General features: G+C 69.1%; 59 protein-coding genes (2 of these 59 only partly in view). 28 read left to right on the top strand and 31 right to left on the bottom strand.

The features are described from left to right. The 4 genes from C1737_RS05960 to C1737_RS05945 all read left to right on the top strand — a co-directional run. Positions 1–324: the final stretch of an urease subunit alpha gene (locus C1737_RS05960; protein WP_102417494.1), read on the top strand. The gene continues 1,398 nt to the left of window position 1, outside the view; 324 of the gene's 1,722 nt are visible here — the last part of the coding sequence; its start codon lies beyond the left edge, outside the window; the stop codon is at positions 322–324. Between the two features lie 6 nt (positions 325–330). Then, positions 331–966: an urease accessory protein UreF gene (locus C1737_RS05955; RefSeq protein ID WP_102417493.1), complete on the top strand. Its 636-nt coding sequence runs from the start codon at positions 331–333 to the stop codon at positions 964–966. A 106-nt stretch (positions 967–1,072) separates the two neighbouring features. Next, on the top strand, positions 1,073–1,750 hold the full coding sequence (ureG, locus tag C1737_RS05950) for an urease accessory protein UreG (protein WP_067921567.1): 678 nt from the start codon (positions 1,073–1,075) through the stop codon (positions 1,748–1,750). Next, on the top strand, positions 1,750–2,397 hold the full coding sequence (locus tag C1737_RS05945; protein ID WP_102417492.1) for an urease accessory protein UreD: 648 nt from the start codon (positions 1,750–1,752) through the stop codon (positions 2,395–2,397). Before ureG ends, C1737_RS05945 begins: the two co-directional genes overlap by 1 nt. Here C1737_RS05945 and C1737_RS05940 read toward each other — a convergent pair. The 4 genes from C1737_RS05940 to C1737_RS05925 form a co-directional block, all read right to left on the bottom strand. Continuing rightward, entirely contained in the window at positions 2,394–3,782 is a 1,389-nt protein-coding gene (locus C1737_RS05940; protein ID WP_068093916.1) for an NAD(P)/FAD-dependent oxidoreductase, read from the bottom strand. The genes C1737_RS05945 and C1737_RS05940 overlap by 4 nt on opposite strands. Positions 3,783–3,984: 202 nt before the next feature. Continuing rightward, positions 3,985–4,365, bottom strand: a complete 381-nt coding sequence (locus tag C1737_RS05935; RefSeq protein WP_067916674.1) for a DUF4189 domain-containing protein — start codon at positions 4,363–4,365, stop codon at positions 3,985–3,987. Between the two features lie 109 nt (positions 4,366–4,474). Beyond that, on the bottom strand, positions 4,475–5,392 hold the full coding sequence (locus C1737_RS05930; protein WP_102417491.1) for an LLM class F420-dependent oxidoreductase: 918 nt from the start codon (positions 5,390–5,392) through the stop codon (positions 4,475–4,477). Between the two features lie 59 nt (positions 5,393–5,451). Then, entirely contained in the window at positions 5,452–6,129 is a 678-nt protein-coding gene (locus tag C1737_RS05925; protein ID WP_102417490.1) for an SDR family oxidoreductase, read from the bottom strand. A gap of 254 nt (positions 6,130–6,383) precedes the next feature. Between C1737_RS05925 and modA the strand changes: the two genes are divergently transcribed. From modA to C1737_RS05895, 6 genes are all read left to right on the top strand, one after another. After that, positions 6,384–7,157, top strand: coding sequence for a molybdate ABC transporter substrate-binding protein (modA, locus tag C1737_RS05920; RefSeq protein ID WP_067916668.1), 774 nt, complete (start codon positions 6,384–6,386; stop codon positions 7,155–7,157). 3 nt (positions 7,158–7,160) lie between these two features. Then, positions 7,161–7,967, top strand: coding sequence for an ABC transporter permease (locus C1737_RS05915; protein ID WP_102417489.1), 807 nt, complete (start codon positions 7,161–7,163; stop codon positions 7,965–7,967). After that, entirely contained in the window at positions 7,964–9,070 is a 1,107-nt protein-coding gene (locus tag C1737_RS05910) for a sulfate/molybdate ABC transporter ATP-binding protein (RefSeq protein WP_102417488.1), read from the top strand. Before C1737_RS05915 ends, C1737_RS05910 begins: the two co-directional genes overlap by 4 nt. Before the next feature lie 120 nt (positions 9,071–9,190). Further along, complete coding sequence (locus C1737_RS05905; protein WP_102417487.1) at positions 9,191–10,144, top strand: alanine and proline-rich secreted protein Apa; 954 nt, start codon at positions 9,191–9,193, stop codon at positions 10,142–10,144. Between the two features lie 126 nt (positions 10,145–10,270). Next, positions 10,271–10,570 (top strand): GlsB/YeaQ/YmgE family stress response membrane protein, encoded by a 300-nt coding sequence (locus C1737_RS05900; RefSeq protein ID WP_067760758.1) that lies wholly within the window; start codon positions 10,271–10,273, stop codon positions 10,568–10,570. 48 nt (positions 10,571–10,618) lie between these two features. Then, complete coding sequence (locus C1737_RS05895) at positions 10,619–11,647, top strand: zinc-binding alcohol dehydrogenase family protein (RefSeq protein ID WP_102417486.1); 1,029 nt, start codon at positions 10,619–10,621, stop codon at positions 11,645–11,647. 6 nt (positions 11,648–11,653) lie between these two features. On the opposite strand, the gene C1737_RS05890 is transcribed toward C1737_RS05895, so the two are convergent. The 3 genes from C1737_RS05890 to C1737_RS05880 all read right to left on the bottom strand — a co-directional run bounded on the left by C1737_RS05890 (position 11,654) and on the right by C1737_RS05880 (position 15,901). Next, positions 11,654–12,418 carry a CPBP family intramembrane glutamic endopeptidase gene (locus C1737_RS05890; RefSeq protein ID WP_067925747.1) on the bottom strand — a complete coding sequence of 255 codons (765 nt, stop codon included), beginning with the start codon at positions 12,416–12,418 and terminating at the stop codon, positions 11,654–11,656. Positions 12,419–12,519: 101 nt separating this feature from the next. Continuing rightward, positions 12,520–14,889, bottom strand: coding sequence for a phosphoketolase (locus C1737_RS05885; protein ID WP_102417485.1), 2,370 nt, complete (start codon positions 14,887–14,889; stop codon positions 12,520–12,522). Between the two features lie 163 nt (positions 14,890–15,052). After that, positions 15,053–15,901, bottom strand: coding sequence for an SDR family oxidoreductase (locus tag C1737_RS05880; RefSeq protein WP_068093942.1), 849 nt, complete (start codon positions 15,899–15,901; stop codon positions 15,053–15,055). Positions 15,902–15,990: 89 nt separating this feature from the next. Here C1737_RS05880 and C1737_RS05875 point away from each other — a divergent pair, with 89 nt between their 5' ends. Further along, positions 15,991–16,500: a GNAT family N-acetyltransferase gene (locus tag C1737_RS05875; RefSeq protein ID WP_102417484.1), complete on the top strand. Its 510-nt coding sequence runs from the start codon at positions 15,991–15,993 to the stop codon at positions 16,498–16,500. 13 nt (positions 16,501–16,513) lie between these two features. On the opposite strand, the gene C1737_RS05870 is transcribed toward C1737_RS05875, so the two are convergent. The 3 genes from C1737_RS05870 to C1737_RS05860 form a co-directional block, all read right to left on the bottom strand. Next, positions 16,514–16,996 carry a DUF427 domain-containing protein gene (locus tag C1737_RS05870; protein WP_068093950.1) on the bottom strand — a complete coding sequence of 161 codons (483 nt, stop codon included), beginning with the start codon at positions 16,994–16,996 and terminating at the stop codon, positions 16,514–16,516. Between the two features lie 37 nt (positions 16,997–17,033). Then, positions 17,034–18,626, bottom strand: a complete 1,593-nt coding sequence (locus C1737_RS05865; RefSeq protein WP_233214669.1) for an alkaline phosphatase family protein — start codon at positions 18,624–18,626, stop codon at positions 17,034–17,036. A 186-nt stretch (positions 18,627–18,812) separates the two neighbouring features. Then, positions 18,813–19,730: an undecaprenyl-diphosphate phosphatase gene (locus C1737_RS05860; protein ID WP_102417482.1), complete on the bottom strand. Its 918-nt coding sequence runs from the start codon at positions 19,728–19,730 to the stop codon at positions 18,813–18,815. A gap of 168 nt (positions 19,731–19,898) precedes the next feature. On the opposite strand from C1737_RS05860, the gene C1737_RS05855 reads away from it, so the two are divergent. The 3 genes from C1737_RS05855 to C1737_RS05845 all read left to right on the top strand — a co-directional run bounded on the left by C1737_RS05855 (position 19,899) and on the right by C1737_RS05845 (position 26,119). Further along, on the top strand, positions 19,899–22,292 hold the full coding sequence (locus tag C1737_RS05855; protein WP_369807505.1) for a CoA transferase: 2,394 nt from the start codon (positions 19,899–19,901) through the stop codon (positions 22,290–22,292). Positions 22,293–22,412: 120 nt separating this feature from the next. Then, positions 22,413–23,897 (top strand): acetyl-CoA acetyltransferase, encoded by a 1,485-nt coding sequence (locus C1737_RS05850; RefSeq protein WP_068093964.1) that lies wholly within the window; start codon positions 22,413–22,415, stop codon positions 23,895–23,897. A 110-nt stretch (positions 23,898–24,007) separates the two neighbouring features. Beyond that, positions 24,008–26,119, top strand: coding sequence for an NAD-dependent epimerase/dehydratase family protein (locus tag C1737_RS05845; RefSeq protein WP_102417480.1), 2,112 nt, complete (start codon positions 24,008–24,010; stop codon positions 26,117–26,119). On the opposite strand, the gene C1737_RS05840 is transcribed toward C1737_RS05845, so the two are convergent. The 8 genes from C1737_RS05840 to C1737_RS05805 form a co-directional block, all read right to left on the bottom strand. After that, positions 26,108–27,349: an NAD(P)/FAD-dependent oxidoreductase gene (locus C1737_RS05840; protein WP_102417803.1), complete on the bottom strand. Its 1,242-nt coding sequence runs from the start codon at positions 27,347–27,349 to the stop codon at positions 26,108–26,110. The genes C1737_RS05845 and C1737_RS05840 overlap by 12 nt on opposite strands. 48 nt (positions 27,350–27,397) lie before the next feature. Next, positions 27,398–28,123: a DUF72 domain-containing protein gene (locus C1737_RS05835; RefSeq protein WP_102417479.1), complete on the bottom strand. Its 726-nt coding sequence runs from the start codon at positions 28,121–28,123 to the stop codon at positions 27,398–27,400. Next, positions 28,120–28,755, bottom strand: a complete 636-nt coding sequence (locus C1737_RS05830; RefSeq protein ID WP_102417478.1) for an endonuclease — start codon at positions 28,753–28,755, stop codon at positions 28,120–28,122. The genes C1737_RS05835 and C1737_RS05830 overlap by 4 nt, the downstream gene beginning before the upstream one ends. A 44-nt stretch (positions 28,756–28,799) precedes the next feature. Beyond that, positions 28,800–29,132 (bottom strand): TfoX/Sxy family protein, encoded by a 333-nt coding sequence (locus C1737_RS05825; RefSeq protein ID WP_102417477.1) that lies wholly within the window; start codon positions 29,130–29,132, stop codon positions 28,800–28,802. An 8-nt stretch (positions 29,133–29,140) separates the two neighbouring features. After that, entirely contained in the window at positions 29,141–29,518 is a 378-nt protein-coding gene (locus tag C1737_RS05820; protein ID WP_369807504.1) for a nitroreductase family deazaflavin-dependent oxidoreductase, read from the bottom strand. 90 nt (positions 29,519–29,608) lie between these two features. Then, positions 29,609–30,097: a hypothetical protein gene (locus tag C1737_RS27070; protein WP_068093982.1), complete on the bottom strand. Its 489-nt coding sequence runs from the start codon at positions 30,095–30,097 to the stop codon at positions 29,609–29,611. 316 nt (positions 30,098–30,413) lie between these two features. Beyond that, positions 30,414–32,735, bottom strand: a complete 2,322-nt coding sequence (lon, locus tag C1737_RS05810) for an endopeptidase La (protein ID WP_102417475.1) — start codon at positions 32,733–32,735, stop codon at positions 30,414–30,416. A gap of 121 nt (positions 32,736–32,856) precedes the next feature. Then, positions 32,857–34,116, bottom strand: coding sequence for an alpha-hydroxy acid oxidase (locus C1737_RS05805; protein ID WP_102417474.1), 1,260 nt, complete (start codon positions 34,114–34,116; stop codon positions 32,857–32,859). A gap of 19 nt (positions 34,117–34,135) precedes the next feature. Between C1737_RS05805 and C1737_RS05800 the strand changes: the two genes are divergently transcribed. Beyond that, entirely contained in the window at positions 34,136–34,573 is a 438-nt protein-coding gene (locus C1737_RS05800; protein WP_067925703.1) for a DUF1810 domain-containing protein, read from the top strand. Here C1737_RS05800 and C1737_RS05795 read toward each other — a convergent pair. From C1737_RS05795 to C1737_RS05785, 3 genes are read right to left on the bottom strand one after another with little or no spacing between them, the layout of a single operon-like run. Further along, on the bottom strand, positions 34,559–35,869 hold the full coding sequence (locus tag C1737_RS05795) for an alpha-amylase family protein (protein ID WP_068093990.1): 1,311 nt from the start codon (positions 35,867–35,869) through the stop codon (positions 34,559–34,561). The two genes, C1737_RS05800 and C1737_RS05795, sit on opposite strands and share 15 nt — an antisense overlap. A gap of 4 nt (positions 35,870–35,873) precedes the next feature. Further along, positions 35,874–36,410, bottom strand: a complete 537-nt coding sequence (locus tag C1737_RS05790; RefSeq protein WP_067925697.1) for an alkyl hydroperoxide reductase — start codon at positions 36,408–36,410, stop codon at positions 35,874–35,876. 27 nt (positions 36,411–36,437) lie between these two features. Next, a complete protein-coding gene (locus tag C1737_RS05785) occupies positions 36,438–37,025 on the bottom strand; it encodes a peroxiredoxin (RefSeq protein WP_067925694.1) in 588 nt (195 codons plus the stop codon). Between the two features lie 100 nt (positions 37,026–37,125). On the opposite strand from C1737_RS05785, the gene C1737_RS05780 reads away from it, so the two are divergent. From C1737_RS05780 to C1737_RS05765, 4 genes are read left to right on the top strand one after another with little or no spacing between them, the layout of a single operon-like run. After that, positions 37,126–38,061, top strand: coding sequence for a hydrogen peroxide-inducible genes activator (locus C1737_RS05780; RefSeq protein WP_102417473.1), 936 nt, complete (start codon positions 37,126–37,128; stop codon positions 38,059–38,061). A gap of 39 nt (positions 38,062–38,100) precedes the next feature. Next, on the top strand, positions 38,101–38,811 hold the full coding sequence (locus tag C1737_RS05775) for an EthD domain-containing protein (RefSeq protein WP_199182787.1): 711 nt from the start codon (positions 38,101–38,103) through the stop codon (positions 38,809–38,811). Then, positions 38,808–39,251 carry a TIGR03618 family F420-dependent PPOX class oxidoreductase gene (locus C1737_RS05770; protein ID WP_102417472.1) on the top strand — a complete coding sequence of 148 codons (444 nt, stop codon included), beginning with the start codon at positions 38,808–38,810 and terminating at the stop codon, positions 39,249–39,251. The genes C1737_RS05775 and C1737_RS05770 overlap by 4 nt, the downstream gene beginning before the upstream one ends. 18 nt (positions 39,252–39,269) lie before the next feature. Further along, positions 39,270–40,022, top strand: coding sequence for an enoyl-CoA hydratase/isomerase family protein (locus C1737_RS05765; RefSeq protein WP_067917279.1), 753 nt, complete (start codon positions 39,270–39,272; stop codon positions 40,020–40,022). A gap of 12 nt (positions 40,023–40,034) precedes the next feature. On the opposite strand, the gene C1737_RS05760 is transcribed toward C1737_RS05765, so the two are convergent. Further along, positions 40,035–40,220 carry a bacterioferritin-associated ferredoxin gene (locus C1737_RS05760; RefSeq protein ID WP_067917277.1) on the bottom strand — a complete coding sequence of 62 codons (186 nt, stop codon included), beginning with the start codon at positions 40,218–40,220 and terminating at the stop codon, positions 40,035–40,037. Between the two features lie 356 nt (positions 40,221–40,576). Between C1737_RS05760 and bfr the strand changes: the two genes are divergently transcribed. From bfr to C1737_RS05730, 6 genes are all read left to right on the top strand, one after another. Continuing rightward, positions 40,577–41,056, top strand: a complete 480-nt coding sequence (gene bfr, locus C1737_RS05755) for a bacterioferritin (protein ID WP_102417801.1) — start codon at positions 40,577–40,579, stop codon at positions 41,054–41,056. Between the two features lie 83 nt (positions 41,057–41,139). Beyond that, positions 41,140–43,212: an MDR family MFS transporter gene (locus C1737_RS05750; protein ID WP_102417471.1), complete on the top strand. Its 2,073-nt coding sequence runs from the start codon at positions 41,140–41,142 to the stop codon at positions 43,210–43,212. Positions 43,213–43,241: 29 nt separating this feature from the next. After that, positions 43,242–43,736, top strand: coding sequence for a carboxymuconolactone decarboxylase family protein (locus C1737_RS05745; protein ID WP_067924171.1), 495 nt, complete (start codon positions 43,242–43,244; stop codon positions 43,734–43,736). Positions 43,737–43,785: 49 nt separating this feature from the next. Continuing rightward, entirely contained in the window at positions 43,786–44,673 is an 888-nt protein-coding gene (locus C1737_RS05740; protein WP_102417470.1) for a TIGR03854 family LLM class F420-dependent oxidoreductase, read from the top strand. Between the two features lie 41 nt (positions 44,674–44,714). After that, positions 44,715–46,067: a glutamine synthetase family protein gene (locus tag C1737_RS05735; RefSeq protein ID WP_102417469.1), complete on the top strand. Its 1,353-nt coding sequence runs from the start codon at positions 44,715–44,717 to the stop codon at positions 46,065–46,067. 11 nt (positions 46,068–46,078) lie between these two features. Further along, positions 46,079–47,182, top strand: a complete 1,104-nt coding sequence (locus C1737_RS05730; protein ID WP_102417800.1) for an amidohydrolase family protein — start codon at positions 46,079–46,081, stop codon at positions 47,180–47,182. Between the two features lie 17 nt (positions 47,183–47,199). Here C1737_RS05730 and C1737_RS05725 read toward each other — a convergent pair whose 3' ends face one another. Next, positions 47,200–47,655: a nuclear transport factor 2 family protein gene (locus C1737_RS05725; RefSeq protein ID WP_067924154.1), complete on the bottom strand. Its 456-nt coding sequence runs from the start codon at positions 47,653–47,655 to the stop codon at positions 47,200–47,202. A 79-nt stretch (positions 47,656–47,734) separates the two neighbouring features. On the opposite strand from C1737_RS05725, the gene C1737_RS05720 reads away from it, so the two are divergent. After that, positions 47,735–48,082, top strand: coding sequence for a hypothetical protein (locus C1737_RS05720; protein ID WP_142393428.1), 348 nt, complete (start codon positions 47,735–47,737; stop codon positions 48,080–48,082). On the opposite strand, the gene C1737_RS05715 is transcribed toward C1737_RS05720, so the two are convergent. The 6 genes from C1737_RS05715 to C1737_RS05690 form a co-directional block, all read right to left on the bottom strand. Beyond that, the gene (locus C1737_RS05715) at positions 48,079–49,410 is read right to left on the bottom strand and encodes a cytochrome P450 (protein ID WP_068098191.1); all 1,332 of its coding nucleotides are present in this window, start codon (positions 49,408–49,410) and stop codon (positions 48,079–48,081) included. The genes C1737_RS05720 and C1737_RS05715 overlap by 4 nt on opposite strands. A 54-nt stretch (positions 49,411–49,464) precedes the next feature. Further along, a complete protein-coding gene (locus C1737_RS05710; protein WP_067924147.1) occupies positions 49,465–49,884 on the bottom strand; it encodes a lipoprotein LpqH in 420 nt (139 codons plus the stop codon). Between the two features lie 13 nt (positions 49,885–49,897). Then, positions 49,898–50,728, bottom strand: a complete 831-nt coding sequence (locus C1737_RS05705; RefSeq protein ID WP_102417468.1) for an SDR family oxidoreductase — start codon at positions 50,726–50,728, stop codon at positions 49,898–49,900. Between the two features lie 4 nt (positions 50,729–50,732). Further along, entirely contained in the window at positions 50,733–51,206 is a 474-nt protein-coding gene (locus C1737_RS05700; RefSeq protein WP_197516430.1) for an SRPBCC family protein, read from the bottom strand. A 38-nt stretch (positions 51,207–51,244) separates the two neighbouring features. After that, positions 51,245–51,682: a resuscitation-promoting factor RpfC gene (gene rpfC, locus C1737_RS05695; RefSeq protein ID WP_067924131.1), complete on the bottom strand. Its 438-nt coding sequence runs from the start codon at positions 51,680–51,682 to the stop codon at positions 51,245–51,247. A 105-nt stretch (positions 51,683–51,787) separates the two neighbouring features. Next, entirely contained in the window at positions 51,788–52,372 is a 585-nt protein-coding gene (locus C1737_RS05690; protein ID WP_068098194.1) for a chorismate mutase, read from the bottom strand. A 54-nt stretch (positions 52,373–52,426) separates the two neighbouring features. On the opposite strand from C1737_RS05690, the gene C1737_RS05685 reads away from it, so the two are divergent. Next, the gene (locus C1737_RS05685) at positions 52,427–53,044 is read left to right on the top strand and encodes a hypothetical protein (RefSeq protein WP_197516426.1); all 618 of its coding nucleotides are present in this window, start codon (positions 52,427–52,429) and stop codon (positions 53,042–53,044) included. Between the two features lie 89 nt (positions 53,045–53,133). Here C1737_RS05685 and ag85B read toward each other — a convergent pair whose 3' ends face one another. After that, positions 53,134–54,126: a diacylglycerol acyltransferase/mycolyltransferase Ag85B gene (gene ag85B / locus C1737_RS05680; RefSeq protein ID WP_067924124.1), complete on the bottom strand. Its 993-nt coding sequence runs from the start codon at positions 54,124–54,126 to the stop codon at positions 53,134–53,136. Positions 54,127–54,759: 633 nt separating this feature from the next. On the opposite strand from ag85B, the gene C1737_RS05675 reads away from it, so the two are divergent. After that, positions 54,760–55,866: a hypothetical protein gene (locus tag C1737_RS05675; protein ID WP_068098195.1), complete on the top strand. Its 1,107-nt coding sequence runs from the start codon at positions 54,760–54,762 to the stop codon at positions 55,864–55,866. Positions 55,867–55,884: 18 nt separating this feature from the next. On the opposite strand, the gene C1737_RS05670 is transcribed toward C1737_RS05675, so the two are convergent. Beyond that, on the bottom strand, positions 55,885–56,037 hold the 3' portion of the coding sequence (locus C1737_RS05670) for a YceI family protein (RefSeq protein WP_102417465.1). It continues 396 nt past the right edge of the window; only the last 153 of its 549 coding nucleotides appear in the window; its start codon lies off the right edge, out of view; its stop codon occupies positions 55,885–55,887.

Raw genomic sequence — 56,037 nt, 5'->3', positions numbered from 1 at the left:
GCCAACGCGTCGATCCCGACGCCCCAGCCGGTGCTTCCGCGCCCGATGTTCGGGGCCGCCCCGGCAGCCGCGGCCACGACGTCCGTGCATTTCGTTGCGCCGCAAGCGATCGAGGCCGGCCTGGCCGAGCGGCTCGCGGTCACCCGGCGGCTGTCCCCCGTTCGGAACACCACCGGGCTCGGCAAGGCGGACCTGCCGCTCAACGACGCGCTGCCCGACATCGAAGTGGACCCGGACACGTTCACCGTGCGGATCGACGGCGAGGTCTGGCAGGAGGACCCGCCGGCCGAACTGCCGATGGCGCAACGCTACTTCCTGTTCTGACGGCCCATGTCCGCACTCGCGACGCTGCTCGCCCTGGCCGATTCCCGACTGCCGGCCGGCGCCCACGTGCACTCGGGCGGCGTGGAGGAGGCGGTCACCAGCGGCCTGGTGACCAACCTGGATACGTTGGAAGCCTTCCTGCGCCGCCGGATTCGCACCTCCGGGCTGGTCTTCGCGTCGATCGCGGCGGCGGTCCACCGCGGCGAGCTGAATCCCGATGCGGCCGACCGGGAGACCGATGCCCGCACGCCGGCCCCGGCCGCCCGGGAAGCATCGCGCAGCCAGGGCCGCGGGCTGGCGCGGCTGGCGCGGCGGGTCTGGCCGGACGCCCGCTGGGACGACCTCGGCGCCCAGCCCCACCTGCCCGTCGCGGCGGGGCGGGTGGGCGCCGTGAGCGGGCTGGTCCCCGAGCAGACCGCCCTGGCGATCACCTACACCACGATGACCGGCTCGGCGACGGCCGCCCAGCGGCTGCTTGCTCTGGACCCGGCCGAGGTTGCCGCGTGCACGTTTCGGCTGGCGGACCTGTGCGAGCGCACCGCCACCGAGGCGGCCGCCGGGCTGGCCGACTTGTCCGACCCGTTGCTCGACACGCTCGCGCAACGCCACGCTGAACGGGAACGTCCGCTCTTCGTGTCCTGAAGACCGGATGACTGATCGCACGAGGTACCTTCTTGGGCAGCGACTGCAAATTCGCGCACGGCCGGCCGGCGCGTCCGGTCTTCGGTCATGTTCTGAAAGGCCCCGCATGTCAACACATCTGCACACACACAGCCATACACACGTCGAGCGGCCGCGACGGGTCCGGCAACCGGGGGAGCCGCTGCGCATCGGCGTCGGCGGCCCGGTCGGCTCGGGCAAGACGGCGCTGGTCGCCGCGCTGTGCCGGCAGCTGCGCGACGAGCTGTCGCTGGCGGTGCTGACCAACGACATCTACACCACCGAGGACGCCGACTTCCTGCGCAGGCATGCGGTGTTGCCGGACAACCGGATCGCGGCCGTGCAGACCGGTGGGTGCCCGCACACCGCGATCCGCGACGACATCACCGCCAACCTCGACGCGATCGACGATCTGATCGCCGCGCACGATCACCTGGACCTCATCCTGGTCGAGTCCGGCGGTGACAACCTGACGGCCACCTTCTCCTCCGGTTTGGTGGACGTGCAGATCTTTGTCGTCGACGTCGCCGGCGGCGACAAGGTGCCGCGCAAGGGCGGCCCCGGGGTGACCTACTCGGACCTGTTGGTAGTCAACAAGACTGACCTGGCACCGCTCGTCGGAGCCGACCTGCAGGTGATGGCCGACGACGCCAACGCGGTGCGCGGCGGTCGACCGACGGTGTTGCAGTCCCTCACCGACGACCCTGCTGCCTCGCAGGTGCTGGCCTGGGTCCGCGCGCAATTGCGCGAGGCGGCCACCGTGTGATGCGGTCGCGGGTCCTGGTGGTCGCGTATCCGAACCGGCTACCGCGCATCGAGTGCGCCGGCGCCGTGGCCGCCCGCTGCACCGCGCCCGATACCGTCCATCTCGTGTCGGCGGCCGCCACGCCATTGGGTGGCGACAGCATCGACTTCCGCGTCATCGTCGAAGGCGGTGCCCGCCTAAGACTCCGCAGCGCCGCCGCCACCGTGGCGTTGCCCGGAGCCAATGTTCCTACCTCGCATGCCCATTGGGACGTGACAGTGACTGGAAGTCTCGACATCGATTTGGAGCCGACGGTGGTCGCCGCCGACGCCCGCCACGTGTCCGGCGCCGACTTCTGCTTGCGCGACGGCGCCCAGGTGCGCTTTCGGGAGCGGGTGCAGGTCGGCAGATACGACGAGCGCCACGGCTTTTGGTCGGGATCCCTGCGCGCCGACTGTGACGGTCGGCCACTGCTGCGCCACCGCGTGGAGCTGGGTGCCGGATCGCCGGCCGATGACATCATCGCGGCGCCTCGTGCGTCGATCCACGAATTGCGCTACCCCGAAACGGCTTTCCCGGACACGCCGGTCGCCGCCGGTGCGACCGTGCTGTCGCTGGCCGGCGGCGGCCTGCTGAGTACGTGGCAGGCCGACCGGCTGGGTGGCTAGCTGGCGCGTTTGGCGGTGGCCGGCCGTTTGGCTTCCGCCGCGAGCACCGCGAGTTGCTCGAGACGGGTGCGGGCGAATGCCTGCTGTTCGGTGATGGTCAGCTGGCCGCGCCGGGTGCTCAGGAAGGTCACCGTCCACGACAGCAGCGTGCTGACCTTGGTCTTGAATCCGACCAGGTAAACCAGGTGCAGCACCAACCACATCAGCCAGGCGATGAAGCCGCTGAACTCCAGGGGACCGATCTTGGCCACCGCCGAGAACCGCGAAACGGTGGCCATGGAGCCCTTGTCGAAATACTGGAACGGCTCACGCTCGGCCGGATCGGCCCCGCCGAGTTCGGCTTTGAGCGTGTTGGCGACGTACTTGGCGCCCTGGATCGCGCCCTGGGCCACGCCCGGAACGCCCTCGACGGCCGCCATGTCGCCGACGACGAACACGTTCGGGTGCCCCGGGACGGACAGATCCGGTAGCACCTTGACCCGCCCGGCCCGGTCAAGCTCCACCGAGGACTGCTCGGCGAGGTCGCGGCCGAGCCCACTGGCCTGCACGCCGGCGGACCACACCTTGCAGGCGGACTCGATGCGCCGGACGGTCCCGTCGGCGTCCTTCACGGTGATGCCGTTGCGGTCGACGTCGGTGACCATCGCGCCGAGCTGGATCTCCACGCCCATCTTCTCCAACCGGGCGCGCGCCCGCATGCCCAGCTTGTCGCCGAACGGCGGGAGCACGGCGGGGGCGGCGTCGAGCAGGATCACTCGCGCCTTGGTGGAGTCGATGCCGCGGAACGAGCCCTTCAGCGTGTGGGCCGCCAATTCCGCGATCTGCCCGGCCATTTCGACGCCGGTGGGGCCGGCGCCGATGACGGTGAAGGTCAGCAGCTTGGCGCGTCGTTCCGGATCACGGGACCGCTCGGCCTGTTCGAACGCGCTCAGGATCCGTCCGCGCACCTCCAGCGCGTCGTCGATCGATTTCATCCCGGGCGCGAACTCGGCGAAGTGGTCGTTGCCGAAGTACGACTGTCCCGCGCCCGCGGCGATAATCAAGCTGTCGTAAGGGGTTTCGTATGTGTGGCCGAGCAAATCGGAGACGACGAACTTCCTGGCCAGATCGATGTGCGTGACGTCGCCGAGCAGCACCTGGACGTTGCGCTGCCTGCGCAGGATGACACGGGTGGGCGGGGCGATGTCGCCCTCGGACACGATGCCCGTCGCCACCTGATACAGCAACGGCTGGAACAGGTGGTGGGTGGTGCGCGCGATCAGCTTGATGTCGACGTCGGCGTGCTTGAGTTTCTTTGCCGCGTTGAGTCCACCGAATCCCGAACCGATGATGACGACCTGGTGGCGACGTTCGGTTCCAGCTGTGGTTTCTGGTGGGGGGCTCATGTTTCCGCTGCTCCTGACGGGGGCTTTTGGACACGCGACTGCAGTTAGCCACAACGCTAGTCAGGCGGGTACCCGGAAACCTAATTGATACGCATGTGTTGTTTGCAACACTAACGGTGTTCCGAGCCGAAATGCCTGGTGGGCGACCGGCACTGTGGCGTAACTATCAGGGACGTCAGTCCACCCGGCGGCGGCGCCGTCGTTATTGGCTGGAGCCTTCCCCGGCGCAGTGGTCGTGGCCCGGTTGGATCGTTCCGCCCGGCGCGCGCGCCAGCGCCGCGGCCTCCGCCTCTTCGCGGGTCGGGCCCCAGCCACCGAAGTATCGCGATTTGGCCGCGTTGACGGCGAGCGCCAGGCACCCGCCGTCGCCGCTCGCCAGCAGGCGGCAGTCGCTGATGCTCTTGCGGCACGTGTCCATGACCGCCTTCTCGGCCGCGCCCTGGTTGGCCGCTCCGTCGGCGATGTTGATGCGGCCGGTGGAGTCCGAGATCGCCATGGCGATCCAGTTGTTGTCGGCATGCGCGAGCGGGGGCGCGGCGAATGCTACGCCGGCCGCGACCGCCGCCAGGGCTCGTTTCTTCATGGCCTGCTCCCGGCCCTCTTCCGCGCTGCGCCGTTGTGGCGCAGGTAAACGCTGCTACAGGGAAGTATTACCGCCGCCCGAACAATCCGCGACCCCACGCGGGCGGGAGCTACAGGCCGACGACCGGGCGCAGCGCTTCGCCGACGGCGCTGATCACGCCGGGGGTGTAGAAGGGCAGGTTGATGATCAGGCCGTCGATGCCGGCGTCCACCACCTTGGTCTTGAGCTGGTCTGCGACCGAGTCGGGGCTGCCGACCACCATGCGCTGCGTCATCTCGGCGGGGATCTGATCGGGTCTCGTGTTCTCGTCGACGAGCACCGTGGTCAGCGTGCTGGTTTCCAGCGTCGCCGGGTCACGATCGACCTCCTCGCAGCGCCGCCGCACCACCTCCAACTTGCCTGGCAGCTCGTCGAATCCGGCGATCACGTTGAGGTGGTCGAAGTGGCGTGCCGCCAGCGGAATCGTCTTCTTCTCCCCGCTACCGCCGATCATCAGCGGAATGTGGTCGCGGAAGCGGGGATTCGCCATTGCCTCGCGCACGCGATACCACTTGCCCTCGAAGGTCGGACGCTCGCCCTTGATCATCGGCAAAATGATCTGCAGCGCCTCCTCAAGCCGGTTGAACCTGTCGGTGAAGGTGCCGAATTCGAAGCCCAGTTGGTCGTGTTCCAGTTCGAACCACCCGGCGCCGATGCCCAGGATCGCGCGACCCTGGCTCACCACATCGAGCGTGGTGATGGTCTTCGCCAGCAGCGCCGGGTTGCGGTAGGTGTTCCCGGTTACCAAGGTGCCCAACTGAACTCGTTCGGTGGCGGTGGCCAGCGCGCCCAACGCGGTGTAGGCCTCCAGCATCGGCTGGTCCGGATCTCCCAGCATGGGCAGTTGGTAGAAGTGGTCCATCACGAAGACCGAGTCGAAGCCGGCCGCTTCGGCCTCGCGGGCCTGGGCCAGAACGGTGGGGAAGAGCTCCTCCACCCCGGTGCCGTAGGAAAAGTTGGGAATCTGCAGACCGAGTCGAATAGCCACGCGGTCTACCGTAGTGCGGCTCCGCGCGGCACGATACGGCTCGCCGCCGAATTACGCCCTCAGCCGAATTGCGCGAGCGCGCCGTGGCTGACGTGCAGGGTCTGGCCGGTGATGTGGCGGGCCGCCGGGGTGGTCAGGAACAACGCCAGGCGAGCGACCTCGTCGGCGACCGACGGGGGCGTGCGGGACAGGCCGTCGTAACCCGGCTGGACGCTGCGTCCGCCGGCGACGACGTTGACGGTGATACCCCGGGTGCCGAAGACGGTCGCCTGTCCGGCGACCCAATTCGACAGCGTCGCTTTGATCGCCGCGTCGAGGCTGCCGGCCGTCGCGTTCTCGGGCACCACGCTGATGATGGAGCCGCCCGAGCGCAGGTGATCGCCCACGGTCTGCACCGTCAGCACCGCCGAGAGCACGGTCGCGTCCAAGGCATGCCGCCAGGCGTTCGCCGTGTCGGCGATGGAATAGGTGCGCGGGTCGCCGGCGTCCCGGGAGGGCGCCGGCACGTTGACGATGGTGTCGAGGTGGTGGGGGAACAAGCTGCGGGCCTCGGTCAGGCTCGCCGGGTCGGTGGTGTCGCACACGATGGCGTCCACGTCCAATTCCTTGGCGGCGATCTCCAGCTCGCTGCGCCGCGCGCCCACGAGGGTCACCTTGTGACCGTCATCGCGGAAGCGTTCGCCCACTGTGCGCCCCAGTTCGGTGTCTCCGCCGGTGACCAACACCTCCACTGCCATGACCTCCTCGTGTTCAACGTTGAACCCAGACCCTGGCGGCTCCGCGGGCCAACCACGGGGCCGCTGCGGGGGACCTGCCTGGGATCTCAGCGCGTTATGGCATCAATCTGCCTAGATGTTACTGGACAGTAGCTAGTCGGCGAAATTGTTGCCGTCGCGACGCGCGGATCATTTGGATAACTATTCGGCCGTCACTTTTTTGCGCCGATAAAGCCGGGAAGCGGGCCGCATCGTCGGCGGGTTAGGGTGCACGCATGCGGCGGATCGGGATGCTGGCCGGTGCGGTTTCGGTGGCGCTGGCCGTGGGCCTGGTCGGATGCGGTTCGAAACCCCCGTCCCAGCCCGCTGGCGGCTCGGGGAAGCTCCTGGTGTTCGCCGCGGCCTCGCTGAAGTCCGCGTTCACTCAGCTCAGCGCGCAGTTCAAAGCCCAAAATGCCGGCACCGACGTCGAATTCGAGTTCGCCGGTTCCTCGGAGCTGGCCACCCAGTTGACCCAGGGCGCGACCGCCGACGTCTTCGCATCGGCGGACACCGCGCAGATGAACACGGTCGCCAAAGCCGGCCTGCTCGCCGGCGACCCGACCAACTTCGCCTCCAACACGCTGGTGATCGTCACCGCGCCCGGCAACCCCAAAAGGGTCGGATCCTTCTCGGACCTTGCCAGGCCCGGGCTGGGCGTGGTGGTCTGCCAGCAGCCCGTGCCGTGTGGATCGGCGACCCAACGGGTCGAAGACAGCACCGGGGTGCGCCTGCACCCGGTGAGCGAGGAGCCGAGCGTGACGGACGTCCTCAACAAGGTCACCACCGGGCAGGCGGACGCCGGGCTGGTGTACGTCACCGACGCCCGCGGCGCCGGAAACAAGGTGACAACCGTGAGCTTCCCGGAGGCCGCCGGCGCGGTGAACCGCTATCCGATCGCGGTGCTGAAACACGCACCGCAACCAACGCTGGCGCAACGGTTCGTGGCCATGGTGACCGGTGCGGCCGGTCAGGACATCCTCGCCCGGTCGGGCTTCGCCAAGCCCTGAACCGTGCACCGGCCGACGGATCTGCCCCGGTGGGTCTACGTCCCCGCCGGCGTGGGGACCGTGTTCGTCGTGCTGCCGCTGCTGGCCATCGCGGTCAAGGTCGACTGGCCCAATTTCTGGTCGTTGATCACCAGTTCGTCGTCGCAGACGGCCCTGTTCCTCAGCCTCAAGACCGCGGCCGCCAGCACCGCGCTGTGCGTGCTGCTGGGGGTGCCCATGGCGCTGGTGCTGGCCCGCAGCACCGCGCGCCCGGTGCGGCTGCTGCGGCCGTTGATCCTGCTGCCGCTGGTGCTGCCGCCGGTGGTCGGCGGGATCGCACTGCTCTACGCGTTCGGCCGGTTCGGCTTGCTCGGTCGCTACCTCGAAGCGGCCGGCATCAGCATCGCGTTCAGCACCGCCGCCGTGGTGTTGGCGCAGACCTTCGTCTCGCTGCCGTTTCTGGTGATCTCCCTGGAGGGAGCCGCACGCACCGCGGGCGCCGACTTCGAGGTGGTGGCGGCGACCCTGGGGGCCCGGCCCAGCACCGTCTGGTGGCGGGTCACCCTGCCGCTGCTGCTGCCCGGCCTGATGTCGGGGACGGTACTGGCGTTCGCCCGTTCGCTGGGGGAGTTCGGTGCGACGCTGACCTTCGCCGGGTCCCGTCAGGGAGTCACCCGCACGCTGCCCCTGGAGATTTATCTGCAGCGGGTGAGCGACGCCGACGCGGCGGTGGCGTTGTCGATCCTGTTGGTGGCCGTGGCGGCGCTGGTGGTGTTGGGGATGGGCGCGCACCGCCTGGCCGGGGCCGAAGCGGGGCAGCCGCGGCCATGAGTGAAGTGCAGTTGCGCGCCGTCGTGGCCGACCGCGATTTGGACGTGGAGTTCGCCGTGTCCGCGGGCGAGGTGTTGGCGGTCCTCGGGCCCAACGGCGCGGGGAAGTCCACCGTGCTGCATGTGATCGCGGGGCTGATCCGCCCAGATCACGGGTTGGTCCGGGTAGGGGATCGGGTGCTCACCGACACCGTGGCCGGGGTCGACGTGGCCACCCACGATCGCCGTGTCGGCCTGCTGTTGCAGGAGCCGTTGTTGTTCCCACACATGAGCGTCGCCGCCAACGTGGCATTCGGGCCGCACAGTCGACGCGGGCACCTTCGCCCCACTCGGGGCGAGGCGAACGCCACCGCGCTGCGCTGGCTGCGCGAGGTGGACGCCGAGTGGCTCGCCGACCGCAAGGCGCGCCGGCTGTCCGGCGGCCAGGCCCAACGGGTGGCGATCGCGCGGGCGCTGGCCGCCGAGCCGAACGTACTGCTGCTCGACGAGCCGCTGGCGGGTCTCGACGTCGCCGCGGCCGCGGGGATCCGCGCGGTGTTGCGCCGCGTCGTCAGCCGCACCGGCTGCGCGGTCGTGCTGGTCACGCATGACCTGCTGGACGTGTTCACGCTGGCCGACCGGGTGCTGGTGCTCGAGGCGGGCGCGATCGCCGAGATCGGCCCGGTCTCCGACGTGCTCACGGCGCCGCGCAGCCACTTCGGGGCGCGCATCGCGGGCATCAACCTCGTCAGCGGGACCGTCGCCCCCGACGCGTCCCTGCACGCGCGCACCGGTGCCCGCTGGCACGCGGCCGCCGCGCACGACAGGGGTGCAGACCTCGCCCCGGGGCGCAACGCGATCGCGGTCTTCCCACCCACGGCGGTGGCGGTTTATCGGGAGCAACCGCACGGCAGCCCACGCAACACTGTCGAGGTGACGATCGCGGAGCTGGACATTCGCGGGTCGGCGGTCCTGGTGCGCGGGGAGCAGCAATCCGATGGGGCCCCCGGTCTGGCCGCGGAGATCACCGTCGACGCCGCATCCGAGCTGCGGCTGGCGCCCGGCGAAAGGGTGTGGTTCTCGGTGAAAGCCCACGAGGTGACCTTGTATCCGGCGGCGAATTGAGGGGGTGGCCGAGACCGCCCGGCCGCCGGCGGGTTGCGCGTCGGCAACATCGGCAAAACGGCGCAGCAATTGTCCGCAAGGCTCCTTGCGTCACAGCGGTAACACGGTAGGTTCGTCGCCATGGATCAGGTGGAGCCCAACTCGACACGTCGCAAAGGCCTGTGGGCGACGCTGGCGATAGCCACGGTGACCAGCGCCAGCGCCGTCACGATCGCATTGCCGGCGACGTCGTACGCCGACCCGGAGGTCCCGACCCCGGTGCCGCCGACCACGACGACCGCCCCGCCGCCGGCGGCCGGTCCCGCCGCCGGCGGCGGGGCGGCACCGCCCCCGCCGCCGGCCGATCCGAACGCACCGCCGCCGCCTCCCGTCGACCCGAACGCCGGCCGGGTGGCCAACGCCGTCGGCGGCTTCAGCTACGTCCTGCCGCCGGGCTGGGTGGAGTCGGACGCCTCCCACCTCGACTACGGCTCAGCGCTGCTGAGCAAGACGACCGGGCAGCCGCCGCTGCCAGACCAGCCGCCACCCGTCGCCAACGACACCCGCATCGTGATGGGCCGTCTGGACCAGAAGCTCTACGCCAGCGCCGAAGCCAACAACGCCAAGGCCGCGGTGCGGCTGGGCTCGGACATGGGTGAATTCTTCCTGCCGTATCCGGGCACCCGGATCAACCAGGAGGCGACCCCGCTCACCGGGGCCAATGGCATCACCGGCAGCGCGTCGTACTACGAGGTCAAGTTCAGCGACGCGTCCAAGCCCAACGGGCAGATCTGGACGGGCGTCGTCGGGTTGCCGGCGGCGAGTTCGCCCAACGCCGGACCGCCGCAGCGCTGGTTCGTGGTGTGGCTCGGGACGGCCAACGACCCGGTGGACAAGGTTGCGGCCAAGGCGCTGGCCGAGTCGATCCAGCCCTGGGCGGCGCCGGCCGCGCCGGCTGCCCCGGGCGCCCAACCGGTTCCGGGAGCCCCGGCCCCCGCAGCCCCGGCTCCCGGAGCGCCCGCTCCGGCCCCGGCGCCGGCCGGGGAGGTCAGCCCGACCGCCGCCCCGATACCCCAGCGGACGCAATCGGCCTGACGGCCCGGGCGTCAGGTTGATGGGCTAACCGTCTCCGAATCGGACCCTTTTCCGTTACGCAAAGCGGGTATACCGAAGTGACGGCCCAGCAACTAGCTGGGCTTTGCCAGCGATAAGGAGACCCGCATGGACGTCATGGCAGCTACCGAATATCTGGCACGCTCAACAACGTTCACGAGCGTCGGCATCATCGGCTACATCATCATCGGCGGTCTGGCCGGTGCGCTCGCCAGCAAGATCATCCGGGGCAGCGGCGCCGGCATCCTGATGGACATCGTGATCGGCATCATCGGCGCATTGATCGGCGGCTTCATCCTGAGCTTCTTCGTCAACACCGCCGGTGGGGGCCTGATCTTCACCTTCTTCACCGCGCTGCTGGGGTCGCTGATCCTGCTCTGGATCGTCGGCATGGTGCGCCGGACCTGATAGCGGTCACCGCGTTGCGGCCGTGGTGGTTGGCGGCATGATGGACGAATGGCTTCACCGCTGACCACCACGACCATGCGGGCGTGGCGGGTGCGCCGGCCCGGGCCGATGGACACCGACCCGCTCGAGCGAGTCACCGCCGACGTGCCGCGCCCGGGGCCGTCGGAGTTGCTGGTCGCCGTCCGCGCCTGCGGGGTGTGCCGCACCGACCTGCACGTCACCGAGGGCGACCTTCCCGTCCATCGCGACCGGGTCACGCCCGGCCACGAGGTGGTGGGCGAGGTTGTCGAGGTCGGGTCCGAGGAGGGCGACGCGTTCCGCGTGGGGGACCGCGTGGGCATCGCCTGGCTACGCCACACCTGCGGTGTGTGCAAGTATTGCCGCCGCGGCGACGAGAACCTGTGCCCGCAATCCCGCTACACCGGCTGGGACGCCGACGGCGGCTACGCCGAGTTCGCCACGGTCCCTGCCGCATTCGCGCATGCGCTGCCGGCCGGATACAGCGACGCCGAGCTGGCGCCGTTGCTGTGCGCCGGCATCATCGGCTATCGCTCCCTGCTGCGTGCGGATCTTCCACCCGGCGGACGGCTGGGACTCTACGGCTTCGGCGGCAGCGCCCACATCACCGCGCAGGTCGCGCTGGCGCAGGGCGCCGAGGTGCACGTGATGACCCGCGGAGCCCAGGCGCGTGAGCTGGCGATGCAGCTCGGCGCCGCCTCCGCGCAGGGGGCGGCCGATCCGCCGCCGGCGCCGCTGGACGCGGCGATTCTGTTCGCGCCGGTCGGCGATCTGGTGCTACCCGCCCTGGAAGGGCTGGACCGCGGCGGCACCTTGGCGATCGCCGGCATTCACCTGTCCGACATTCCGCCGCTGAACTACCAGCGTCATCTGTTCCAGGAACGCCAGGTCCGCTCGGTCACCTCCAATACCCGGGCCGACGCGCGGGCGTTCCTCGAGTTCGCGGGCGAGCACCACATCGAGGTGACCACGCCGGAATATCCGCTGGACCAAGCGGATCGCGCGCTGGCCGACCTGAGTGCGGGCCGCATCGCCGGCGCGGCGGTGCTGCTGGTGTGACGGGCGTCAGGCCGTCAGGTGCCAGACCAGCGCGGCGGCCAGCGCGCCGAGCCCGTTCAGCGACCAGTGCAGGGCGATCGGTGCGATCAGGCTGCCGCTGCGGCGGCGTAGCCAGCTGAAGACGAAGCCGGCCGCGCCCGTGGCCAGCACGGCTCCGGTCACCCCGGCCAGCATCCCGACGAAGCCGCCACCGAACAGTCGGGTGAACCCGACGTTGCTGCTGGTGAGCCCGAGCGACGTCGCGACGTGCCACAGGCCGAACAGCAAAGAACCCGCCAGGGCGACCCCGCGGAAACCCCACGCCCGATGCAGCGCGCCGTGCAGCACGCCGCGGAACGCCAGCTCCTCCGGGATCACGGTCTGCAGCGGGATGATCACCATCGAGGCGATCAAGGCGCCGGAGACCGTGGCGTAGCGGTGGTTGAGGAACATCGGCCGGGTCATGGGGAGCAGCACCCCGACGGCGATCACCGAAGCGACGACGACCACCGCGGCCAGCGCGTAGGCCAGCCCCGACTTCCAGTGTTCGCGTCCCAAACCCAGGTCGGCCCAGTCCAGACCGTTCGCACGCATCAGGAAGACCAGGCCGACGGCGGCGGCGGGGACCGTGGCCACGCTGGCCCACGGCGTGGTGAAGTGGGCGACCAGGTTGGTCAGCACCAAGACCGCGACGACGACGGCGATGTCGAGGTGGATGCGAACCCGGTGCAGCGCCGAGAGCTGCGAGATCACCGGATGGTGAATGTCGGGCGTCCCGGCGGCGTCGAGCATCCGGCCAGTCTACCGGCGGCCCCCCGCGGCGACGGTTCAACGAGATTGCCGTCACGGTCGTCGTTCGCGCCCGAAGCACAACCGTGACGGCAATCTCGGCGTCAGGACCCCCAGGTCCAGCCCGCGATCTGCGGGTCGTCCTCGCCGTGTTCGCGGGTGTAGATCCGCGCCGCGAGCCGGGCGTCGACCATGCGCTGGCGCAGCTCGGCAGCCCGGCTGGCCAGGCCGTCGACCCGGTCGATCACGTCCATGACCAGGTGGAACCGGTCGAGGTCGTTGAGCATCACCATGTCGAACGGCGTCGTCGTGGTGCCGCGCTCCTTGAACCCGCGCACGTGGATGTGCGGGTGGTTGGTGCGGCGATAGGTGAGGCGATGGATCAGCCAGGGGTAGCCGTGATAGGCGAAGATGACCGGCTTGTCGCGGGTGAACAGCGCGTCGAATTCGCGGTCGGGCAGACCGTGCGGATGCTCGGATTCCGGCTGCAGCCGCATCAAGTCGACGACGTTGACCACCCGGACTGCCAGCTCCGGCAGTTCGCGGCGCAGGATGTCGGCGGCGGCCAGAATCTCCAGCGTCGGGATGTCGCCGGCGCAGGCCAGCACCACGTCGGGTTCACCGGTGGCGGTGCTCGCCCAGGGCCAGATGCCCAGCCCGCGCGCGCAGTGCGCGATCGCGGAGTCCATGTCGAGGTAGGCCAGGGCCGGCTGCTTGCCCGCGACGATGACGTTGATGTAGTCGCGGCTGCGCAGGCAGTGGTCAGCGACCGACAACAGGGTGTTGCCGTCCGGCGGCAGGTAGACCCGGGTCAGCTCGGCCCGCTTGTTGGCCACCAGGTCGATGAAACCGGGGTCCTGGTGCGACGCGCCGTTGTGGTCCTGGCGCCACACGTGCGAGGACAGCAGGTAGTTCAGCGACGCGATCGGCCGCCGCCACGGCAGCTCGCGGCTGGTGGCCAGCCACTTGGCGTGCTGGTTGAGCATCGAGTCGACGATGTGGACGAACGCCTCGTAGCAGTTGAACAGCCCGTGCCGGCCGGTCAGCAGGTAGCCCTCCAGCCAGCCCTGGCACAGGTGCTCGGAGAGCACCTCCATCACCCGACCGTCGGCGGCGAGGTTCTCGTCGTCGGGCCCCATCTCGGACAACCACACCTTGGCCGTCGACCCGTACACGGCGTCCAGCCGGTTGGAGGCGGTTTCGTCGGGGCCCATCAGCCGGAATCGGTCGCGGTTGCGGGCGATCACGTCCCGCAGGAAGGTGCCCAGCACCCGGGTGGCCTCGTGGGTCTCCGTCCCCGGGCGCGACAATTGAACCGCGTAGTCGCGGAAATCGGGCAGGTCGAGGTCGTGCAGCAGCAGGCCGCCGTTGGCGTGCGGGTTGGCGCTCATCCGGCGATCGCCGCCGGGGGCCAGCGCCCGCAGCTCGGCGCGCAGCCTGCCGTCGGCGTCGAAGAGCTCCTCGGGACGGTAGCTGCGCAGCCACTCCTCGAGCTGCGCCCGGTGCTGGGGGTTGTCGTGGGTTTCGGCCAGCGGAACCTGATGCGCCCGCCAGGTGCCCTCGACCTTCTTGCCGTCCACCACCTTGGGACCGGTCCAGCCCTTCGGCGTGCGCAGCACGATCATCGGCCAGACGGGACGCTCGAGACTCCTGCCGCCGCGCGCGGCGCGTTGGATGTCCGCGATGTCGTCGAAGGCCTCGTCGAGCGCAGCGGCCAACTGCCGGTGCACGTCGGCCGGGTCGTCACCGGCGACCGTGATGGGCCGGTAGCCGTACCCGCGCAGCAGTGATTCCAGTTCGGGGTGGGGGATCCGGGCCAGCACGGTGGGGTTGGCGATCTTGTATCCGTTGAGCTGCAGGATGGGCAGTACCGCGCCGTCGGTCACCGGGTTGAGGAATTTGTTGGAGTGCCAGCTGGTGGCCAGCGGCCCGGTCTCGGCCTCGCCGTCGCCGATCACGCAGGCCACCACCAGCTCCGGATTGTCGAAGGCCGCGCCGTAGGCGTGCACCAGCGCGTAGCCGAGCTCACCACCCTCGTGGATGGAGCCGGGCGTCTGGGCGGCCACATGGCTGGGGATGCCACCGGGAAAAGAGAACTGGCGGAACAACTTTCGCAGCCCTTCGGCATCTTCCTCGATGCCGGTGTAAACCTCGCTGTAGGTGCCCTCCAGGTAGGCGTTGGCGACCAGCGCCGGGCCGCCGTGGCCGGGCCCGGTGACGTAGATGACGCTGGCGTCCCGGTCGCGGATGACCCGGTTCAGGTGCGCGTAGATCAGGTTCAGCGCCGGGGTGGTGCCCCAGTGTCCCAGCAGCCGCGGTTTGACGTGCTCGGGCGACAGCGGCTCGGTCAGCAGCGGATTGTCCAGCAGGTAGATCTGTCCCACCGACACGTAGTTGGCCGCGCGCCAGTAGGCGTTGATCAGGTCGAGTTGGTCGTCGGTCAGGGCAGCGGTGGTCCGGGTTTGGAGGCTCACCCCGCCGATTGTCCGCGCCCGCGGTGAACGGCGCCCGACGCGATCGCCGACTACTCCTGATGGCGGCGACCCGCTTCACCCGGCTCCGCCGCGCTCGCGATCGCCGACTACCTGATCGCGGCGACCCGGCTTCACCCGGCTCCGCCGCGCTCGCGATCGCCGACTACTCTTCGCCGCGCGCCCGCGACTCGTAGGCCCTGCGCTTCTCGGCGTCGACGTGGTCGGTGAAGACGTGCTCGCCACCGAGCGCGCGGTTCAGCCCCTCCGACAGCGCGCGCGGCATGAACTTCTGCGACGCGATGATCGCGCCGGCAGTCTTGGTGACCCGCACCCGCGGCCGGGGATGCGCGACTAGCCTGACGATGGCCTCGGCGATGTCTGACGGCTCGGCGTTCTTGACGCCCTTGGCCCCGGAGGTGCCTGCGATCAGCTCGGTGTTCACGAACGTGGGCATCACGAGCGAGAATTTCACGCCGGACGAGCGGTTTTCGATCCGGGCGGCATCGGTGAACCCGATGACCGCGTGCTTGCTGGCGCAATAGGTGGCCGCGCCCGCGATATACGTCTCGCCGGCCAGCGAGGCGACGTTGATGACGTGGCCGGAGCGGCGGGGAGCCATGCGCTGGACCGCCAGCTTGCTGCCCAGGATCACGCCGTAGACGTTGATGTCGAGGACGCGCCGGGTCACGGAGTCGGGCTCGTCGACGATCCGGCCGAGCGGCATGATGCCGGCGTTGTTGACCAGCACGTCGATCGGGCCGAGTTGGCGTTCCACCTCGTCGAGGAAGTCCGAGAACGAGTGCGGGTCGGTGACGTCGAGTTTGCCGTAGACGTCCAGGCCGAGCGCGGCGCCGGATTCCTTTACCCGCACCTCGTCGACGTCGCCGATCGCGACTTTGGCGCCGAGATTGTGCAGCGCGGTCGCGGTGGCCAGCCCGATGCCGCGGGCGCCGCCGGTGATCACGATGACCTTGCCGCGAACCTTGAGGCCAATCGATGCCGTGTCTGCCATTGCCATACCCTCCGGATTCTTGACGGGTGTCAACACGGAAATCTACGCCGCACCGCGACCTGATCCGCCGAGCCCCGGATACTGCAACGATGACCGAGGTGCGGGCGGCGGTACCGGCGGATGCCCACGCGGTGGCCGGCCTGCACGCGCGGTCGTGGCGGGTGGCCTACCGGGGCCTGATCGCCCAGGACTACCTGGACAGCCTCACCGCGGAGGCGTTGGCCAGCCGCTACACCTTCGGCCGCGTCGGGTCGCGGATGCCGTTCACCTTGGTCGCGGTCGACGGGCCGGCGATTCGCGGCTTCGCCACCACGGGCCTGTGCCGCGACAGCGACCTACCGAACTTCGGTGAGCTGATGGCGCTCTACGTCGACCCGGCCCACGTGGCGACGGGCGTCGGGCGTCTACTCATGACCGCGGCCCGCGCGCGGTTGCGGTCGGTCGGCGTGGGCGGCGCGGTGCTGTGGGCGCTCGACGCGAACACCCGCGCCCGCCGCTTCTACGAGCGCAACGGCTGGGAGACCGACGGAGCTTGCCGTCCAACGACTTTCGGCGGCCAGACGGTGCGATTGGTGCGTTATCGGCTACGGCCGGTGTAACGATCCGGCGCCGTCACCAGCCGGCCGAACCGGGACCGCCTTTGAACGGGCCGGTCACCCAGCTGGTGATCCAGCCGCCGTAGAACCCCCCGGGCTGGGGCACGACGACCTCCCCGTTGACCGTGCAGCGGTCGACGGCGCCGGCCATGACCGCGACCGCCCCGGCGATCGATTCGAACCCCGGCGCCGGGTCCGGATAGCTCCAGGCGGATTTCGGGGCGACGACACCGCCGCCGATCAGGTCGTAATACGTTGCCCGGCCTTTCCATTCGCACCAGGAGCTTCCGGACGTCTCGCGCAGCGCCCCTTCGACAAAGGCCTCGCGCGGCAGGTAATAGGTCGGCGGATGACTGGTCTCGAGGACCCGCCAGGCCCGCGGGCTGCGCGCGACGACTTCACCGCCCAACTCGACGGTGATCGCACCGGTGAACGGCTCGACGCGGGGTGGGCGCGGGTAATCCCACACCGACTCGCTCTCAGGCCCGGATCGGCTCATCTGTCGTCACCCCGGCTCATGGGTTCCCCGGTGCGGCCTACGGCCAGTACTCGTTCATCGGCTGAGCGTACTTGTCGTTGTTCGTGAGCCGGGGAAGCTGCAACGAGTCCTCGATGGTGCGCAGCAAGCCGTAGTGGTTGTTGTGGGAGGTGGACACCAGATGCCCTTGGCGCATCCCCGAATTCGGCGACGGGATGACGATCATGGGGATGTGGTTGCCCTCGTTACCGATGGTCAGTGACAGGTTGTTGAAGTCCTCGTCCCACGTGATGAAGATGGCGCTGCGTTGGGTCTGGAAAGCCGGCGAATTCACGATCGTGGGCAACACCTGCTGCAGAAACTGATCGCCGGCCTTGATGTTGTACTGATGCGAGGTCAGCTCACTGCCGACGAAGCGGAGGTTGACCGGGCCTTCCATGTTGTTGTTTTCGTCCGCCGCGAACCAGACGAAGTTCGGCGTGGTGGAGGCCGAAGCGAGATCGGTCGCCATCCGCGTCAGCGGCAGCACGTGCGCCTGGCAGCGGGCGGCGTTGGAGACGATGTCGTGGAAGGCGAGAAACGGTAGCTCACCGGGGCTATACGGACCGCTCGCCGCGGTTGCGCACGGTCCGGGCATGGATTGCTCGTAGCTGGCCCACGTCTTGCCCGCCCCCTCGATGGAGTCGGCCAGGTTCGGCGCGTCGAAGCAGTTCATTTCGCAGTTGTAGTTGGCGCCGAAGTCGGATCCGCCGAGGATCGGATAGTAATTCGGCAGGCTCGGATGGGTCAGGGCGAAGTAGTTGGACCCGTACCCGTACGAGCTGATGAGGCTGTTGATGTACGGCGCATTCGGGCTGCCCACAACGTCTTTCACGCCGTGATTCTCCAGGTAGACCAGGAACACGTGATCGAGGGGCCCGACGGTCGACGCGGGCGGGGTGGGTGGCGGCGGCGCGGCCAAGGGGGCGCCGATGGTGAACGAGAGGTTGTCGGCGTACGAGTGGTTGTAGGCGCCGCCCGCCCAGTGGGTGTCCTTGAAGGTCACGGTTACGCGCGCGCTGCGGGTGCCCGCCGGGATCGTCCCGGTGGAGTCGCGTTCGGCCAACTCGGTCTGGAACCCACGCTGCAGAATCGAGACCGGCCCGATTTTGCCTGTGCCCAAGGGTAATTGGCTGGCGGCCAGGAACTCGACGGTGGCCGACGCCTCGGACAGTTCCAGCCGGTTGCCACCGAGCCAGCCGCTCAGCGTGAACGGCACGGTGCCGGTGTCGATCGCCGCCGCCGCACCGCTGAGGTCGACGACCTGGGTGAGCGTGGACGTCGCCACGTTGCCACCGCCGAAGTACTGGGCGCCGCCGTCTGGCGGTCCGTGCTGGGCGGCCGGGAATGCCAGGAACTTCGGCATGGTCGGCCCCGGCGACCCGAGCGGCGAGGGCAGCCGGACCAGCGTGTTGTACTTGATCACGGTCGGTGTGCCGGTCGCGGTCCAGCCCGGTATCGTCACCCCGCTATAGCCGGACAACGACGGGTCGCCGAGCTCGGCACCCGGGTTGACCAACAGGTTCGGGCTCATCGTGGCGGCGGCGGCCGCCCTCGGCGCGGTGAACGTCGACAGCACCAGCATCGCGGCCCCGACGGTGGCGCCGGCCACACGACAAAGGCGACAGAACATTCAGGCATCACCTCTGTCGTTGAGACGCCGCGCATTTGCTCCGTCGATGGTGAGCTACGCCACGCTCAACTCCTACGCTGTTGAGCGAACCGATACCCAGCGGTTGCCATTCGGTGACCGAGTCGGTGAGGCGATGTCAGGAGAAGTCGTATATTGGCGCGCCCGTCAACCGACGGCAAGCCACACCAGGCTGGCGCCACCGGCCAGGGCGCAGTAGACGGCGAACGGGGTGAGGGTGCGGGTCTGGAAGTACTGCGTCAGGAACCGCACGGCGAGGTAGGCGCAGACGAAGGACGCGATGCTGCCGGCCAGCACCTGGCCGTGGATTCCGGTGGCGCGGGGCCCGAACAGTTCCGGGATCTTGTACACGCCGGCGGCCAGGATGATGGGGGTGGCCAGCAGGAAGGAGAACCGGGCGGCGTCCTCGTGGGACAGGCCGCGCCACAGCCCCGCCACCATCGTGATGCCGGAGCGGCTGATGCCGGGCAGCAGGGCCAGGATCTGCGCGGCGCCGATCAGGATGCCGCGGCGCAGCGGAAGTTGGGCAAGGCGGTGGTCGACGGCCTCGCCGGTGTGCTCGCGCTGTTCCTCCGACGGCTGTTCCCGGTCGGGCGCGGGGGCGACGCGCCGGCGCAGCACCTCTCCCGCATACAGGGCGATGCCGTTGAGCACCAAGAAGATTGCCGCGGGAATGGGCTTGCCGAGCGTGGTGCGGAAGGTCCGTTCCAGGAGCAGCCCGGCCAGCCCGACCGGGATGGTGGCCCCGACGATCAGCCAGGCCAGCCGCTCGTCGGGGGTCTGAATGCGGCGATACCGCAGCGAGGACACGAATCCGGCCACGATGCGCAGCCAGTCCCGCCAGAAGAAGACCAGCAACGCGGCGGCGGTCGCCACGTGCAGGCCCACGATGAACGCGAGGTAGGGCGACTCCGGGGCCGAGACGCTCAGGTCCTGGGCCCACCGGCCGCCGACGACCGCGGGCACCAACACGGCGTGCCCGAGGCTGGAGACGGGGAACAGCTCGGTGACGCCCTGGAAAGCGCCGACGACCACGGCCTCGATGTAGGTCAGGTGCGCGCTCATGTGGGATGCCTCCGTCGGCTCGTGGTGGCGGATACGGCCTCGCCGATCGGCCTGTGACGATAGCCGACGCCGCGTTCGCCCACTCAATCAGCTTGCCCGGTCGGCCTTTCGGCCGGTGGGGCCGCGGTCGGCCCGGTCAGACCCCGAACCTGCGGGTACGGTGTGCTGATGTCCGACGGGTTGCTCGACGCCGTGCGCGTCCTCGACTTGTCGAGCGGCAACGGCGACGAGGTGACGCGCCTGTTTGCCGACCTGGGCGCCGACGTGCTCAAGGTCGAACCCCCGAGCGGAAGCCCGGCGCGGCATGAGCCGCCGACGCTGGCCGGTGCGAGCATTCCGTTTGCCGTGCACAACGCCAACAAACGCAGCGTGGTGTTGGACCCGTACGACGAGGACGACTGCGCGGTGTTCCTCGACCTGGCCGCGCAGGCCGACATCCTCGTCGACGACGGCTTCTACGGCGAGGCACCGACGTTCGGGACATCGGTGGAGGAGCTGGCCGCCCAGCACCCGCACCTGGTGGTGTTGTCGATCACCGACTTCGGAGCGACGGGCCCGCGGTCGTTGTGGCGGGCCACCGATCCGGGGTTGTACGCGATGTGCGGCTCGCTGTCGCGATCCGGCCCCCCCACCGGCACCCCCGTATTGCCGCCGGACGGCATCGCGTCGGCCACCGCCGCCGCCCAGGCCGCCCGGGCGGCCCTCGTCGCCTACTACAACCGATTACGTTGCGGCACAGGTGAATTCATCGACTTTTCCCGGTTCGACGCGGTGGTCATGTCGCTTGACCCGGCGTTCGGGGCGCAGGGGCGGGCCGCCGCCGAACCCCGCCGCACCGGCCAGTGGCGGGGGCGCCCGCGCAACCAGGACGCCTACCCGATCTATGCGTGCCGGGACGGCTACGTCCGGCTCTGCGTGATGGCGCCGCGCCAGTGGCGGGGACTGCGGCGCTGGCTCGGCGAGCCGGACGATTTCCAGGACCCGAAATACGACGTGATCGGCGCGCGCTTCGCCGCGTGGCCGCAGATCAGCGAGCTGGTCCAGGCGCTGTTCGCCGAGCAGACCATGAAGGACCTGGTGGCCGCCGGACAGGCCCACGGCGTGCCGATCGCCGCCGTACTGACGCCGTCGTGGGCGATGGGTTCCGAGCATTTTCGGGCGGTGGGTGCGATCACCGACGCCGAGCTCGTCCCGGGCGTGCGGGCCAGCGTCCCGACCGGGTACTTCGTCGTCGACGGGCGCCACGCGGGCTTTCGCAGCCCGGCACCCGCCCTCGGGCAGGACGCGCCGGGCTGGCGCGGCAACCCCGCCGTGGTGCAGTCGCCCTCCGGCCGCGTCGGTGACTTCCCGTTTGCGGGCGTGCGCATCCTCGACCTGGGCATCATCGTCGCCGGCGGCGAGCTGAGCCGGTTGTTCGGCGATCTCGGCGCCGAGGTCATCAAAATCGAAAGCTCCGAGTACCCGGACGGGCTGCGGCAGGCCCGCGTCGGGGAGGCGATGAGCGAGTCGTTCGCCTGGACCCACCGCAACCACCTGGCGATGGGCCTGGACCTGCGCGGCCCCGCCGGCAAGGAGATCTTCACCCGGCTGGTCGCGGAGTCCGACGCCGTCTTCGCCAACTTCAAGCCGGGAACGCTTACCGCCCTGGGCTTTTCCTACGACAAGCTGCGTGCCGTCAACCCGCGGATCGTGCTGGCCGAGAGCAGCGCCTACGGTGACCAGGGCCCGTGGAGCACCCGCATGGGCTACGGGCCACTGGTGCGCGCCGCCACCGGCGTCACCCGCCTGTGGACGGCCGACGATCCGGAGAACCCCGACGGCGCTGCGCGCCATGCCTTTTACGACGCGACCACGATCTTTCCCGACCACGTGGTCGGGCGGATCACGGCCATCGCGGCGCTGGCCGCGCTCATCCACCGCCACCGGGCGGGCGCCGGGTCACACGTGCACGTCTCGCAGGCCGAGGCCGTGATCAACCAGCTCGACGCCTTGTACGTCACGCAGGCCGCGCTGGACGCGGGCGTGCCGAGAATCTCCGAAGACACCAGCCTGCACGCGGTCTACCCGTGCGCGGGCGACGACGAATGGTGCGTCATCTCGATCGGTTCCGATGAGGAATGGCGCTGCGCCGCAGGCGTTTTCCAGCATCCAGAGTGGGCCGACGACCCGCGTTTCGCCACCGCTGAGGCCAGGCTGGCGAACCGGCGCGAGCTGGTCGAATCGGTGTCGGCCTGGACCCGCAGCCGCACCCCGGCGCGGGCGGCCCAGCTGCTGCAGTCCTCCGGGGTTGCGGCCGGACCGATGAACCGGCCGCCGGACATCTTGGAGGACCCGCAGCTCGTCGGGCGCAAGTTGTATGCCGAGATGTCGCATCCGCTGATCGAACGTCCGCTGCCGGCGGAGACGGGCCCGGCGCCGTTCCAGCACATCCCGCGGGCGCCGCAGCGGCCCGCGCCGCTGCCGGGCCAGGACACCGTCGACATCTGCCGGAGACTGCTCGGCATGAGCCCCCAGGAGATCGACCGCCTCATCGGCGAGGGCGTGCTGTTCGGGCCGCCCTGACTCGGGGGTGAATCCAGCCCACGCGACCGGACGGATCGATAGCCACGCGCTGGACTCGATGGCGCGACTCCTCAGCGGGCCGTACACGGCCCGCATCGATAGCCACGCTAAATTCGCAGTATGACCGTGGACCCCAGAACACCCGTGCTGATCGGCTACGGCCAGGTCAACCACCGCGACGAGATCGATCCGGACAAGCGGTCCGTCGAACCGGTTGACCTGATGGCGGCCGCGGCCCGGCAAGCCGCCGACGCGCGGGTGATCGAGGCCGTGGATTCCATCCGCGTGGTGAACATCCTCTCGGCGCACTACCGGGATCCTGGGCTGCTGCTCGGCCAGCGGATCGGCGCCGCCGGTTTCACCACGCTGTACAGCCCCGTCGGCGGCAACGTGCCGCAGTCCCTGGTCAACCAGGCGTGCCTGGACATCCAGCGGGGCAGCGCCCAGGTGGTGCTGCTGGCCGGCGCCGAAACCTGGCGCACCCGCCGGGGCCTGCGCGCCAAAGGCGGCAGGCTCGAGTGGACCGTCCAGGACGAGTCCGTCCCGATGGCCGAGGTCAGCGGCGACGACGTCCCGATGGCGGGCGATGCCGAGATCAGGATTCGGCTGGACCGGCCGGCCTACGTCTACCCGCTGTTCGAACAGGCGCTGCGGATTGCGAACGGCGAGTCGGTCGAGCACCACCGCAAGCGCATCGGCGAACTGTGGGCCCGCTTCAACGCCGTCGCGGTCGGCAATCCGCACGCGTGGATCCGCAAACCGGTGACCGCCGAGGAGATCTGCGAGCCCGGCCCGCAGAACCGAATGATCAGCTGGCCGTACACCAAGCTGATGAACTCCAACAACATGGTCGATCAGGGCGCCGCGCTGGTGCTGACCTCGGTGGAGGAAGCCAAGCGGCTGCGGGTCCCCGCCGATCGGTGGATCTATCCGCACGCGGGCACCGACGCCCACGACACCTCGGCCATCGCCGAGCGTGACGAGTTGCACCGCTCGCCGGCGATCCGGATCGCCGGCGGTCGGGCGCTGGAGCTGGCGGGCCTGGGCGTCGACGACCTCGACTACGTCGACCTGTATTCCTGCTTCCCCTCGGCCGTTCAGGTGGCCGCGGCCGAACTGGGCCTGCCGGCCGATGATCCCGCCCGTCCGCTCACCGTCACCGGTGGATTGACGTTCGCGGGCGGCCCGTGGAGCAACTACGTGATGCACTCCATTGCCACCATGGCGGAGTTGCTGGTGGCCAATCCCGGGCGGCGCGGGCTGATCACCGCGAACGGCGGCTTCCTGACCAAGCACAGCTTCGGCGTGTACGGCACCGAACCGCCCGCCGAGTTCCGTTGGGAGGACGCGCAACCCGCCGTCGACCGGGAGCCCACCCGGGACGGTTTGGTGGAATGGGAGGGTGTCGGCACGGTGGAAGCGTGGACGACGCCGTTCGATCGCGACGGCCGGCCGGAGAAGGCCTTCCTGGCCGTGCGCACGCCCGACGGTTCACGCACCCTTGCCCTGATCACCGACAGCGCCGCGGCGGCGGCAACCGTGTGTGAGGACATCGGCGGCGCCAAGGTCGCCGTCGCCGCCGACGGCTCCGCCGCGCTGCAGTAACCCGGCGAAAGGCTTTCCGCCAGCTCAGGGTCCCGTTTGGCCGGTAACGGTCGCGTAGGCGACGCCGTCTTGCCTATTGTTGAGTTTGAGGTCGGGGGAGGTGAGCCCAGGTGCAGATCCTGGTTACCGACGCCACCGGCGCACTCGGGCGGCTGGTTGCACGGCCGTTGATTGCTGCCGGGCACACGGTCACCGGCATTGCTGAGGCCCCGCACCCCTGCCTGGACCGCAACGTCGAGTTGGTTTGCGCCCCGCTGCGCAACCCCGCCCTGCGGGAGCTCGCCGAGGAAGCCGACGTGGTGATCCACCTGGCCCCCATCGACACCACCGCGCCCGGCAGCGCCGACATCGACGGCCTCGCGCACGTGACGGATGTGGCCGCCCGCGCCGGTGCCCGGCTGCTGTTCGTCTCGCACGCCGCGGGGCGGCCCGAGCTCTACCGACCGGCCGAGGAGCTGGTCGCCACCAGCTGGGGGCCCAGCCTGGTCGTTCGCATCGCCCCGCCGGTCGGCCGGCAGCTCGACTGGATGGTCTGCCGGACCGTGGCCACGCTGCTGCGCACCAAGGTGTCGGCGCGGCCGATGCGCGTGCTGCACGTCGACGACCTGGTGCGCTTTATGGTCTCGTCGCTGAACGCCGACCGCACCGGTGTGGTGGACCTCGCCTCCCCGGACACCGTCAACGTGGTCACCGCGTGGCGGATGCTGCGCGCCGCCGACCCGCGGTCCCGGCTCAGTCGGGTCCGCAGCTGGCACCAGCTCATTCCGGACATGGATATCGCGTCGGCGCAAGAGGATTGGTCGTTCGAGTTCGGCTGGCAGGCGCTTGAAGCGGTGGCCGACACGGCCCGCGGACTCGCCGGGCGCCGGATCGCGGCGGCGGGGGCGACCGGCGATGGGCACCGACTGGCGCTCCCGGTCGAGGCCGCCCCACGCGCCCACCCTTCCGACGGGGGACACAGCGCGGCACCCGACGGCGTCGAAGGTGAATTCGACGACCGGATCGACCCCCGCTTCCCGATCTTCAGTGCGGGCAACCTCGCCCGGGCGCTGCCCGGGCCGCTCACCCCGATCACGCTGGATGTCCAGCTGAGCGGGCTGCGCACGGCGAATCGGGTGCTCGGTCACGTGTTGGCGCTCGGCGGCGTGGTGGGCGAGGAGTGGGGCAACCGGGCCATCGCCGTCTTCGGTCATCGGCCCTACGTCGGGGTGTCGGTCAACATGGTCGCCGCGGGGCAACTCCCCGGCTGGGACCAGGACGCCGTCGCTCGCAACGCCCTGGTCGGGCGGCCGCATGTCGGAGACCCGCTCCCGTTCGGTGAGCCCGCGCTGGCGGGCGGCGCCCTCGGCTCAGTCGCCAAAGCCGTCGTCGCCGGGCGATCGCTGGTCCTGTTGCGCCACCTCAAGGCCGACACCCGGGCGTACGGCGCGGCCGCCGAAACCGAACAGCTCGACGCCGCACAGCTGGCGGCGCTGCCCGGTCCCGGGCTCGAGGTTCGGGTTCCCTTGCTGCGGGACCGCATTCACCAAGGCTGGATCCTGACCGCGTTGTGGTTGATCGACACCGGCTTCACCGCGGCGGCGCTGGAGCGCAGCAAGGCGGCTCCCGGCGTGCCCGGCGTGGACATGATCATGGACAGCACCCTGGTCGAGACGGAGACCGCCCAGCTGGCAGCGGTCCTGCGGGCCGACCCGCCGTTGTGTGCGCTGGCCCGGGAAGGCAATCTCGCGAGCATCCGCGCGTTGTCGCCCACCACCGCCGCCGCCGTGGACGCCGCCGTCGCCCGCATCGGCCACCGCGGGCCGGGGGAGGCCGAATTGGCCAGTCAGACCTATGCCGACGACCCGGCGATGCTGCTCAGAGCGGCCGGGGAGGTCGCCGTGGCCGCCGCCGCGTCGACGGAGCCGCCGTCGCCGACGCTGGCCCAGCGCCTGGCCGCCAGCGCTCGCGACTCCCGCGAGCTCGCCCACGACACGACCCTGCGATTCACCCATCAACTGCGAATGACGCTGCGCGAGTTAGGCTCTCGTCGAGTCGCGGCGGACCTGATCGATGCCGTCGAGGACGTGTATTACCTGACGTGTGACGAGCTGATCACCATGCCGGGCGACGCCAGGCTGCGGATCAAACGCCGCCGCGCCGAACGGGAACGGCTGCAGGCGCAGCGCCCGCCGGAGGTCATCGACGGGGCGTGGACTCCCGTCGAAGGCTCAGCCCAATAGCTCGGCCAGCGGGCACTCGGGATCGGCCAGCTTTTCGGGGTCGACGGAGGTCCTGGATCTGATCAGCGCTTTGACGTCGTCGAGCACGTCCCAGATGTTGACGTTCATCCCGGCCGACACCCGGTCGTGGTCGTCGAGCCAGAACGCGACGAATTCACGCCCGGTCACGTCACCCCGGAAGACCACGCGTTCGACGCCGGAGGTGTGCCCGACATACTCCATCCCGAGGTCGTACTGGTCGGTGAAGAAATAGGGCAGCTCGGCGTATTCACCGGGTGCGCCCAGCATCCCGGCCACCGCCACCGCGGGCTGCTTGAGCGCATTGGCCCAGTGCTCGGTGCGGATCCGGCCGCCGAACAGGGGGTGTTCCGCGGCGGCGATGTCGCCGACCGCATAGATGTCCGGATCGCTGGTGCGCAGGGACGCGTCGACCAGCACGCCGCCCTGAGGGCCTGGGCCCATCGCCAGCCCGGCCCGTTCGGCGAGTTCGACGTTCGGTTTGGCGCCGACGGCCACCAGCACCGCATCGGCAGCCACCGTCGACCCGTCACGCATTCTCAGCCCGGTCGCCTTGCCGCCGGCCGTCGTGATCTCCTGCACCTGCGCCTCGAGCCGCAGGTCCACCCCGTGATCGCGGTGCAGTCCGGCAAACACTTCGCCCACCGTTTCGCCGACCGCGGCCGCCAGCGGCTGTTTGGCCGTCTCGACGACGGTCACGTCGACGCCCCGCTGGCGGGCGGCGGCGGCTACCTCCAGGCCAATCCACCCGGCTCCCACCACCGCTAGCGAGGACCCGTCGGTGAGAACCGAATCCAGGGCGACGGCATCGTCATAGGTGCGCAGATAGTGGACGGCGGCGGAGTCGGCCCCGGGTATCGGTGGGCGCCGGGACGCCGATCCCGTGGCCAGCAGCAGTTTGTCGTACCGCGCAGTGGTGCCGTCGGGGAGGGTGACCGCGTGGTCGGCGGGGTCCATGGCCGACACCCGCGCACCGAGTCTGAGGTCGACGTCGTGATCGCGGTACCAGTCGTCGTTCTGCACGGTGAACTCGGCCAGCGTCTTCTTTCCGGCCAGGTACTCCTTGGAAAGCGGAGGTCGCTCGTAGGGCAGATGTTCTTCTTCGGCGAACAAGGTGACCGGTCCGTCGAACCCGTTGTCGTGCAATGCTTCTGCGGCTTTCGCTCCTGCGAGCCCGCCGCCGATGATGACGATTCCGCTAGAGCCGGCCATGATCGTCACTCCGTTCCGCCGTCGACATCCCCAGCCTACTCGGGCGGCTCACCGCAAAAGTTGTTGCAACGTCAGCGCATTGCGCACCGCGTGTCCGCCCAGGTCGTTGTTGAAATACATCCACACGTCCTTGCCGGCGTCCCGCCACGCGGCGATCCGGTCGGCCCAGCACCGCAACTCGTCGTCGGTGTAACTGCCGGCATAGATGGCGTCCTGGTCGGGGCCGTGCATGCGGACGTACACCAGATCGGTGGTAGCCCGCGGGACGCAGGCGAGCCCGGCGCCACTCATCACCACGTAGGCGGCGCGCCGGCGTTCCAGCAGGTCGTAGACCCCCGCGTCGTTCCAGGACGGATGGCGCAGCTCGACCGCCACCCGGATCGAGGCCGGCATGCTGTCAAGGAAGGCGTCCAGGCGCGCGTCGTCGCGCTGCTGCTCGGGGTGCAGCTGAAGGAGCAGCACCCCGCTGCGGTCACCCAGCAGTTCCCAGCAGCGCTCGAAGCGCTCGATCCACGGCCCGGCGGACGCCAGGCGGCGGTAGTGGGTCAGCCCTCGGTGCGCCTTGACCGACATCCTGAAGCCGTCCGGCAGCTGTTCGCGCCATCCGGCGAAGGTCGAATCTTTCGGCCAACGGTAGAAACTCGCGTTCAGCTCGACGGTGTCGAACACCTCGACGTAGCGGGCCAGCCGGCGCGCCGCGGGCAGGCCCGGCGCGTACAGCACGTCCGCCCAATGGTTGTAGGACCACCCGGAGGTGCCGATCCGCGCGGTCAACCGCTCACCTGCCTGCGTACGTCGTCGTCCAGCGACATCCTGATGAGCGCGGCGGCCAGCCGCGCGTTGGCCTGCGGCGCAAGCGCTCCCAGCTTTGCCGGCTGCGTGGGCAGACCCAGTTGTCCGGCCGCCTTGGTGGCGCGGTCGTCGAAGTAGGGCCGCACCCAGGTCCACACATCCTGCACCTCGCGCAGGTAGATGTCCGCGCCGGTATCGCCAATTCCCTTGAATTGCTTCAGCAAACGTTTCGCGGCGGCGATGTCGCGCTGACTGCGGTCGGCGAGTCCCCGCAGGTCGCCGGAATACTCGTCGCGCACGCGTTCGGCCATCTCGGTGAGCCGGGTGGCCGAGCTTTCGTCGTAGCGCACGTAATGGGCGCGGCCGAAGGCGTCGATCATGGTCTGCCGATCGGCGGCGAGCACCGCCTTCGGTGTGCGCAAGCCCGCCTTGAACAGTTCGCGCCCGGCGCTCATGGCGATGGCGGCATCGATCGGCTTGCTGGCCAGCATGCAGATGACCAGCAGCTGAAACAGTGGCATCGGCTTGTCGGCGAGCTTGATTCGCGCCTCGGCGGCATAGGTGGTCCCTGCAACGTCAAGCAGCCGTCGCACCAGCTGCGCGCTTGCGGGCATACCCGATCACGTACCCGCGGCGGGTACCGGCCAACCTCGCCGGCTCACTTGGGGGGCAGGCCGCGCGCGTATCCGACGCCGCGGGTTACCCAGACCTGGAGCTGACGCCTGGTGCGCAGCCCGGCGGCGTCCACCCGGACCCAGCCGCGAACATCACGGCCCCCCATCACCATCGGGCCGACGTGGTCGCGCCGCAGTACCTTGTCGAGGTCCTCCGCCGGCACCCGGACCAGCAGGCCGCCCTGGCGGCTGACGGCCACGGACATGTTGCCGTTGACCAGAAAGGCGAGCCCACCGAACATGCGTTTCTCTTCCACGCCGCGCTCGGAGGCCACGATCTCGCGGATTTCGTCGGCCAGCTTCTCGTCGTAGGCCATGCCCGGCGTCAGTCCAAGTCCACCCGGATGGTCAGCAGGTCGCTGCCCATCAGGCGCACCACCGCGCTGTTGAGGCGCGGCAGGTTGCCGAGCCGCTCCAGGGGGTCGTCGTCCGGCAGCAGATGCGCGGTGCCGTTGCGCCATCGACCGCCGATACGCACCCGCACCGCGGGATCGGCCTTGATGTTGTGGACGTAGTCGGAGTGTTCGCCGTGTTCGGAGACCATCCAGAATTCGTTGCCGACCAGGCGCCCGCCCACGGCGGTCCGCCGCGGCTTGCCGCTCTTGCGGCCGGTGGTTTCCAGGATGATCCCCGGCATCTGCCGGCCCACCGGGTTGACGAGCAGACGCTGCACGCGGTGGACAACTTGCCGTTTGAGACTCACTGGTCCATTCAACGCCGAACTCGCCGCCGCTGTCACCGTGCAAAGAGAACGGCCGCCCCTTGCGGGGGGCGGCCGCCTCGTTATGCCGTCTTAGGTCCCGGGGTTGATCCCGCCGTTGACCTGGCCTGAACCAGACGCCCCGCCCGCGGGCGTGAACACCTGGAAACCAGTGGACGTGTTAACGCCCCACTGACCCAGCTGCGGGTTGAAGACGACGGGAAGCTGGGTCCCGTCGGGGTCACCCACTGGCGGAACCCAGGTGGCCGGGAGCCCGTAGCGGACCGGGTCGTTGTAGTGCCCCGGCGGCGGAGTCCGGTCGTGTCCCGGAGGAAGTGGGCTGCCCGGCGCGTTGCAGTTGACGCCCGGCGCACCCGGGTTGCAGATCGGTTGTCCCGGCACATATTGGCCGGGGCCCGGCACGTCCCGGTCGCCGCCCGGCACGTTCGGGCCGGGCACGTTCGGTCCCGGAATGTTCGGCCCAATCGGATCGGCCTGCGCCATCCCGGCGCCGATTCCGAAGGCCGCGGACGTGATGGTGCCGGCCATGACCGCGCCGGCTGCGATTCTGTTCAACTTCATGATGAATCCCCTTGTCGAGCAGTTTGGCTGCCTTCGCAGCTGAACCATTGACTTGGTGATTCGCTCACCCCATCGCCCTTGCGGGCAGTCGAACCTCCAACCACCCAATACCCGGCGACTCGATGCGGAAAACCTCTGCGCCCTATTTGCTGCGTCCACGCAGGTCGGCCCCGTTGTCCAACGAATCGCGGACCCGGGGGCTCAGCCGGGCGGGGCGCAGGAACCTCGAGGGCGCGTAACACCCGCCCGGTCGGCACGCCGGACGCGCTTGGCCGGGATGCGAGCGAATCTGCCGCGCATCCCGGCCAGGCTCAGATCACGCAGCGACTGTGGCGGTCTGCGTCACGGGTTCTAGCGCCTGCGCGACGATGTCGGCGACGTCGGTCATCGGCCGCACGTCCAGCGCGTCGAGCACCTCGGCGGGCACGTCATCCAGGTCGGGCTCGTTGCGCGCCGGGATGAACACCGTTGAGAGGCCGGCCCGTTGCGCCGCCAGCAGCTTCTGCTTCACGCCGCCGATCGGCAGCACCCGCCCGTTCAGCGTGACCTCGCCGGTCATGCCGACGTCCGAGCGCACCTGACGTCCGGTCGCCATCGACACCAGGGCGGTCACCATGGTGACCCCGGCCGACGGGCCGTCCTTGGGCACCGCGCCCGCGGGCACGTGCACGTGGATGCGCCGGTCGAGGGCCTTGGGGTCGACACCCAACTCGGCGGCGTGGGAGCGCACATAGGACAGCGCGATCTGCGCCGACTCCTTCATCACGTCACCCAGCTGACCGGTCAGCTGTAGTCCAGGCTCACCGTCCGTGGCGCCGGCTTCGATGTAGAGCACATCACCGCCCAGGCCGGTGACGGCCAGACCGGTGGCCACGCCCGGCACCGCCGTGCGCTCGGCCGACTCGGGGGTGAACCGCGGGCGGCCCAGGTACTCGACGAGGTCCGGCTCGTCGACGGTGATCGGCCCACTGTCGTCCGCCAGCTTGGTGGTCACCTTGCGCAGCGCCTTGGCCAGTAGCCGCTCGAACTGCCGGACCCCGGGCTCGCGGGTGTAGTCCGCGGCGATCTTGCGCAGCGCCGCGTCCGTCAGCGTGACTTCGTCGTCGGTGAGCGCCGCGCGTTCCCGCTGCCGGGGCAGCAGGTAGTCGCGGGCGATCGCCACCTTGTCATCCTCGGTGTAACCGTCGATCTGCACCAGTTCCATGCGGTCCAGCAGGGCCGACGGGATGTTCTCGATCACGTTGGCGGTGGCCAGGAACACGACGTCGGACAGGTCCAGGTCCAGGTCCAGGTAGTGGTCGCGGAACGTGTGGTTCTGCGCCGGGTCCAAGACCTCCAGCAGGGCGGCCGAAGGGTCACCCCGGTAGTCGGAGCCGACCTTGTCGATTTCGTCCAGCAGCACGACGGGGTTCATCGACCCGGCCTCGCCGATGGCCCGCACGATCCGGCCCGGCAACGCGCCCACATAGGTGCGCCGGTGCCCGCGGATCTCGGCCTCGTCTCGCACACCGCCCAGGGCGACGCGCACGAACTTGCGGCCCAGGGCCCGGGCGACGCTCTCGCCCAGTGACGTCTTGCCGACGCCGGGGGGACCGGCCAGCACCATCACCGCGCCGGAGCCGCGGCCGCCGACGACCTGCAGGCCGCGTTGGGCGCGGCGCGCCCGCACGGCCAGGTATTCGACGATGCGGTCCTTCACGTCGTCCAGCCCGTGGTGGTCGGCGTCCAGGACGCCGCGCGCGGCTTTCAGGTCCGTCGAGTCCTCGGTCCGCGCGTTCCAGGGCAGGTCGAGCACGGTATCCAGCCAGGTGCGGATCCAGCCGCTCTCCGGGCTCTGGTCGCTGGAGCGTTCCAGCTTGCCGACCTCGCGCAGTGCGGCCTCGCGCACCTTCTCGGGCAGGTCGGCGGCCTCGACGCGGGCGCGGTAATCGTCGGATCCGTCGGGTTCGCCCTCGCCGAGCTCCTTGCGGATGGCGGCCAGCTGCTGGCGCAGCAGGAACTCCTTCTGGGTCTTCTCCATGCCCTCGCGGACGTCCTCGGCGATCTTGTCGTTGACCTCGACCTCGGCCAGGTGGTCGCTGGTCCAGTCGATCAGGACGCGCAGCCGCTCGGCGACATCCTCGGTCTCGACCAGTTGCCGCTTCTGCTCGCTGGACAGGTAGGACGCGTAGCCGGAGGTGTCCGCCAGCGCCGAGGGGTCGGTCAGCCTGTTGACGTAGTCGACGATCTCCCAGGCCTCGCGCCGTTGCAGCATGGCCAGCAGCAGCTTCTTGTACTCGGCGGTCAGCGCCTTGATTTCGTCCGTCGTCTCGACCTCGGGGACCTCGGTCACCTCGACCCACAGCGCAGCTCCGGGCCCGGACGCGCCGGTCCCGATCTGCGCCCTGCGCTCACCGCGCACGACGGCCGCGGTGCCGCCGCCCGCGATGCGTCCCACCTGCAAGATCTTGGCGATCACGCCGTGCGACGGGTAGCGGTCGTCCAGCCGGGGCGCGATCAGCAGCTGCCCGGATTCGCTCGCCTGGGCGGCGTCGATCGCCGCCCGCGCGGCCTCGTCGAGCGCGATCGGCACGACCATGCCGGGCAACACGATGGTGTCGGTGACGAACAGCACCGGCATTGATTTGGCTTCAGCCATCAATCCTCCAAAACTGAGTCTGATGCGCTCAACCCAGGCCGGGGCCCGTTTGTTCCCGGGGAGTGAGGCCGTCACGAGTGTGCGGCCGGGCTCACATCCGGTGCCGAGTGTGCGGCCAGCGTCACGCTGGCGAAATCGGCCCCAGCCGCCGCAGTTGCGTCACGTGTTTGGGCGACAGCTCTTCGAGACAGGTGACGCCCAGCAGCCGCATGGTCCGGATCACGCCTTCGGCCAGGATGTCGATCGCGCGGGTGACGCCGGCCTCGCCGCCGGCCATCAGGCCGTACAGGTAGGCCCGGCCGACAAGCGTGCAGCGCGCGCCCAGCGCGATGGCCGCCACGATGTCGGCGCCCGACATGATGCCGGTGTCCAGCAGGATCTCGGTGTGCTCGCCGACCTCCCGGGCGACCGATGGCAACAGGTGAAAGGGCACCGGGGCCCGATCCAGCTGGCGCCCGCCGTGATTCGACAACACGATGCCGTCGACACCGCGGTCGACGACGGCGCGGGCGTCGTCGAGCGTCTGGATGCCCTTGACAACCAACTTGCCCGGCCACTGGGCCTTGATCCACTCCAGGTCGTCGAAGGTGAGGCTCGGGTCGAACATGGTGCTCAGGTACTCGGCGACCGTCCCCGGCCAGCGGTCCAGCGACGCGAATGCCAGCGGCTCGGTGGTCAACAGGTCGAACCACCATTTCGGATGCGGGACCGCATCGAGCACTGTGCGCAGGGTCAGCGTCGGCGGGATCGTCATGCCGTTGCGGTTGTCGCGCAGCCGGGCGCCGGAGACCGGGACGTCGACGGTGGCCAGCAGGGTGTCGAAACCCGCGTCGGCCGCCCGCCGCACCAGCGCCATCGACCGCTCGCGGTCGCGCCACATGTACAGCTGAAACCACTTCCGGCCCTGCGGCACAGCGGTCACCAGGTCCTCGATCGAGCAGGTGCCGAGCGTGGACAGCGAGAAGGGGATACCGGCCTTGGCCGCCGCCGCCGCGCCCGCGATCTCGCCCTCGGTGTGCATCAACCGGGTGAAGCCGGTGGGCGCGATGCCGAACGGCAGGACCACCGGTTGACCCAGCACGTTCCAGCCGGCGGTGACGTTGGTGACGTCGCGCAGGATGGTCGGGTGAAACTCGATGTCGCGGAACGCTTGTCGGGCGCGTGCGATGGACAGCTCGTCCTCGGCCGCGCCGTCGGTGTAGTCGAACGCCGCCCTGGGCGTGCGCCGTCGGGCGATGCGCCGCAAATCGTCGATGGTGTACGCGGTGTCGAGGCGGCGCTTGGTCGCGTCGAACTGCGGCCGCTTGAACTTGATCAGCGGCGCGAGATCGCGCACCTTGGGCACTCGTCGTTTGGCGGCCTTCCGTCCTTTGGATTCCACAGTGTGCAACCGTAGTCACATGCAAGCGGACAGCGACCCGTTCGGCCTCGAGCGCTTCGTCGAGGCGCAGGGCCCGGTGTACCGCAACGTGGTCGAAGAGCTGCGCGCCGGGCGCAAGCGCAGTCACTGGATGTGGTTCGTCTTCCCGCAGTTACGCGGCCTGGGCGGCAGCCCAACGGCGGTGCACTACGGCATCTCGTCGCTCGACGAGGCCCGCGCATACCTGCGGCACGAGGTGCTCGGGCCGCGCTTGCACGAGTGCGCCCGACTGGTCAACGAGGTCCACGGCAAATCGGTGAGGGACATCTTCGGCTCGCCCGACGACCTCAAGCTGCGCTCGTCGATGACGCTCTTTGCGCGCGCGACCGACGATAACGAGGATTTCCTTGCGGTTCTGGACAAGTACTACGACGGCCGGCAGGATCAGCTGACCCTGGCGCGCCTAGGCGGGGCCTAGAATCCGCCAGCCGTGCGGTTCCACGACCAGCGTGTCCACCACCTCTTGGGGCGGCGCCGCCGATCCCCCGATGACCTTCCATTGGGCCGTGCCCACCTCCGGCAGCGCCAGGCTCAGCGGCTCGTCGTCGATGTTCAGCGCGACCAGCAGCGCGTCGTCCCCGCTGCGGGTCTCGTACACGTAGTGCCGGTTTTGCAACCGCACCGGGCTGGTCGTCGCCCGGTGCAACCACGGGTGCCTGCGACGCAGCCCCACGAGGAACTGGTGCAACGCCCACACCTGCGCCCCGAAGGCGTCCAATTTCAGTGGGGGAGAGGAGAACTCGGGCCGAACCGCGTCGTCGCCGCCGTAACGTTCCTCTTTCACGCCGCGGAATCCCAGCTCGTCGCCGGCGTAAATGCTGGGCACGCCGCCGACGGTCAGCAGGATCAACAGCGCGTGCGCCACGTGCTCGGGGCGATCCAGCCGGCTCGCGATGCGGGTGACGTCGTGGTTGCCGATGAAGGTGAGCGGGGCGAAACCGGCCAGGAACTCGCCGTGTCGCTGCAACGCCCAGTCCAGCTCGAAGAAGTTGCCGTCGTTGAGGCTGCTCCAGATCGCCTTCCACAACTCGTACTGGGTGGCCGAGTCGAACGTGGCCGCCCGCACCACCGCGGCGTAGTCACCGTGGATGAGCTCGCCGACGAACCAGGAGTCCGGGAACCGCTCGCGCACCCGCGGCAGCGTGGACGCCCAAAACCTTTCTGGCACAGTGTAAGCGGCGTCGAGGCGCCACCCGTCGGCGCCCCGCTGCAGCCAGTGCGTCATCACGTCGACGGTGTAGTCGACCACGTCGGGATTGTCGTGATTGAGCGTGATCAGCTCCGCGTGGCCCTCGAACGTGTGAAAACGGCCGGGGCGCCCGCGAAACCAGCGCGCGGCCGCCTCGTCGGTCGGCGCCTCGCGGTAGCGGGGGAAATCGAGACCGACGTGATTGAAAACGCCGTCGAGCAGGATGCGCAGGCCGCGGCGGCGGGCCTCGGCGACGAGATGGTCGAAATCGTCGTCGTCACCGAGCCGGGGATCGATGCGGTAATGGTCGGTGGTGTCGTAACCGTGTGTGCGCGAGGCGAAGATCGGTCCCAGCGCGACGCCCGAGGCGCCCAGCGCGATGGCGTGGTCGAACCAGTCGACGAGCCGCCGCAGCCGGTGTTGGTCCGGCTGCGGCGGCTCCGACGACGCGGGAAAGGCGCCGACGAACCCCAGTGGGTAGACCTGCCACCAGATCGCGTGCTCTACCCAGGCTGGTGCCGTCACTGCGTCAGCCGACGGTGGCCGGCGTCTGGGAGGCGGCGAGCGCTTGCGCCACACCGGAGACGATCGCGGCGGCCTTCAGCGCCTCGTGGATGGTCTCCCGGCTCACGCCCGCCTCGCGCAGCGTGTGCTCGTGGGAGGCCACGCAGTCCGGGCATCCGTTGATCGCCGAGACCGCGAAACACCACAGCTCGAAGTTCGCCTTCGCCACGCCGGGATTGGCGATGATGTTCATCCTCAAGCCCGCGCGCAGGTCGTCGTACTTGCCGTCGAGGAAGCCCCGGCCACGGTAGAACACGTTGTTCATGGCCATGATCGATGCGGCCCCCAGCGCCGCGGTGTATGCCTCGGCGGACAGGATGTCGGCCGCCTCGGCACCGATCTCGCTGATCACCTGGGTGTTTCGCGTCGCCGCGGCGGTAGCCAGCAGGGTGCCCCACAGCTGTTCCTCGTTGAGCTCGGTCGTGCGCGTGATCGAGCCCAGGTTGAGCTTGAGGTCCTTGGCGTACTCAGGCAGTGCCTCTTTGAGATTCTCTACGCTCATCTCGCCTCCTCATCAGACCTTAGGTGACTAGGCCGAGGCCTTGAGCAGCTCCGTGGCGTTCAGCGTCGGGTCGCCCTTGCGCCAGTTGCAGGCGCACAGCTCGTCGGACTGCAGCGCGTCCAGGACCCGCAGCACTTCCTCCACGTTGCGTCCCACGGAACCGGCGGTGACCGAGACGAATTGGATCTCGTTGTTGGGGTCCACGATGAAGGTCGCGCGGTCGGCCACGCCGTCGGCGTTGAGGACGCCGGTGGCCAGGCTCAGCTCACGCTTGATGTCCGAGAGCATGGGGAACGGCAACTTCTTCAGGTCCTCGTGCTGGGCGCGCCAGTTGAAGTGCACGAATTCGCTGTCGATCGACACGCCCAGGACCTGCGCGTCGCGGTCGGCGAACTCGTCGTTGAGCTTGCCGAACGCGGCAATCTCGGTCGGGCACACGAAAGTGAAGTCCTTGGGCCAGAAGAAGACAACGCGCCACTTGCCCTCGTAGTCCTCGTTGGTCACGGTGGTGAAGTAGTCCTCGGGCTGTTGGGCGTCGACCTTGGACAGGTCGCCCGCGATCAGCGCGGTGAGCTCGTAGGCGGGGAACTGGTCACCGATGGTCAGCAGAGGCATGTCGCTCCTTATTGGATTTACTCAAGATTAGCGGTCATTGCCTATAGTGCCGTTCGCCCTGGCTGAAGTAAAGGTGATATGTCCCACTATACTTATCGGTATGCCCGATAAGATTTATCAGCCCACGATCGCCGGGCTCCGCGCGTTCGTCGCCATCGCCGAAAAGCGTCAGTTCAGCGGCGCCGCAACCACTCTCGGCGTCAGCCAGTCCACGTTGTCGCAGGCGCTGGCGGCGCTGGAGGCCGGGCTCGGCACCCGGCTCATCGAACGCTCGACCCGGCGTGTCCTCTTGACGGCCGAGGGTGCGGAGCTGCTGCCGCGGGCCCAGGCCGTGATCGAGGCGGTGGATGCGTTCTCCGCCGCCGCCGCCGGCTCGTCCGACCCACTGCAGGCCGGCATGCGGCTCGGGCTGATCCCGACGGTGGCGCCCTACGTCCTGCCGACCGTGCTGGCCGGCCTCGCCGAGCAATTTCCCGGGATGACATTGCGGGTGACGGAAGACCAGACCGAACGGCTGTTGACGGTGCTGCGGGAAGGGGCGCTGGACGCGGCGCTGATCGCGCTGCCCGCCGACGCCGGCGGCGTCACCGCGATCCCGATCTACGACGAGGACTTCGTCCTCGCGCTGCCGCCCGGACACCCGCTGTCGGGAAAACGGCGGGTGCCGACCACGGCATTGGCCGACCTGCCCTTGCTGCTGCTGGAAGAGGGGCACTGCCTGCGCGATCAGGCCCTGGAGGTGTGCCACAAGGCGGGCGTTCGAGCGGAGCTGGCCAACACCCGCGCGGCCTCGTTGGCCACCGCCGTCCAATGCGTGACCGGCGGGCTGGGGGTCACGCTCATTCCGCAGAGCGCGGTACCGGTCGAGGCGACGCGCAGCCGCCTCGGCCTGGCGCAGTTCGCCGCGCCGCGACCCGGACGGCGCATCGGCCTGGTGTACCGCTCGTCCAGCGGCCGCGACGAGTCCTACCGGCAGCTGGCGCAGACCATCGGCACCCTGATCAGCGGCGAACACCAGGTGCGGCTGGTCAAATAGCCCGGCCCAGGCCGTCCAGCCGGCGGGTAGGTTCTGCCTATGGAAAAGGTCATCGCCGTGCTCATGCGTTCCGATTCGGACGAACAGTGGTGCGCCCGCCAGCGGGGCCCCGTCGCCGACGCCCTGTTGGCGCTGGGTCTGCCGGGGCTGTCGGTCAACGTCCGCGACGACGCGGTGCGCCATTCGCTGATGACGCTGACGACGCTGGATCCGCCGGTCGCAGCGCTGGTGAGCGTGTGGACCCAACAGTGCTACGGCGAGCAGATGGCGGCGGCTCTCACGCTGCTCGAGGCCGAATGCGAGCAGTTTGCCGCGTACCTGGTGACGGAGTCGGTCCCGCTGAAGGCGCCGGTAACCGAATCAAGCGCTCGCACAACGGGTTTGGCCAACATCGCGCTGCTGCGCCGGCCGGCCGGCCTGGACCGGGACAGTTGGCTGAACCGGTGGCAGCACGACCACACCCCGGTGGCCATCGAGACCCAGTCCACCTTCGGCTACACCCAGAACTGGGTGGTTCGCGCCCTCACCCCGGACGCGCCGGGAATCGCGGGCATCGTCGAAGAGTTGTTCCCCGCGGAGGCGATCACCGATCTCAAGGCGTTCTTCGGTGCCGCCGACGACAAGGACCTGCAAGACCGGTTGGGCCGAATGGTCGCCAGCACCACGGCATTCGGCGCCAACGAGAACATCGACACCGTGCCCACCAGCCGCTACGTCTTCAAGACACCATTCATCGAGGAACCCACATGACAACACTGCGCGACGCCGTCGCCCTGGCCGCGGCGGAAAACGGGCTGGCGGTGGTGTCCACCGTCCGTGCCGACGCGACGGTGCAGGCTTCGCTGGTCAACGTCGGCCTGCTCGCACACCCGGAGAACGGTCGGGAGGTCTTGGGCTTCACCACCTACGGCAAGGTCAAGTTGGCCAACCTGCGGGAACGCCCGCAGCTGGCGGTCACCTTCCGCAACGGATGGCGGTGGGCGACCGTCGAGGGCCGCGCGGAACTGGCCGGCCCCGACGACACGCAGCCCTGGCTGACCACCGACGACCAGCTGCGGCTGTTGCTCCGCGAGGTTTTCACCGCAGCGGGCGGCACCCACGACGACTGGGACACCTACGACCGCGTCATGGCCCGGGAGCGGCGGGCCGTCGTATTGATCGAGCCCACCCGCGTCTACAGCAACGGCTGACCTCGTTAGGCTGCAGCGGTGACGCTGCAGATCGATGACGACAAGCGGGTGCGCACCCTCACGCTGAACCGGCCCGAGGCGCTGAACGCATTCAACGAAGCCCTCTACGACGCCACCGCGGACGCGCTGCTGGCCGCGGCCGAGGATCCCGAGGTCGCCGTGGTGCTGCTGACCGGGGCGGGCCGCGGCTTCAGTGCCGGTACCGACCTCGCCGAAATGCAGGCCCGCATCACCGATCCGGAATTCACCCCGGGCCGGCACGGCTTCCCCGGGCTGATCGATGCCCTCAGCGCGTTCCCCAAGCCGCTCATCTGCGCGGTCAATGGCGTCGGGGTCGGCATCGGTGCCACGATCCTGGGCTACGCCGACCTGGCCTTCATGTCGTCGACGGCCCGCCTGAAGTGCCCGTTCACCAGCCTGGGCGTGGCACCGGAGGCGGCCTCGTCCTATCTGCTGCCACAGCTGGTCGGCCGGCAGAACGCAGCCTGGCTGTTGATGTCGTCGGAATGGGTGGACGCCGACGAGGCGTTGCGAATGGGCCTGGTCTGGCGGGTCTGCGATCCCGACGATCTGTTGCCCGAAGCCCGTCGTCACGCGGAAGTCCTTGCCGGGCGACCGATTTCGAGCTTGATGGCGGTCAAGCACACGATGATGGAACCGCTCCGCCCGGAGATCGCTGCGGCCAGCGCGCGGGAGAACGCTCACTTCGCCGAACTGATGGGTGCACAGGCCAACGCCGCGGCCCTGGCGGACTTCAACAACGCCCGCTGAGCGGGCGGCGTCTCAATGCGACGGGGCGGTCTCCAGATTCGCCGACGCGGCGATGATCGCCCGCAGCGTCCTCTTGCAGCGTCCGCAGTCGCCCCCGGCGCCACACGCGGCGGCGACCTCTTTGGAGGTGGAGGCGCCGCGCGCGACCAACTCGGACACCGTGTGGTTGGTCACGCCGACACACAGGCACACGTACATCAGCGCGTCCCCCGCATGCGGGCGGCGTTCCCCTCGTCGACGGCGTGGCCAACCGCGCGCACTTCGTCCTCCTTCTCGGCATCCCGTGTCATCGGGGTGGCCGGAAAAGTACCGAACCGAGACCCAGTATTAGTTGAGTCTAACCTAAGTTCGTTAGCGCAGTCTAACCTTACCCGCCAGCAACATCGGCCCCCTAGGTTGCGCGCGACACACTCTGAGCACAGCCATACCTTGCTGGCAGATTGCAACCCGCCGTGGCAAAGTGCGGGTACGGCCCGCCACGGCGTGTGCGCCCAGCGCACCCGGCCGGGCACCGAGAATGACCACCGATTACACGTCACCGCAGGGGAGTGATCATGCAAGGGGATCCGGATGTTTTGCGCTTGCTCAACGAGCAGCTGACCGGCGAGCTCACCGCGATCAACCAATATTTCCTGCATTCCAAAATGCAGGACAACTGGGGCTTCACCGAGCTCGCCGAGCACACCCGGGCCGAGTCCTTCGATGAGATGCGGCACGCCGACGCGATCACCGACCGCATTCTGCTGCTCGACGGGTTGCCCAACTACCAGCGGCTCTTCTCGCTGCGCATCGGCCAGACCCTGCGCGAACAGTTCGAGGCCGACCTGGCCATCGAGTACGAGGTGATGGACCGGCTCAAGCCCGGCATCATCATGTGCCGCGAGAAGCAGGACACCACGAGCGCCAACTTGCTGGAAGAGATCGTGGCGGACGAGGAGAAGCACATCGATTACCTCGAGACGCAGCTGGAGCTGATGGACAAGCTCGGCGTGGAGCTCTACTCGGCGCAGTGCGTCTCGAGGCCGCCGAGCTAACGCCGCGCACGCCTTTCGCGGTTTTGGTTGCCACGGGTTGACCGTGGGCACTCAATACCATCGAAATCCGTGGGAAGGCGGGCATGACGAGGGCGACACCAGCGCCGGCTCCGGCCGGCCGCGCTTCGGATTCCGGGCCCAAGGATGTCGCGGTCGACCCGCAACGGCGCAATTTCATCTTCGTTGCGGTCCTGCTCGGCATGCTGATGGCCGCGTTGGACCAGACGATCGTGGCGACCGCGCTGCCCACCATCGTCGCCAATCTTGGTGGCGCAGGCCATCAATCGTGGGTGGTCACCAGCTACCTGCTGGCCTCGACCATCGCCACCGCCCTCGTCGGCAAGTTCGGTGACCTGTTCGGCCGCAAGCGGGTGTTCCAGGCGGCCGTCGTCTTCTTCATCGCCGGATCGGTGCTGTGTGGGCTCTCGAGCTCGATGGGCATGCTGGTCGCCGCACGCGCGCTGCAGGGCATCGGCGGCGGCGGGCTCATGGTGACCGCCATGGCGCTGATCGGTGAGGTGATCCCGCTGCGGGACCGCGGCCGCTACCAGGGCGCGATGGGCGCAGTGTTCGGCGTCACGACCGTGATCGGCCCCTTGCTCGGCGGCTACTTCACCGACCACTTCACCTGGCGCTGGGCGTTCTGGATCAACGTCCCCATCTCGGTCGTGGTCTTTTTCGTGGCGGCCGCCGCCATCCCGGCGCTGTCCGACCGCACCAAACCGGTCATCGACTACATCGGCATCGTGTTCGTCGGCCTGGGCGCCGCCGGGCTGACACTGGCCACCAGCTGGGGCGGGACCACCTACCCGTGGGGATCGCCCACGATCATCGGCCTGTTCGTCGGCTCGGTGATCGCGTTGTGCGTCTTCGCCTGGGTGGAAAGCCGCGCCGCCGCGCCGATCCTGCCGACCCGGCTGTTCGGCAGTCCGGTGTTCACGGTGTGCTGCGTCCTATCCTTCGTGGTCGGTTTCGCGATGCTGGGCGCCCTGACGTTCCTGCCGACGTACATGCAGTTCGTCGACGGCGTCTCGGCCACCACGTCGGGCCTGCGCACGTTGCCGATGGTGATCGGGATGCTGGCCACCTCGATGGGCAGTGGTGTCATCGTCGGGCGCACGGGCAGATACAAGCTCTTCCCCGTCGCCGGCACCGCCGTCATGGCGGTGGCGTTCTTTCTGATGTCGCGGATGGACCCGTCGACATCGGTGTTCGTTCAATCGCTGTTCCTCGTCATCCTCGGCGCCGGGATCGGGATGTGCATGCAGACCCTTGTCCTGATCGTGCAGAACACCGTGGGCTTCGACGACCTCGGCGTCGCGACCTCCGGCGTCACCTTCTTCCGCACGATCGGCAGCTCGTTCGGCGCCGCCATCTTCGGTTCACTGTTCACGAACTTCCTGCACAACCGGATCGGCCCGGCGATGGCGGCCAGCCGCGCGCCGGCCGCGGCCGCCGCGTCACCGGAGGCGTTGCACCGGTTGCCCCGCCAGGCGGCCGCGCCGATCGTCGCCGCCTACTCCGAGTCGCTCACCCACGTATTCCTCTGGGCGGTTCCGGTCGCGCTGGCGGGATTCGTCCTGGCGTTGTTCCTGCGGGAGGTCCCCTTGCGGGAAATGCACGACAGCACAATTGATCTCGGCGACGCGTTCGGCATGCCGAACACCGAGACCCCGGATCAGATGCTGGAGGGTGCGGGCGAACGCATGCTGCGCGGTGTGCCCGGCATGCGATTGCGCAGCATCGCCATGCGACCCGACTGCCGACTCGACGTGGCCGGATTGTGGGGCGTGTTGCGCATCAACCGCTACGAGCAGATGTATGGCACGGCCCGGCTCACCGACATCGCCGAGTACCTACGGATACCGTTCGAGGTCCTGGAGCCCACCTTCTCGCGGCTGATCGCCACCGGATACGCCCGCGGCGACGGCGACCACCTGTGGCTGACACCCGCGGGGGCCCAGCAGGTGGACTACGTGCACTCGCTGCTGGTGGGCTGGCTGGTCGACAAGCTTGCCCGCTCACCGGGATTCGACGGACGACCGGATCGTCGCGTGGTGGAGGCGGCGTTGAATCGAGTCGCGGGCCGCGTTCTCGCGCAACGGGACTGGAGCGACGACCGACCCACCACGAAGATCCCGATGCCCACACCCTGAAACTGGTGGTGCGGGCGTACCATCACGCCATGAGCCGAATCGGAACATTTGCTGACGACGACCTGGCCGGCTGGTTTGTGAAGTCCCCCGACATCGGCGGCGCGCTCGGCGGGTTCAGCAACGCGGTCTATACCAAGAACCGGCTGCCGCTGCGCACCCGCGAACTGGCGCGCGCCGTGATCGCGCACCGCAACGAATGCGTCGTCTGCGTCAACACCCGCGACGAAGACGGGCCCGCGGCCGGCGTCGACGAGGAGTTGTACGACCACGCCCTGCAGTGGCGCACCTGGCCTGGCTACAGCGAACAGGAGCGGCTGGCGGCCGAGTTTGCCGACCGCTTCGCCACCGAGCACACCGCCCTGCGCGACGACGAGGACTTCTGGAGCCGGTGCTCCGAACACTTCTCCGACGAGCTGCTGGCCGACTTGGCCCTGTCGTGCGCGCTGTGGGTCGGCATGGGTCGCGTGTTGCGGACCCTCGACATCGGCCAAGCCTGCAAGCTGACCATCCCGAGTCGCGCATAGCCGCTCTCGCCGCGGGCACAAACCGCGGCACCGCGGTGTTGCTCCACGGGTGAAGATTCGCTTCGGCGTCGGCCTGGGCCCGGACACCGCTCCAGATCGATTGGCGCCCATCGTCGATCACCTCGAGGCCAGCGGGGTCGACTCGCTGTGGTTCTCCGAGCTGGTGTACACCCCGGCGGTCGATCCGGCGGTCGGGATGGCCTACGCGCTGGCCCGGACCACCCGGTTAAAGGTCGGCACCTCGGTGGCCGTGCTCCCGGGGCGGCATCCGGTCCTGGTGGCCAAACAACTGGCATCGTTGGCGTCCCTGGCGCCGAAGCGCGTCCTTCCCGTGTTCGGCCTGCGGTCGGCCTTGCCGGCCGAGCGCGAGGTGTTCGTGGTCCCCGACGGGGAACGGGCCGCGGTGTTCGACGAGTCACTACAGGTGCTGCGCTCGGTGCTGGTCGAGGATTCGGCCAGCTACAGCGGCCGGTATTTCAGCTTCAGCGGGGCCGCGGTCAAGCCCAGGCCGGACCCCCCGCTCGACCTCTGGCTGGGCGGCTCGGCGCCGCCGGCGTTCCGGCGCATCGGCGCGCTGGCCGACGGTTGGCTGGGTAGCTTCCTGACGCCGGCGGAGGCGCGGGCGGGCCGGGAGGCGATCGAACGCGCGGCTGAGCACGCGGGCCGGCGGATAGACCCCGATCACTTCGGGATCTCACTGGCCGTGGCGGACGGGTCCGACGAGTTGCCCGCCGCGTTGGCCGCGGCGGCCCGCGCGCGCCGTCCCGACGTCGATCCCGCCGAGCTGATCGCCGCCGGCTGGGACCAGCTGCACCGCCAGCTGGACGCCTACATCGACGCGGGACTGACCAAGTTCGTCATTCGCCCGGCGGGCGGCGCGCCGGTGGACGGCTTCCTCGATCGGTTCGTCACCGAATTGACGCCCCGGCAGAACTGAATTCGCGAGCCGGGGCATCGCGACCCTGCACAATGACTGCCATGACCGGCACACCGCTTGCCGCCGCCTCGGTCGCCGAGCTGGAGGCCCAGGGCGTCGACACCGTGGTCGGCACCGTCGTGAACCCCGCCGGGCTCACCCTGGCCAAGACCGTTCCGATCCGGCGGACGAACGCGTTCGCCGATCCCGGCCTCGGCGCCAGCCCGTCGTGGCACGCGTTCGCGATCGACCAGAGCGGCATCGCCTTCACCCCCGATGCCGGCGTGATCGGCGACCAACGCCTCCGCATCGACCTGGCGGCCCTGCGCATCATTGGCGACGGGCTCGCGTGGGCGCCGGCCGCGTTCTTCGCCCAGGACGGCGCGCCCGTCCCCGCCTGCGCCCGCGGCACGCTGAGCCGGATCGAGACCGCCCTGTCCGAGGCCGGGATCGAGGCGATCGTCGGCCACGAGGTCGAATTCCTTCTGGTCACCCCCGACGGCGGCCGCCTCCCGTCGACGTTGTGGGCGCAATACGGCCTCGCCGGCGTGCTGGAGCACGAGGCGTTCGTCCGTGAGGTCACCCGGTCGGCGGCCGCGGCGGGCATCGCGATCGAGCAGTTCCATCCCGAGTACGGTGCCAACCAGTTCGAGCTCTCCCTGGCGCCACAAGCCCCGGTGGCCGCGGCCGACCAGCTGGTGCTGTTGCGGCTCATCATCGGGCGCGTGGCCCGCCGCCACGGGCTTCGCATCAGCCTGTCACCCGCACCCTTCGCTGGCGGCGTGGGATCCGGTGCACACCAACATTTTTCGCTGACCATGCCGGAGGGGCCGCTGTTCTCCGACGGTTCGGGCACCCGGGGCATGACGGCCGCGGGGGAGAGCGCGGTCGCGGGGGTGGTTGCGGGACTGCCCGCGGCGCAGGGCGTGCTGTGCGGGTCGATCGTGTCCGGCTTGCGCATGCAGCCCGGCAATTGGGCCGGGGCGTACGCGTGCTGGGGAACCGAGAACCGCGAGGCGGCGGTGCGATTCATCGCGGGTGGGCCCGCGAACCCGCGCGGCGGAAACGTCGAGGTGAAGATCATCGACCCGTCCGCGAACCCCTACCTGGCGTCGGCGGCGATCCTGGGGCTGGCCCTGGATGGGATCAACCGCCAAGCCCCGCTGCCACCGGAGATCACCACCGACCCGGCTTCCCTGTCCGATTCCGAGCGCGATCGCGACGGCATCGTGAGCCTGCACCGGGGACAGGCCGAAGTGAATGCCGCACTGGACCGTTCGGACCTCCTGCGGAGCATTTTGGGCGACCCGTCGGTCGACATGGTGGTTGCGGTCCGCCGCCTGGAACGCGAGCGGTACGGCGACCTCGACACCGAGCAACTGGCGGACAAGTTCCGGATGGCCTGGAGCCTGTGACGGGCCCCGCGATGACGTCCGACGCCCTGGCCCAGCACATCGGCGAAGTGAGGCTGATCGATCAACACGTCCACGGTTGCTGGTTGGCGGCGGGGGACTTGCCACGATTCGAGAACGCGCTCAACGAGGCGAACACCGAACCGATCACGGGCCCGGGTTTCGACTCCCAACTCGGCTTTGCGGTGCGCGCCCACTGCGGGACCATCCTGGGCCTGCCCAAACACGTTGATCCGCAATCGTATTGGGAGCGCCGCAGCGGGTTCAGCGAGACCGAACTGGCCCGCATGTTCCTGCCGGCCGCGGGAGTGAGCGACTGGCTGGTGGACACGGGCATCGGCGCCGACACCGCCGGCCCGGCCGGCATGGGCGAACTGTCCGGCGGTCGCGCCCACGAGATCGTTCGCCTCGAGGAGGTGGCCGAACAGGCCGCGCGCGCGCCCGGTGACTACGCCGCGGCGTTCGACGACATTTTGCAGCGGCGTGCGGCGACAGCGGTCGGCACGAAGTCGATCCTGGCCTACCGGGGAGGGTTTGACGGCGACCTGAGCGAGCCGCCGGCCGCGCAGGTCGCCGAGGCCGCGGACCGGTGGCGCGAGAGCGGCGGCACCCGGTTACGGGACCGGGTGCTGCTGCGTTTCGGGTTGCACCGGGCGCTGCGGTTGGGCAAGCCCCTGCAGTTCCACGTCGGCCTCGGCGACCGGGACTGCGACCTGCATAAGGCCAACCCGCTGCTGCTGCTCGACTTCCTGCGGCAGTCGGGGGGCACCCCGATCGTGTTGTTGCACTGCTACCCCTACGAGCGTGAGGCCGGGTATCTGGCGCAGGCCTTCAACAACGTCTACGTCGACGGCGGATTGAGCGTGAACCAGCTCGGAGCGCGCTCACCGGCGTTCGTGGCCCGACTACTCGAGCTGGCGCCCTTCCGCAAAATCCTCTACTCGTCGGACGGGTTCGGCCCCGCGGAACTCCACTTCCTCGGTGCGCTCCTGTGGCGCAAGGCAATTCATCGCGTGCTGGACGGTTTCGTAGCCGACGACGATTGGAGCGAGCGCGACGCCATCCGGGTGGTCGACTGGATCGCCCACGACAACGCCGCCGGACTCTACCGGCTCTGACGCCCGATGACGCCGGGTCAGACCAGGTCTGACGCGTCGAATACCCAGCTGGTGTCCGCGTTCGCGAGGTTCTCGAAGTGGTTCGGGGGAGCGAAGGCCACCAGGCTGTTCATGTCCCAATAGTCTTTCCAGACGGTGATCTTGGCCTCGCCGTCTTGCGCGGCGACCTTGTGGACGGTCACGAATCGCAGCACGCCTTGCTCGCCTGAGGTGAACGTCCAGGTCTCGGAATGCTCGTACATCACGTCGGAACCGTTGGACACCAGCACGCCGTCGTGGTTCTCGTAGCCCGCCAGCGGCTCGAGACCCATCTTGAGCCGCTGGACGATGTCTTCCGGTCCGCGCGCCGACAGCGCGGGCACCGGCATGTCGACGTACAGGCAGTCATCGGACAGGAACGTCTTGACCGCGTCCCAGTCCCGGCGCGAAAGCGCCCGCCACAACCCGAGTACGGCGCCCTCGACCGAGATCATAGAGGTTTCTGTCATAGCGCAAATAAACTCGGTAACCGCACGGGTGTCAACACCCGCCAGACCCTGAATGATGAGATCCATGAGCGGACGGGCAAAGATGCTGATCGCGATCGCCGCGGCCGCGATGCTGGCCGGCATATGCGGGGCCATCGCTTACGGATACTGGGGCACCAGCCAGGATTGTCGCGACTGGGTGGCCGCCAACGGCTACCGGCTGACGCGCGACGAGTGGTGGGCGAAGACCCGCGGCTGCGCGGCCAGGACGCCGGCCGGTGACGAGGTGATCCACAGCGAAGGCCTGGCCAGCAAGGCGCTCGGGTGGGTCTGGCAGTTGGCGATCTTCGCGGCGGGCGCCCTGCCGACGGCGATCATTCTCGCGCTCTTCGCTTTTCGGTGGCGCGGCGATTCCCTCGGCGGGAAGCCCTAGCCGTCCACGCGGGCCATCGACCGCGCCGGCCCCAGCGCCACCGGCAGAGACGACCAGCCCCGCAGTACACGCGTGTCGCGCCTGCTTCCCGCACCCGCCGCGCGCACCTCGGGAAACCGTTCGAAGAACGTCCGGAGCCCGACCTCGCCCTCGGCGCGCGCCAGCGCCGCGCCCAGACAGAAGTGCCGACCGCCGGAGAACGCGAGATGCCTTCCCGCGTTGGGTCGTTCGATGTCGAAGCGGTGCGGTTCGTCGAAGACCGACGGGTCACGGTTGGCGGCGGCCAGATAGACGAGCACCAGGTCGCCGCGCTGCAGTCGCTCGCCGGCCAGCTCGACGTCGCCGCGCGCCATGCGCGCGGTCAGCTGCACCGGCGACTCCAGCCGCAGTATCTCCTCGACGGCGTTGGGCCACAGGTCGGGCCGTTGGCGCAATGTGTCCAGGCGGTCGGGAGCATCCAGCAGCATGCGGATCCCGTTGCCCAGCAGGTTGACCGTGGTCTCGAAGCCGGCCGCCAACACCAGCCCGGCGATCGCCTGAAGTTCGTTCTCGTCCAAATACGTTTCCGCCGAGCCGCTTTCGGCTATCTGAATCAGCTGGCTCATCAGGTTGTCGGTCGGCGCGCGCCGTAACTGGCTCAGATGCTCCCCGAGCCAGGAGCTGAAGCCGGCGAGTCCCCGCTGCACACGCCGGTACTGCTGCCACGTCAGCCCGATGTCCAGGCTCGGCGCGGCGAGCTCACCGAATTCCAAGACGCGCCGCCGCTCGCGCTCGGGTACGCCGAGGATGTCGCTGATGATCGCGACCGGAAGCTGCGAGCAATACCGCCCCACGATGTCTACGACGTCGCAGGCGCCGGACTCGGCGGCCAGCTGATCGAGCAGCCCCGTGGCGGTCTGCTCGACACGATCCCGTAGCGCGGCGACCGCCCGGGGAGTGAACACCGCCGAGACCGTCTTGCGGTAGCGGGTGTGGTCTGGCGGCTCGACGGCGAGCAGCGACGGCGCGCGCAGCGGATGCAGCAGGTCGTCGCGGGTGCGGCGCTCCAGCCAGCGCAACGGGCGCGGCAGATTCGCACCGAACATCAGCACGCGGAAGTCGTCGGAACGCAGCAGTTCGTGGGCGAGCGCATGGTCGGCCGTCAGGTAACTGACGCGGCCCTTGACCACCGGCCCCGCGGCGCGGAGTTCGTCGTAGAAGGGCGTCGGGTTGGCGGCCACCCCGGGATCGGCGATCAGCCTGGCGTGCAGGTCACCCCGCCGAACCCCGACCGTCGCGACGCCCCGAATGAAACCGTGCATCGCCAACCAGTGCAATCGTTCCTTCACCGGGCGCCTCCCTGCATCGATGTCACCGAGCCTAGGCCCGGACGCCCCGCCGGGTCAGCACTCGGCGATGATCTTGAACTCGGTCGTCACCACTTTGTCGGGGTTGCTGCTGTTGATGCCGTACGCGCTGCCGGTGATCGTGTACGCGTCGTTGGTGACATCGGCGTGCGCGTCGCCCACCCCGCCTTCCCAGAAGCTCCCGGTGAACCCGTCGACGTTGCGGATCTTCACCCACTGGGGCATCACTCGGTAACCGCTGGTCAACACCACCGCCTCGACGCCGCCGTCGCGGTCCTTGATGTCGATGGTGCGGTACTGCTGGTTCTGGCTGCACGCCGGCGGGCGCGTCGTGTGGGTGGCGCCGTCGATGGTCAGACGGGCCGCCTTCCGGGGTACCGTCGGCCCCGCGCCACAACCCGCGACGCCGACACCGGCGATCAGGACGAGAACAACCGCGTGTAACCGGTGTCGCACCGGTTCACCTCCTTCACTGCCGCTTCGGCATCAGCGCGGGTAGGGATTTGACGATGCTGCGTCGTACGAACTCCGGGCTCAGGCCCTTGAACAAGTCGATCAGGCGAATGCCCTTGGGCACGTACCAGTGCAACCGCTTCGGGTGGTGGTAAGCCTGCCACGCCGCTTCCGCCACACTGCTCGCCGGCATCAACCGGAACGGGCCCTTCTTGGGCGCGGTGGCGCGCAGTTCCTCCGCCGTCCTCGGCGCGCCGCCGTCGCCGGAGTGGTTGGTCGTCGTGGTCAGGATCGCGGTGTCGATCAGGCCCGGCAGGACGTCGGCGACGCGGACGCCGTGCCGGCCCCATTCCACGCTCAGCGCCTCTGTCAGCCCTTTGACCGCGTGCTTGGTCGACGAATACACGGCCAGGCGCGGCATGCCGTAGGTCGCCGACGAAGACGACGTCGAGAACATCAGGCTGCCCGGCGCCTTCTTCAGATACGGCAACGATGCGTAGGCGCCGGTGAGCACCGCCTTGTAATTGATGTCGACGAGGCGCATCGCGGCCTCGTACGGCACGTCCTCGAACCACCCGGATTCACCGATGCCGGCGTTGTTCCACATCATGTCGAGCCCGCCGCCGCTGTTGCCGGCGCAGAAGTCGGCCAGGGCGCCCTCGAGCGCCGCCTTGTCCGTCACGTCAACCCGGCGGGTCCACAGCCGGTCGCCCAGTTCTTCTCGCAGCGTCGTGAGACCGTCGTCGTTGCGATCCACGGCGCCTACACGCCACCCCTTGGCGTGGAACAGCTTTGCGCCCTCCCGGCCCATGCCGCTCCCCGCGCCGGTGATGAAGATCGATTTCACGGCGTCAGTCCGCTTCGACCACATCTTTGATGCGGTTCAGCGTTTTCGTCATGTCGCGGATGTTGCGCCGCTTGCGCAGAAAACCGCCGAACAACCAGTAGATGCCCAGCCACGGCGCCGGGTTGAGCCGGAACGATTCGGTGACGTCCGTGCCGCCGCCGCTGGGCGCCAATCGGTAGTGCCAGTTGTTGACTGCCCGATCGCCGAGCAGCACCGCGAAGCCGAATTCGCGGCCGGGATCACAGGCGGTGACCCCGCACGTCGTCCAATACACCGGGCCGATCTCGTTACGCCGCACGTGACCGCGGAATTTGGCGCCGAGAGCGGGGCCATTCGCGTCGCCCAGCCACTCGGCCTCGAACACTTCGGGGGAGAACCGTCCGATATTGCCGACGTTCGCGATCAGATTCCAGATCTTGTCCGCGGGCGCCGCCATGTGAACAGTCGCCGAACCTTCCATGGCCTGATCCAAACACAGCTTGCCGTCCGGTCATAGACCGCGACGGCGGTTGATCGTCAGCGTGGGGCCGCCGCCTGGATCAGCCCGTTGATGATCTCCTTGATGCCCTGCGCGGGGTGCGAGTACCAGCCGATCGGCAGGCCCGAGGCGGCGCCGCACTTGGGCCATGCCTCCACACCCTGGTCGGCGAAAACCCGGTTGGCTACGGCGATTTGCTGTTCCCTGGATGCGGCGGCCGGGTTGCCGACACCGCCGTAGCGTTCCCAAGTGCCCGGTTTGAATTGGAGCCCACCGTATTCGCCGTTTCCGGTGTTGGCGTGCCAGTTGCCACCGGATTCGCACTGGGCGATCGCATCCCAGTTGGGGGTGGGGGCCGAGGTGGCCACACCGGTGGACGAAGCTATCAACGCTGCAACGAACCCGCCGACCGCCAGGGACTTGACGAGAGGCTTGCAGAGAATTTTCATGTCCTGGATTTCGGCCGCCGTGGCCAAAGCGTTACCTATTCGAAAATGCCACGAGATTGGCCTTCTATCTGCGGATATGCGCGTATTGCGAAGGCGAAAGAAAGTGTTAGAAAGCGATGAGGAAAAACTAAATTATTGCTGGCAATATGACCGAGTCGCTAACGCCAGCGCCCGTTGATGGAGACCGTCGAGCCGACGCGCGCCGATGACCTCGCGGCTGGCGAGGTCGAGCTGCCCGGGACATGCCGGCGAGTGCAGCGGGCCCCACTGGGCCACCACCTGGGACAGCATCGCCTGATTCAGTGCGTCGATCGACGATCGCGACGCCGACAGATCCTCCGCCCCGGTGGGGGCTGCCGCGGGGTCGAGCTTCCAATCCGCGAACCGGGCGTATTCGATGCCCTCGGTAGCGCTGATCTGGTCGCCGAAGATCCGGGTGACGTAATCCGGATCGATCTGCCGGGCGGAGGCCTGGGCGGCCATGTTCGCGAGTTCTTGCCGGACGCGGACCTGGTCTTCGATCGCCCCGTGGGTGGTCCACTTGAAGGCGGCCACCGGCTCGGCGATCTGTAACCGCTGCGCCGCGGCGTCGACCAATTCGTGGAGTGGGCTCGTCTCGTCCGCCCGCACCGGCGATGCGATCAGGATCGCCATCGCGCCGATCACGCCGCCGCAGCGGCGGGCGATCCGGATGCTGCGGCGTCTGGTCATAACCATGATTCTGCGGCAGCCCCGGGCATCCGGGCCGTTCGGAGTTAGCCTGAATTGCTGATGTCGTCGACCATGGACAGCCGCGGCCCGCGCCGCGTTGGCCGAATGCGCGGAAAGACGTTGCGCTCGAAGCAGATTCGCGCGCTGATCGCCGTTGCGCTGGCGATTCCGCTGCTGCTGGGCGCGCTGTTTTTGCTGGTCGGTCGCCTCCATTCGACGCCCGCCGACGCCCTCGAGCACCCCGTGAGCCCCGTCAGCGACGGTCAGTCGAGGGCTCAGGCCGTTCAGACGGCCCAGAGCGTCGTGGCCACGACGGGCCTGCAGACGTCGTCGGCCGGCTACGCGCTGATGTCCTGCAAAGACCGCGACAACCCGCCGTACCAAGGCTCGGTCTACCTGACGTTCACGCTGCCCGCGGCGGCACCGGCCGATGCCTACTTCGCCCGAATCGCCGCAACGCTGGCCGAGCACGGCTGGGCCGAGGGCCTGCCGCCCAACAATCATGCGTGGGCCAGGACGCTCACCAAGGACGCCGTCACCGTGATCGTTTACCGCCACGACGACGAACCGCGGTTGGGCGTACTGCGCGTCTACGGCGAATGCCGGAACATGAACGACCATCGCCGCGACGCCACGACGTGGGCCGATGTCACCGACCAATTCCCCCGGACGGGGTGAACCGCTTCAGACCAAAAGGGGCTACGACGTGCTACTGCGCCCGACGGCGTCGTCGTCAGGCGCAGTAGCGACCTCGGGTCAGGTGGTGGTTATCCGCCGCCGCCGGCCGTGGCACCCAGGGTGCCCTGCAGGTCGGGCTTCATGGCGTTGAGCTGAGCTCCCCAGTATTCCCAGCTGTGGGTCCCGTTGGCGTTGAAGTTGAACACCGCGTTGTGGCCACCGGCCGCGTTGTAGGCGTCCTGGAACTTCAGGTTGCTGCTGCGCACGAAGTTCTCCAGGAACTCGGCGGGCATGTTGGCCCCGCCCAGCTCCGACGGTGTGCCGTTACCGCAGTAGATCCAAAGGCGGGTGTTGTTGCCCACCAGCTTGGGGATCTGCAGTGAGGGGTCGTTGCGCTGCCAGGCGGGGTCGCTCGACGGGCCCCACATGTCGCTGGCCTTGTAACCGCCGGCATCACCCATCGCGAGGCCGATCAGGGAGGGTCCCATGCCTTGCGAGGGGTCCATCAGGGCCGACAGCGAACCCGCATAGATGAACTGGTTCGGGTGGTAGGCGGCCAGGATCAGCGCCGAAGAACCGGCCATCGAGATGCCGACCGCGGCGCTGCCCGTGGACTTCACGCTCTTGTTGGAGGCCAGGTATTGCGGCAGCTCACTGGTCAGGAAGGTCTCCCACTTGTACGTCGAACAACCGGCCTTACCGCAGGCCGGGCTGTACCAGTCGCTGTAGAAGCTGGACTGGCCGCCGACGGGCATGACGATCGACAGGCCGGACTGGTAGTACCACTCGAACGCCGGGGTGTTGATGTCCCAGCCGTTGTAGTCGTCTTGGGCGCGCAACCCGTCGAGCAGGTACACCGCGGGGGAGCCGTTGCCGCCGCTCTGGAATTGGACCTTGATGTTGCGGCCCATCCCCGCCGACGGCACCTGCAGGTATTCGACGGGCAGACCGGGGCGGGAGAAGGCTCCCGCGGTCGGCGCGCCGCCGGCAAGACCGATCAGGCCCGGCAGGGTGACAGCCGCTGCCGCACCGACTAAAAGCCGGCGCCCCCAGGCCCGGACCATCTCGCTCAGATCTGTCATACCTGCCCCTTGTCGCATGTGATCGTCGTCTCAGGCAGGAATTTACCGTGCGAATAGGCAGAATGTCGATCGGGACGCGAGGTGATCTCGGTTTGGTATCGCTTTTCCCGCGTCAATTTCCCCCGGGGGGATAACGGCGCCGCGACGTCGACGCCGCGTGGCCCGCAGCCCGCTATCACCGCTGACTTGTGGGAAGCGCCTGGCAGCGGGGTCGGGTTTGGGGGCGCGGTAATGGCCAGAGCGCCGATTTTCGACCCGACCGGGACGGCGGCCGGCCGCGCGACACCGAACCGCCGCCGAAAACGCGGATTCCGGACCTGGGGATCACGGAGCGCTTTTATCGCCTCGGGAGGAAGGTGCGATTCCCGGCGCTGACGGCCGGCAGACGGCAGGTGCCTCACCTGCCCGTCCGGTCGGCGCATTCGCTGCGCGTGATCCGGCCGGTTGGCCGATGATGGGCGACCGGGGCAGCCGGACTTGCGGCGACCGCGTAGGCTCTCACGAAGCAAGCCGACGGAGACCACGTTTTCTCGGTCCGTTCCGGCTCTCACGAACCACCTCACCAGGGATTTCTGGTGCGCGTCGGTGCGGGTGAGGGTGTCGGAGGCCCGGGACCGATTGGGGCAATGAGTTTTGGACACGGTACTTGGGCTATCAGTGACGCCGGCCGCCGTTGGGTGGGTCCTCGCTGAGGGACACGGCGCAGACGGCACCATCCTGGATCACCAGGAGCTGGCCCTGCACACCGGCCGCGGCGCGTGCGCCGCGAGTACCGCGGAACAAGTGGTGGACGAGATCGCGCGGGTGGAAGCCCAGGCGGCCGCCAGCGAGCATCGTCTGCGCATCATCGGGGTGACGTGGAACGACGAGGCGGCCGCGCAGGCCGCGCTGCTGCTGGAAGCGCTGACCGACGCCGGATTCGACAACGTCGTGCCGGTCCGCCAACTCGAGGCCGTCGAGACGCTGGCCCAGGCCATCGCACCGGTCATCGGCTACGAGCAGACCGCGGTCTGCATCCTCGAACATGATTCGACGACCGTCGTCATGGTCGACACCCACGGCGGGGAGACGCAGACGGCGACAAAGCAGGTGCGCGGCGGCTTCGACGGACTGACGCGCTGGCTGACCGGCATGTTCGACCGCAACGGATGGCAACCCGGCGGGGTCGTGGTCGTCGGCGCGCACAGCGACATCGACGGTTTCTCCTGGCGACTTGAAAACGCGCTGCCGGTACCGGTTTTCGTGCAAACGATGGCCCAGGTGACCATCGCGAGGGGCGCGGCGCTCACCGCCGCCCGCAGCACCGAGTTCACCGACGACCAACTGGTGGTGGACGGTGGGGAACCCGCGGCCACGCCCGCGACACCCCGGAAGCGGCCGTACGCCGGTGCCGTGACCACTCTGGCCGCCGGTGTGGTCACGTTCGTCTCCTCGATATCGCTCGCGGTGGGTTTCCAGCTGGCCCCGGCGAGCAACTCCGCCCCACGGCACGCGGTGCATGCGCCGACCCCACAGGTCGCCGAGGCCGTGGCGCCGCCGCCGGCCGTCGCACCGTTAACCCCCCAGGCGAAAGTGCCCGCGGGCGAACCGATCACGGAACCGACCGCGCCGGAGGTGCAGCAGCCGGACCCCGGTGGCCGGCAGCCGTACTTGACGCGAGTGCTCGAGCACATACCGGCCGACACCGGCGATCAAGCGGGCGACTCGGCATCGCCTGCGCCCGCCCAGCCGCAGCCCTGACGCCGACGGCCCCGCCGTTCAGACGTCTTTCGGGTGGGTCGCGGTGAAGGACACCATCACGTCGTCGGCGACCTTGAGCGAGCCCATCAGCAGTGAGTACGGCTTGACGCCGTAATCGGTTTGGCGGACGGTGGATTCGGTGGACATGCGCCACGTGTTCCCGAGATCCTC

This window comes from Mycobacterium sp. 4858, from assembly GCF_900240975.1.
In the GTDB taxonomy this organism is placed as follows: domain Bacteria; phylum Actinomycetota; class Actinomycetes; order Mycobacteriales; family Mycobacteriaceae; genus Mycobacterium.
This window is presented reverse-complemented; position numbering and strand designations above follow the sequence as displayed.

Bases quoted from the DNA above. Each gene is read 5' to 3' on its own strand.
- C1737_RS05840 (WP_102417803.1), bottom strand. From the start codon at position 27,349: ATGGCCGGCTCTAGCGGAATCGTCATCATCGGCGGCGGGCTCGCAGGA.
- C1737_RS05830 (WP_102417478.1), bottom strand. From the start codon at position 28,755: ATGCCCGCAAGCGCGCAGCTGGTGCGACGGCTGCTTGACGTTGCAGGG.
- ureG (WP_067921567.1), top strand. From the start codon at position 1,073: ATGTCAACACATCTGCACACACACAGCCATACACACGTCGAGCGGCCG.
- C1737_RS05890 (WP_067925747.1), bottom strand. From the start codon at position 12,418: ATGCTCGACGCCGCCGGGACGCCCGACATTCACCATCCGGTGATCTCG.
- C1737_RS05940 (WP_068093916.1), bottom strand. From the start codon at position 3,782: ATGAGCCCCCCACCAGAAACCACAGCTGGAACCGAACGTCGCCACCAG.
- lon (WP_102417475.1), bottom strand. From the start codon at position 32,735: ATGGCTGAAGCCAAATCAATGCCGGTGCTGTTCGTCACCGACACCATC.
- C1737_RS05905 (WP_102417487.1), top strand. From the start codon at position 9,191: ATGGATCAGGTGGAGCCCAACTCGACACGTCGCAAAGGCCTGTGGGCG.
- C1737_RS05850 (WP_068093964.1), top strand. From the start codon at position 22,413: ATGACCGTGGACCCCAGAACACCCGTGCTGATCGGCTACGGCCAGGTC.
- C1737_RS05870 (WP_068093950.1), bottom strand. From the start codon at position 16,996: ATGAGCCGATCCGGGCCTGAGAGCGAGTCGGTGTGGGATTACCCGCGC.
- C1737_RS05760 (WP_067917277.1), bottom strand. From the start codon at position 40,220: ATGTACGTGTGCCTGTGTGTCGGCGTGACCAACCACACGGTGTCCGAG.
- C1737_RS05855 (WP_369807505.1), top strand. From the start codon at position 19,899: ATGTCCGACGGGTTGCTCGACGCCGTGCGCGTCCTCGACTTGTCGAGC.
- C1737_RS05745 (WP_067924171.1), top strand. From the start codon at position 43,242: ATGAGCCGAATCGGAACATTTGCTGACGACGACCTGGCCGGCTGGTTT.
- modA (WP_067916668.1), top strand. From the start codon at position 6,384: ATGCGGCGGATCGGGATGCTGGCCGGTGCGGTTTCGGTGGCGCTGGCC.
- C1737_RS05770 (WP_102417472.1), top strand. From the start codon at position 38,808: ATGACAACACTGCGCGACGCCGTCGCCCTGGCCGCGGCGGAAAACGGG.
- C1737_RS05955 (WP_102417493.1), top strand. From the start codon at position 331: ATGTCCGCACTCGCGACGCTGCTCGCCCTGGCCGATTCCCGACTGCCG.
- C1737_RS05935 (WP_067916674.1), bottom strand. From the start codon at position 4,365: ATGAAGAAACGAGCCCTGGCGGCGGTCGCGGCCGGCGTAGCATTCGCC.
- C1737_RS05685 (WP_197516426.1), top strand. From the start codon at position 52,427: ATGTCGTCGACCATGGACAGCCGCGGCCCGCGCCGCGTTGGCCGAATG.
- C1737_RS05910 (WP_102417488.1), top strand. From the start codon at position 7,964: ATGAGTGAAGTGCAGTTGCGCGCCGTCGTGGCCGACCGCGATTTGGAC.
- C1737_RS05875 (WP_102417484.1), top strand. From the start codon at position 15,991: ATGACCGAGGTGCGGGCGGCGGTACCGGCGGATGCCCACGCGGTGGCC.
- ag85B (WP_067924124.1), bottom strand. From the start codon at position 54,126: ATGACAGATCTGAGCGAGATGGTCCGGGCCTGGGGGCGCCGGCTTTTA.
- C1737_RS05735 (WP_102417469.1), top strand. From the start codon at position 44,715: ATGACCGGCACACCGCTTGCCGCCGCCTCGGTCGCCGAGCTGGAGGCC.
- C1737_RS05790 (WP_067925697.1), bottom strand. From the start codon at position 36,410: ATGAGCGTAGAGAATCTCAAAGAGGCACTGCCTGAGTACGCCAAGGAC.
- C1737_RS05925 (WP_102417490.1), bottom strand. From the start codon at position 6,129: ATGGCAGTGGAGGTGTTGGTCACCGGCGGAGACACCGAACTGGGGCGC.
- C1737_RS05775 (WP_199182787.1), top strand. From the start codon at position 38,101: ATGGAAAAGGTCATCGCCGTGCTCATGCGTTCCGATTCGGACGAACAG.
- C1737_RS27070 (WP_068093982.1), bottom strand. From the start codon at position 30,097: ATGAAGTTGAACAGAATCGCAGCCGGCGCGGTCATGGCCGGCACCATC.
- C1737_RS05900 (WP_067760758.1), top strand. From the start codon at position 10,271: ATGGACGTCATGGCAGCTACCGAATATCTGGCACGCTCAACAACGTTC.
- bfr (WP_102417801.1), top strand. From the start codon at position 40,577: ATGCAAGGGGATCCGGATGTTTTGCGCTTGCTCAACGAGCAGCTGACC.
- C1737_RS05785 (WP_067925694.1), bottom strand. From the start codon at position 37,025: ATGCCTCTGCTGACCATCGGTGACCAGTTCCCCGCCTACGAGCTCACC.
- C1737_RS05880 (WP_068093942.1), bottom strand. From the start codon at position 15,901: ATGGCAGACACGGCATCGATTGGCCTCAAGGTTCGCGGCAAGGTCATC.
- C1737_RS05750 (WP_102417471.1), top strand. From the start codon at position 41,140: ATGACGAGGGCGACACCAGCGCCGGCTCCGGCCGGCCGCGCTTCGGAT.
- C1737_RS05895 (WP_102417486.1), top strand. From the start codon at position 10,619: ATGGCTTCACCGCTGACCACCACGACCATGCGGGCGTGGCGGGTGCGC.
- C1737_RS05730 (WP_102417800.1), top strand. From the start codon at position 46,079: ATGACGTCCGACGCCCTGGCCCAGCACATCGGCGAAGTGAGGCTGATC.
- C1737_RS05800 (WP_067925703.1), top strand. From the start codon at position 34,136: ATGCAAGCGGACAGCGACCCGTTCGGCCTCGAGCGCTTCGTCGAGGCG.
- C1737_RS05780 (WP_102417473.1), top strand. From the start codon at position 37,126: ATGCCCGATAAGATTTATCAGCCCACGATCGCCGGGCTCCGCGCGTTC.
- C1737_RS05720 (WP_142393428.1), top strand. From the start codon at position 47,735: ATGAGCGGACGGGCAAAGATGCTGATCGCGATCGCCGCGGCCGCGATG.
- C1737_RS05690 (WP_068098194.1), bottom strand. From the start codon at position 52,372: ATGGTTATGACCAGACGCCGCAGCATCCGGATCGCCCGCCGCTGCGGC.
- C1737_RS05725 (WP_067924154.1), bottom strand. From the start codon at position 47,655: ATGATCTCGGTCGAGGGCGCCGTACTCGGGTTGTGGCGGGCGCTTTCG.
- C1737_RS05860 (WP_102417482.1), bottom strand. From the start codon at position 19,730: ATGAGCGCGCACCTGACCTACATCGAGGCCGTGGTCGTCGGCGCTTTC.
- C1737_RS05945 (WP_102417492.1), top strand. From the start codon at position 1,750: ATGCGGTCGCGGGTCCTGGTGGTCGCGTATCCGAACCGGCTACCGCGC.
- C1737_RS05825 (WP_102417477.1), bottom strand. From the start codon at position 29,132: ATGGCCTACGACGAGAAGCTGGCCGACGAAATCCGCGAGATCGTGGCC.